The organism is Spirosoma sp. SC4-14 (assembly GCF_037201965.1).
Classification (GTDB): domain Bacteria; phylum Bacteroidota; class Bacteroidia; order Cytophagales; family Spirosomataceae; genus Spirosoma.
Genome location: NZ_CP147518.1, coordinates 1453776 through 1511446, shown reverse-complemented (window position 1 = coordinate 1511446; position 57671 = coordinate 1453776). Strand labels below are relative to the sequence as shown.

The 57671-nt window shown below is 48.9% G+C and carries 39 protein-coding genes (2 of these 39 cut by a window edge); 8 read left to right on the top strand and 31 right to left on the bottom strand.

Features of this window, described 5'->3' with window-relative positions:
* From WBJ53_RS06180 to WBJ53_RS06160, 5 genes are all read right to left on the bottom strand, one after another.
* On the bottom strand, positions 1 to 1359 hold the 5' portion of the coding sequence (locus WBJ53_RS06180) for an ABC transporter permease (RefSeq protein ID WP_338875194.1). 1044 nt of this gene lie to the left of the window's left edge; only the first 1359 of its 2403 coding nucleotides appear in the window; it begins with the start codon at positions 1357 to 1359; the stop codon falls past the left edge of the window.
* 135 nt (positions 1360 to 1494) lie between these two features.
* Positions 1495 to 1698, bottom strand: coding sequence for a hypothetical protein (locus tag WBJ53_RS06175; RefSeq protein ID WP_338875193.1), 204 nt, complete (start codon positions 1696 to 1698; stop codon positions 1495 to 1497).
* Positions 1699 to 1836: 138 nt separating this feature from the next.
* Entirely contained in the window at positions 1837 to 4260 is a 2424-nt protein-coding gene (locus WBJ53_RS06170; RefSeq protein ID WP_338875192.1) for an ABC transporter permease, read from the bottom strand.
* A 73-nt stretch (positions 4261 to 4333) separates the two neighbouring features.
* Entirely contained in the window at positions 4334 to 6703 is a 2370-nt protein-coding gene (locus WBJ53_RS06165) for an ABC transporter permease (protein ID WP_338875191.1), read from the bottom strand.
* 60 nt (positions 6704 to 6763) lie between these two features.
* The gene (locus WBJ53_RS06160) at positions 6764 to 7387 is read right to left on the bottom strand and encodes a hypothetical protein (RefSeq protein ID WP_338875190.1); all 624 of its coding nucleotides are present in this window, start codon (positions 7385 to 7387) and stop codon (positions 6764 to 6766) included.
* A 328-nt stretch (positions 7388 to 7715) separates the two neighbouring features.
* Between WBJ53_RS06160 and WBJ53_RS06155 the strand changes: the two genes are divergently transcribed.
* Positions 7716 to 8624, top strand: coding sequence for a helix-turn-helix domain-containing protein (locus WBJ53_RS06155; protein WP_338875189.1), 909 nt, complete (start codon positions 7716 to 7718; stop codon positions 8622 to 8624).
* 157 nt (positions 8625 to 8781) lie between these two features.
* Positions 8782 to 9783 (top strand): aldo/keto reductase, encoded by a 1002-nt coding sequence (locus WBJ53_RS06150; protein ID WP_338875188.1) that lies wholly within the window; start codon positions 8782 to 8784, stop codon positions 9781 to 9783.
* A 77-nt stretch (positions 9784 to 9860) separates the two neighbouring features.
* On the opposite strand, the gene WBJ53_RS06145 is transcribed toward WBJ53_RS06150, so the two are convergent.
* From WBJ53_RS06145 to WBJ53_RS06135, 3 genes are all read right to left on the bottom strand, one after another.
* Positions 9861 to 11105, bottom strand: a complete 1245-nt coding sequence (locus tag WBJ53_RS06145; protein ID WP_338875187.1) for a DUF1343 domain-containing protein — start codon at positions 11103 to 11105, stop codon at positions 9861 to 9863.
* Positions 11106 to 11212: 107 nt separating this feature from the next.
* A complete protein-coding gene (locus tag WBJ53_RS06140; RefSeq protein WP_338875186.1) occupies positions 11213 to 12019 on the bottom strand; it encodes a C10 family peptidase in 807 nt (268 codons plus the stop codon).
* Between the two features lie 70 nt (positions 12020 to 12089).
* Entirely contained in the window at positions 12090 to 13265 is a 1176-nt protein-coding gene (locus WBJ53_RS06135; RefSeq protein WP_338875185.1) for a helix-turn-helix domain-containing protein, read from the bottom strand.
* 243 nt (positions 13266 to 13508) lie between these two features.
* Between WBJ53_RS06135 and WBJ53_RS06130 the strand changes: the two genes are divergently transcribed.
* Entirely contained in the window at positions 13509 to 14063 is a 555-nt protein-coding gene (locus WBJ53_RS06130; protein ID WP_338875184.1) for a Crp/Fnr family transcriptional regulator, read from the top strand.
* Positions 14064 to 14139: 76 nt separating this feature from the next.
* Positions 14140 to 14574 carry an ester cyclase gene (locus tag WBJ53_RS06125; RefSeq protein ID WP_338875183.1) on the top strand — a complete coding sequence of 145 codons (435 nt, stop codon included), beginning with the start codon at positions 14140 to 14142 and terminating at the stop codon, positions 14572 to 14574.
* A 148-nt stretch (positions 14575 to 14722) separates the two neighbouring features.
* On the opposite strand, the gene WBJ53_RS06120 is transcribed toward WBJ53_RS06125, so the two are convergent.
* Positions 14723 to 15181: a nuclear transport factor 2 family protein gene (locus tag WBJ53_RS06120; protein WP_338875182.1), complete on the bottom strand. Its 459-nt coding sequence runs from the start codon at positions 15179 to 15181 to the stop codon at positions 14723 to 14725.
* Positions 15182 to 15251: 70 nt separating this feature from the next.
* Positions 15252 to 16709 carry a serine hydrolase gene (locus WBJ53_RS06115; protein ID WP_338875181.1) on the bottom strand — a complete coding sequence of 486 codons (1458 nt, stop codon included), beginning with the start codon at positions 16707 to 16709 and terminating at the stop codon, positions 15252 to 15254.
* 144 nt (positions 16710 to 16853) lie between these two features.
* On the opposite strand from WBJ53_RS06115, the gene WBJ53_RS06110 reads away from it, so the two are divergent.
* Entirely contained in the window at positions 16854 to 17759 is a 906-nt protein-coding gene (locus WBJ53_RS06110; protein WP_338875180.1) for a hypothetical protein, read from the top strand.
* Positions 17760 to 17810: 51 nt separating this feature from the next.
* Here WBJ53_RS06110 and WBJ53_RS06105 read toward each other — a convergent pair whose 3' ends face one another.
* The 5 genes from WBJ53_RS06105 to WBJ53_RS06085 form a co-directional block, all read right to left on the bottom strand.
* Positions 17811 to 20444, bottom strand: a complete 2634-nt coding sequence (locus WBJ53_RS06105; RefSeq protein WP_338875179.1) for an ABC transporter permease — start codon at positions 20442 to 20444, stop codon at positions 17811 to 17813.
* Positions 20445 to 20510: 66 nt separating this feature from the next.
* Positions 20511 to 23189: an ABC transporter permease gene (locus WBJ53_RS06100; protein ID WP_338875178.1), complete on the bottom strand. Its 2679-nt coding sequence runs from the start codon at positions 23187 to 23189 to the stop codon at positions 20511 to 20513.
* A gap of 45 nt (positions 23190 to 23234) precedes the next feature.
* The gene (locus tag WBJ53_RS06095) at positions 23235 to 25925 is read right to left on the bottom strand and encodes an ABC transporter permease (protein WP_338875177.1); all 2691 of its coding nucleotides are present in this window, start codon (positions 25923 to 25925) and stop codon (positions 23235 to 23237) included.
* Between the two features lie 49 nt (positions 25926 to 25974).
* Positions 25975 to 26310, bottom strand: a complete 336-nt coding sequence (locus tag WBJ53_RS06090; RefSeq protein ID WP_338875176.1) for a helix-turn-helix transcriptional regulator — start codon at positions 26308 to 26310, stop codon at positions 25975 to 25977.
* A gap of 252 nt (positions 26311 to 26562) precedes the next feature.
* Positions 26563 to 28917 (bottom strand): ABC transporter permease, encoded by a 2355-nt coding sequence (locus WBJ53_RS06085; RefSeq protein WP_338875175.1) that lies wholly within the window; start codon positions 28915 to 28917, stop codon positions 26563 to 26565.
* A 268-nt stretch (positions 28918 to 29185) separates the two neighbouring features.
* Here WBJ53_RS06085 and WBJ53_RS06080 point away from each other — a divergent pair, with 268 nt between their 5' ends.
* Positions 29186 to 29659: a hypothetical protein gene (locus WBJ53_RS06080; RefSeq protein ID WP_338875174.1), complete on the top strand. Its 474-nt coding sequence runs from the start codon at positions 29186 to 29188 to the stop codon at positions 29657 to 29659.
* A gap of 64 nt (positions 29660 to 29723) precedes the next feature.
* On the opposite strand, the gene WBJ53_RS06075 is transcribed toward WBJ53_RS06080, so the two are convergent.
* From WBJ53_RS06075 to WBJ53_RS06015, 13 genes are all read right to left on the bottom strand, one after another.
* Positions 29724 to 32360, bottom strand: a complete 2637-nt coding sequence (locus WBJ53_RS06075) for a permease prefix domain 2-containing transporter (protein ID WP_338875173.1) — start codon at positions 32358 to 32360, stop codon at positions 29724 to 29726.
* 107 nt (positions 32361 to 32467) lie between these two features.
* Positions 32468 to 35182 (bottom strand): ABC transporter permease, encoded by a 2715-nt coding sequence (locus tag WBJ53_RS06070; protein ID WP_338875172.1) that lies wholly within the window; start codon positions 35180 to 35182, stop codon positions 32468 to 32470.
* A 7-nt stretch (positions 35183 to 35189) separates the two neighbouring features.
* Entirely contained in the window at positions 35190 to 37817 is a 2628-nt protein-coding gene (locus tag WBJ53_RS06065) for an ABC transporter permease (RefSeq protein ID WP_338875171.1), read from the bottom strand.
* Positions 37818 to 37858: 41 nt separating this feature from the next.
* A complete protein-coding gene (locus WBJ53_RS06060) occupies positions 37859 to 38218 on the bottom strand; it encodes a helix-turn-helix transcriptional regulator (protein ID WP_338875170.1) in 360 nt (119 codons plus the stop codon).
* Between the two features lie 161 nt (positions 38219 to 38379).
* Positions 38380 to 38925 (bottom strand): DNA-3-methyladenine glycosylase I, encoded by a 546-nt coding sequence (locus WBJ53_RS06055; RefSeq protein ID WP_338875169.1) that lies wholly within the window; start codon positions 38923 to 38925, stop codon positions 38380 to 38382.
* A gap of 24 nt (positions 38926 to 38949) precedes the next feature.
* Entirely contained in the window at positions 38950 to 39867 is a 918-nt protein-coding gene (locus WBJ53_RS06050; RefSeq protein WP_338875168.1) for a helix-turn-helix transcriptional regulator, read from the bottom strand.
* 95 nt (positions 39868 to 39962) lie between these two features.
* The gene (locus tag WBJ53_RS06045) at positions 39963 to 41003 is read right to left on the bottom strand and encodes an NAD(P)-dependent alcohol dehydrogenase (RefSeq protein ID WP_338875167.1); all 1041 of its coding nucleotides are present in this window, start codon (positions 41001 to 41003) and stop codon (positions 39963 to 39965) included.
* 276 nt (positions 41004 to 41279) lie between these two features.
* Positions 41280 to 42167 (bottom strand): winged helix-turn-helix domain-containing protein, encoded by an 888-nt coding sequence (locus WBJ53_RS06040; RefSeq protein WP_338875166.1) that lies wholly within the window; start codon positions 42165 to 42167, stop codon positions 41280 to 41282.
* A 29-nt stretch (positions 42168 to 42196) separates the two neighbouring features.
* The gene (locus WBJ53_RS06035; RefSeq protein WP_338875165.1) at positions 42197 to 42685 is read right to left on the bottom strand and encodes a hypothetical protein; all 489 of its coding nucleotides are present in this window, start codon (positions 42683 to 42685) and stop codon (positions 42197 to 42199) included.
* Positions 42686 to 42704: 19 nt separating this feature from the next.
* Positions 42705 to 43115, bottom strand: coding sequence for a hypothetical protein (locus WBJ53_RS06030; protein ID WP_338875164.1), 411 nt, complete (start codon positions 43113 to 43115; stop codon positions 42705 to 42707).
* Between the two features lie 148 nt (positions 43116 to 43263).
* The gene (locus WBJ53_RS06025) at positions 43264 to 44346 is read right to left on the bottom strand and encodes a membrane dipeptidase (RefSeq protein WP_338875163.1); all 1083 of its coding nucleotides are present in this window, start codon (positions 44344 to 44346) and stop codon (positions 43264 to 43266) included.
* 88 nt (positions 44347 to 44434) lie between these two features.
* Positions 44435 to 46837 (bottom strand): ABC transporter permease, encoded by a 2403-nt coding sequence (locus tag WBJ53_RS06020; protein WP_338875162.1) that lies wholly within the window; start codon positions 46835 to 46837, stop codon positions 44435 to 44437.
* A 72-nt stretch (positions 46838 to 46909) separates the two neighbouring features.
* A complete protein-coding gene (locus tag WBJ53_RS06015; RefSeq protein WP_338875161.1) occupies positions 46910 to 49330 on the bottom strand; it encodes an FtsX-like permease family protein in 2421 nt (806 codons plus the stop codon).
* 337 nt (positions 49331 to 49667) lie between these two features.
* Here WBJ53_RS06015 and WBJ53_RS06010 point away from each other — a divergent pair, with 337 nt between their 5' ends.
* Both WBJ53_RS06010 and WBJ53_RS06005 read left to right on the top strand, forming a co-directional pair.
* Entirely contained in the window at positions 49668 to 51983 is a 2316-nt protein-coding gene (locus WBJ53_RS06010; protein WP_338875160.1) for an ATP-binding protein, read from the top strand.
* A gap of 88 nt (positions 51984 to 52071) precedes the next feature.
* On the top strand, positions 52072 to 52551 hold the full coding sequence (locus WBJ53_RS06005) for a Uma2 family endonuclease (protein WP_338875159.1): 480 nt from the start codon (positions 52072 to 52074) through the stop codon (positions 52549 to 52551).
* 85 nt (positions 52552 to 52636) lie between these two features.
* On the opposite strand, the gene WBJ53_RS06000 is transcribed toward WBJ53_RS06005, so the two are convergent.
* The 3 genes from WBJ53_RS06000 to WBJ53_RS05990 form a co-directional block, all read right to left on the bottom strand.
* Positions 52637 to 55078, bottom strand: a complete 2442-nt coding sequence (locus tag WBJ53_RS06000; protein WP_338875158.1) for an ABC transporter permease — start codon at positions 55076 to 55078, stop codon at positions 52637 to 52639.
* 7 nt (positions 55079 to 55085) lie between these two features.
* The gene (locus tag WBJ53_RS05995; protein ID WP_338875157.1) at positions 55086 to 56195 is read right to left on the bottom strand and encodes a DUF2911 domain-containing protein; all 1110 of its coding nucleotides are present in this window, start codon (positions 56193 to 56195) and stop codon (positions 55086 to 55088) included.
* A 187-nt stretch (positions 56196 to 56382) separates the two neighbouring features.
* Positions 56383 to 57671 carry the 3' portion of an ABC transporter permease gene (locus WBJ53_RS05990; RefSeq protein ID WP_338875156.1) on the bottom strand. The gene runs 1129 nt beyond the window's last position, so 1289 of the gene's 2418 nt are visible here — the last part of the coding sequence; the start codon falls outside the window, past its right edge — the gene reads right to left on this strand; it ends in the stop codon at positions 56383 to 56385.

Sequence of the window (57671 nt, the reverse complement as noted above, 5' to 3'; positions counted from 1 at the left end):
GTTTTGAATAAACTGCAACTGCCGGTAGAAAATAAACGTACTGACCATCAGCACGACCGAAGCCGTAAACTGAATCACAACCAGCGACCGGCGCAGCAACCCCGCGCCCGACTGATTCCGGAAGGTGGTACTGAGCAAATATTTTGGCGAAAACGACGATAGGTAAAACGCCGGATAAGATCCTGCAACCAGCGTAATTATTACCCCGATCAACAGTAGGCCCAGCCAGACCGGAGGAGTCAGCAGCACCCAATAACTCAGTTGTTTTCCGGTAAGTTGATTGAACAACGGAAGGCATATTATTACCAGACTAATGGCAATCACTAAGGCCAGACTTACCATCAGACTGGTTTCCAGATAAAACCGGCTAACCAGGTGCCGCATCGATGCGCCAACGGTTTTGATAACACCCACTTCACGGAAACGAATCTGTGCGCGGGCTGTGGCCAGATTCATGTAGTTGATGCAGGCAATCAGCAGAATTACAATGGCCAGCAGCAGCAGAATTTTCACCTGCCGAATGTCGCCAACACGGATGGTGTTCGAATTGGTAATGTCGGACGAATACAGGTGAATGTCGGTCAATGGCTGTAGCCATGCCCCATACCATTGATCGGCTTTCGGAACGTGTTTGTTAATAAGAACGGCCAGTTGTTTGTCGATCTGAGCCGAATTCACCTGCGGGCTTAACAGCAGAAAAGTTTCAAAACTGGCATTGCTCCACGAAAGCTCTTTGGCCCAGCCAACACTGGCGAACGAACCAATCAGATCGGCATCGATGGTGGAGGTACCCGGAACATTCTCATACACGCCCGTCACCTCCAGCGTGTCGTGGTTATCGACATAGAGGACTTTGCCGATTGGATTTTCATTCGCAAAATAGCGGTCGGCAGTAGCCTGACTTAGCACAACTTTATGCGGGCCATCGAGCGCCGTTTTAGGATTTCCTTTAACAAGCGGAATGTCGAATATCGAAAAAAAGCTCCCATCGGCCCAGTACAGTTTCTTTTCGGCAAATTTGCGATCACCCGAGTTGACAAATGCCGTTTGTCCGAAGTTGTGATGCAATAACCGTGTTTGCTGCTCAACACCGGGAACCTCCGCTTTCAGTGTAGGCCCGATCGCATTTGGCGCACTCGCCCACTTCATACTTTTCCCGTCGAAGGTTACTGTCAGTCCAACGCGGTAGATCCGATCAGCATGGGTGTGGTATTTGTCGAACTGTAGCTCATCGGTCACATAGAGCATGAGCAACAAAGCAACGGCCAGTCCCGCGGCCAATCCCAGCAGGTTCAGAAACGTGAACAGGCGGTTCTTCATCAAGCCCCGCCACGCAATTTTCAGGTAATTTCTCAGCATAATGTATGATTATCTTCAACGCATTTTCGACTAAAATTTCAAGGTTAACGGGATTGTTGAATGATTGAATTGAGCTTATTCAATCATTCAACAATTCAATCATTCAACAATTCAATCATTCAACAATTCAATCATTCAGACTACAAGCACCGGGTTGGCCGGTATACACTGCCGGATAATGCGCAGCCGCTTGTTAATGTCCCGAAGTTCTTTCTGGTATTTACCATAGCTTACCGGATCGTTCTGTTTCAGGGCTCGATTGTTCAGATAATGCAGACTAATGGCATCGCGCCGGGCGCACATCTGATTGTAGATTTGTTCAAGAGTTTCGTTGTTCATGGTTGTTAAGGGGAATGAGGTACTTTGTGCAGAGGTAGCGAGGTGCTTCGTGCGGGGAGAGCGGGGTTGCGGGGCTTAGTCCCTATCCTTCCAGCAACCCCTGCACGAAGTGCCCCGCTCTCCCGCTCTCCCCGCCATTTATTCCGACCGCAGTGATTTCACCGGGTTCATCAATGCGGCCCGGATCGATTGAAAACTTACAGTTAGTAACGCAATGAGAACGGCTAGCACACCCGCCAGCACGAACATCCACCACTCAATAGTGATCTTATAGGCAAAATCCTGTAACCACTTGTTCATAGTATACCCGGCAACGGGGCTCGCCAGCACGATGGCAATGGCAACCAGTTTCAGAAAATCGCGGGAGAGCAGCCCAACAATACTCGGCACACTGGCTCCCAGCACTTTGCGAACACCGATTTCTTTAGTACGTTGCTCGGCCATGAATGTTGCCAGACCAAACAAACCCAGACAGGCCACGAATATGGTTAGTCCCGCAAAAAAGCCCAGAATTCGACCTGTTTTCTGTTCAGCCAGATACGTATTGTTGAAGCGTTCGTCGAGGAACGAGTAATTAAACGGTGCATCGGTAGTCAGCTTCTCCCACTGTTGCTTCAGCGTAGCCAGAAGCCCACTAATGTCTTTCGTCTTAATTTTCACAATAACGGTTCCTGAGTTCTTTCCCAATACCATCACCAGCGGTGTAATGGCTTCGTGCATCGAGCGAAAATGAAAATCTTTGACGACGCCAATCACTCTGTAAACGCCCGGTTTCCCGTCGTTTTCGGTATGGGTAATGGTATGGCCCAGCGCATTGCCGTTCCAGCCGAATGTTCGGGCGGCTGTCTCATTCAGGATAATACCCGACGAATCGGTGCCATACGCTTTCGAGAAATTTCGCCCGTAGGCCATCTGCATCCCCAGCGTCGGAATGTAGTTATAGTCGACGTCGTACCGAACTGTCTTTACCAACTGGGTCGAATTGGTTTCGGGATAAACCATGTAGTTGTTGTTATTGCTTGGCCCGGCTGGCAGGTAGCCCGATGTGCTAACATTGACCACCCGAGGGTCCTGCATGATCTGATTGCGGAACACCTCTTCTTTTTTGTCGAGGAGCCACGTTTCGGGTAACACCAGCACCTGGTCTTTCTCGTAGCCCAATCGTTTGTTCTGGATAAAGTTGAGCTGCCGATAAACCACCGTTGTGCCGATCATCAGCGTTATCGAAATAAAGAACTGAACCACAACCAGCCCACTCCGCAGACCGATACTCTTCCGGCCACCTGTGAACCTGGCACCTTTCAGTACCTGAACAGGTTTAAACGACGACAGGAAAAAAGCAGGATAACTGCCGGCCAGCACCCCCACCACAACGCCCAGCAACACCAGACCTGGCAGCAGCCAGGGTGTAGCCAAAAAATTGAAATGAAGCGCTTTTCCGGCCAGTTCATTGAAGAGTGGCAGTGTGAGATAAACCAGCCCAACAGCCAAAGCCAGAGCAATTGCTGTTAGGAGTAGCGACTCAATCAGAAACTGACTGGCCAGACTCTGCCGCACCGAGCCCATCACTTTTCGAATGCCCACTTCTTTGGCCCGTTTCGACGCACCGGCGGTGCTCAGATTCATGAAGTTGATACAGGCAACAACCAACATAAACAGGGCAATAGCCCCAAAAATATAGACGTATTGAATATCGCCGTTCGCTTCCATTTCGCCCGTCAGATTCGAGCGCAGATGAATATCGGTTAAGGGTTGCAGCAGAAAGCTGACGTCGTTGCCTTTCTGACGGAACTGCGTAATAGTCATTCCGAAAGCCTTCTGAAGCTGTGGTCCCATGTATTTGCTGACCATTTGTGGCAACTTCGCTTCCAGCTTTGCCGGATCATATCCTTTGGGCAGAACCAGATAGGTGTAGTAGCCCGACGTCATCCAGGAAGGCGATTTGGCATCGGGAAGTCCTGCCATCGACATAAACATATCGAAATGAAAATGCGAATTGACCGGTATTTTGTCAATTACGCCCGTCACCCGGAAGAGTGCATTCCAGCTTTTAATGCTTATAGACTTTCCCAGTGGATTCGCATTGCCGAAAAACTTCTGCGCCAATGCCCGGGTAATAACAGCAGTGCCTGGCTGAACCAGTGCTGTTTTGGCATCGCCTTCAACCAAAGGCAATGCGAATACCTGAAAGAAATTAGAATCGGCATAAGCAAGCCGCTCATCCCGAAAGGTTTTATCGCCGATGTTGATCGTTGGATAGCCTACACTCTGTAGTCGTGTGGCTTCTTCCACTTCGGGATAATCGGCTTTCAGTGTCTGGGCAACGGGCGGCATCACATTAGCCTCATTAATCTGACCGCCATCCATAGTGCCCCGAAAAACCACTCGCACCATTCGGTTCGCTTTATCGCTATAGCGGTCGTAGCTCAGTTCATTGAAGACGTACAGGCTAATGAGCAGGCAGGTAGCCAGCCCAAGCGCCAGGCCAACAATGTTGATAGCCGAAAAGGCTTTGTTGCGGACCAGATTCCGCCAGGCGATTTTGATGTAGTTTCGTAGCATAACAGCCCCCCTGCCCCCGAAGGGGGAGTTGTTACTCAGACTAATGCCCCCTTTGGGGGTTAGGGGGCTGTTTTTATTCCGATCGAAGTGATTTCACCGGGTTCATCAACGCGGCTTTAATGCTTTGGAAACTGACCGTAAAAAAGGCAATCAGAACGGCCAGCACGCCCGCCAGCGCGAATATCCACCACGTAATATCGGTCTTATAGGCAAAGCCCTGGAGCCAGTTGTTCATCACATACCAGGCAAGTGGCGACGCAATGACAATAGCCAGTAAAACCAGTTTCAGAAAATCCTGCGAGAGTAGGCCAACAATGCTGTTTACCGAAGCACCCAGCACTTTGCGAACACCAATTTCCTTCGTCCGCTGCTCGGCCGTAAAGGCCGACAGGCCAAACAGCCCCAGACACGAGATGAAAATGGCCAGAAACGCAAAATAATTAGCCAGACTTCCCACTATGGTTTCGCTTTTATATAGCTTCTCATATTCTTCGTCAACAAACTGATAACTGAATGGAAACTTTGGATTAAACGCTTTGCAGAAGCCTTCCAGACTCGTCAGCGCCTGTTTGGTCTGACCCGGCTGCGTCCGAATCAGGATGCTTCGACCCGAGGCTTTCGGGTTCAGGCGAAGAATCAGGGGCTGGATGGGCTCATGCAGTGACTGAAAATGAAAGTCTTCCATCACGCCAATAATCTTGCCGGGTTTGCCCCACATGGTTATTGGTTGACCAACCGGATTTTTATAGCCAATGCGTTTCACAGCGGCCTCATTGACCAGATAGTTGGTCGAATCCATGCCGTATTCTTTCGAGAAATCGCGGCCATGTACTTTCACGTTGAGCGTTTTCGCAAAGTCGTAGCCTACGCCCGTCTGTGTGAACTGAATATTTACGTTGGGGTCTTTACCGACCCATTCTACGCCCCCCGTGCTGCTGCCCAGATTGGTAGGCGATTCGTCCATGTACGACACCGTCTGGACGCCCGGCAATTGCTGAATTTCGGCCTTGAATGTTTCGTATTTCGAACCCAGTTCGCCATCGGCCGATAGTCGGATCAGGTTTTCCCGATCATATCCCAGATTCTTGGTCTGTATGTAGTTGACCTGCCGATAGACAACGATGGTTCCAACAATCAGTAACATCGACAAGGTAAACTGGAACACTACCAGCCCCTGACGAAACAGGCGGGCGCCCGAACCAAATTTCAGTGAACCTTTCAGCACCCGAACCGGATTGAGCGACGACAGGAACAGTGCCGGATAACTACCTGCTACGATGCCGGTTGCCAGCGTCATACCCAGAATAACGCCCCAGAACGAAGCCTGAGTTGGCTGTAGACTAATGTGTTTACCCGTTAGTGAATTGAACGCTGGCAAAAACAAATACACAACGCCAAGTGCAATAATCAGCGCCAATACTGTAAGCATCAGAGCCTCACCAACAAACTGCCCAACCAGCAGACTCCGCATTGCACCAATCACTTTCCGTACGCCCACCTCACGCGCCCGACGCGCCGAGCGGGCCGTTGCCAGGTTCATGAAGTTGATGCAGGCAATCAGCAGCAAAAAGGCCGCTACAATAGCAAACAGCCGCACATACTCAATACGCCCACCCGATTGCTGACCGTTTTCGAAATTGGAGTACAAATAAGCCTGCCCGAATGGCTGTAGAAAAAGTTCGATGTTGAAGCTCTCGTTAAGTTCTTTGTTGTATTTATTCAGAAACGACTTAAGCTTAGCCTCCAGTTTGACCACATCCGTATTAGGTTCTACCATAATGCGGGTGCGGGGGCCGTTGTTACCCCATTCTTTCATCCAGCTATTGCGGTCGATGCAGTCGTGCCAGTTCAGCAGAAAATCGTATTTGTCCGACGAATTTTCGGGCAGATCGTCAAACACTGCCGTTACCTGATAATCTTTGGCATTATCGACCCGCATCGACTTGCCGATGGCGGCCTGTGGGCTACCAAAATAGTTATCGGCCACTTTTCGTGAAATGGCCAGATTATTTGGCTCATTGAGGGCGGTTTGTGGCGTTCCGGCCAGCAGCGGAATACTGAACATCTTAAACCAGTCGGCCCCGGCCCAATGCCCCATCACTTTGTTTACCTTATCGCCAACGGCAAAGGTCATATTGGCATCCCAGCCCGTATATCCGGCAGCATAGCGTATTTCAGGAAACTGTTTTTTCAACTCATCCGACAGAAGAGCGGGGGTAGCGCCGTGGGCCACAACTTTACCATCGTAGTACTGGCGCTCCATAATGTTATAAAGCTGTGGGCCGTTGGCATGATAGTTATCCACACTTCGCTCATCCTGAATCCACAGAAAAATGAGCAGGCTACACGCCATACCCAGTGCCAATCCCAGAATGTTGATGGCCGAGAAGGTTTTGTTGCGGACAATGTTCCGCCAGGCAATTTTGATGTAGTTTGTGAGCATAGGGTTGGGGCAGGGTGCTTCGCGCGGGGAGAGCGGGGAATCCCCGTGCGAAGCACCCTGCTATTTTATCATAACCTCATTCGATTCATCGGCTTTAACACTAAAGATCGACTGCATCTGCAATACGCCATTCTGGTAATATTTCAGATGATATTCACCCGGTGTTAGTGGTACCTGATACGGAAACATTCGCTTATCGGTACCGGCTTTGGCATCGCGTTCAATGGCAAAATCTTCCAATGCACTACTGATTTCCAGTTTTACTTTTCCGGCACAGCTTTCGCACTGGAACGTAACAACCGTTTGGCCAGCATCGGCGGGTGGGCCTGGTGGTGTGGGGGGCTTCGGTGTACTCACGACCACACGCCCTGATGTTCGGCTACTGACCGACGTTCCGACTCCGTTTGCTGTAGACCGATCCCGTTCTACGACTGCTTCGGAATTGGCAGTTGGTTGACCTAATCCCAGCGAATCCAGTACGCGATTCTTCAAAGCTTCTTTTTCGGAACTACTTAGCTTCGTTACATCGAATTTCCGGTCATAATTGATTGGCTTGCCGTTGCGCTTACCCTCAATCAGAATAGACAGCGTTTTACCATCTTCGTTGATAACGGTATTGAGCGACGACTGACCGAACGACACCAGACTGATACCAAGCATTAAGAAAAGTAGACTAGGTTTCATGAAATCCTACAGGATAATTAAAGCAGGTTATTCAACAGCCGTGCCATGAAGACAAATCACTGATTTTTAATAGATTACCGCAAATCATTACGATAGTACTGTCCGAAAGTGGACACGTTCCGTCCGATTGTGAACGGGAATTATTGAGACAGGCGATAAGCGTTCACTTCATTTCTGATTAGGCACACAGGCACGGTTTGTTTCAGGAATACATCCTCAATTCTGTCAGAAACTGTTGCTTGTCCACGAGTATAGCATGAGCGTTCGACGACTTTCCGCCCAAAAAAAGGCACTTCATTAGTTTATTTGAATTTTATAAATTCGCCCGATGAATAATATGGAGAGTATTCAGGAGTTTTATCATCGTGTACCGCAGGCAAATGCCTCTGCTCTTTCGTTAAATAATGCAGGTCCAGGCCACTTCAATGTCTTTACGCGAGCGTCATGTTTCCAGAAAACGCCCTACATACGCCGGGACTTTTATAAAGTTTCGCTCATTATTGGCACTGGCAAGTTGTATTATGCCAATAAGTGGATTCTGATTGACCGCCCCGCGCTGTTGTTTTCAAATCCGGTGATTCCTTATTCCTGGGAAGCCGCTTCTGATGATCAGCAAGGCTGGTTCTGCTTGTTTACTGAATCGTTTATACAACCCTACGAGCGAAAAGAGACACTTTCGGAATCGCCGTTATTCAAAATTGGAGGAGATCCCGTCTTTTTCATCAACACACAGCAATTACAGGACTTATCAGGCATTTTTCAGAAGATGATGATTGAGATAGCATCGTCCTACCCGCATAAATATGACCTGTTGCGGAATTACCTGCATTTGATCATCCACGAAGCTATGAAGATGCAACCCGCCGAAAGTTTTGAACGGCAGATTAGCGCATCGGCCCGTATAACTGCGCTGTTTATTCAGTTGCTGGAACGGCAATTCCCAATCGACACTCCCGAAAATGCCCTTGTCTTAAAAACGGCAAACGATTACGCCAACAGCCTGTCGGTCCATGTCAATCACCTGAACCGATCAGTAAAAGAGACGACCGGCAAAACAACCACCGATCATATATCGGCCCGGATTGTTAAGGAAGCCCAGGCTTTGCTCAAACATACCGATTGGAACATCGCCGAAATTGCCTATAGTCTTGGTTTCGACTACCCGACCTATTTCAATATTTTCTTTAAGCGACATACGGGCCTTACACCTGGCGAAGCGCGTAGTGTAGCTGTTTGATTTTTATAATCATCTGTGTGAATCCTATAAACCTATTTCAGAACAGGCGCTCTACTTTTGTGCATCAATTGGCATTGATCATACGGCAGGTATTTATTACCCCATTCGTCCGGTAACCAGTTGATCAATGACTACTAGTCACTCAACACAACAAGTCATGAAATACAGACGCTTAGGAAACACAGACGAACAACTATCAGCCATTGGTCTTGGCTGCATGGGCATGAGCTTTGCCTATGGCCCTACCGACGACACTGAAAGTATCGCTACACTACACAAAGCACTTGACCTTGGCATTACTTTCTGGGACACGGCCGACATGTATGCCAATGGTCAGAACGAAGAACTGATTTCGCGTGTGCTGGTTCCGAACCGAGACAAGGTGTTTATTGCTACCAAGTTTGGCTTCCGATTCCGCGATGGAGTTGCTGGCCCCAGCAATGCCCCCGGTACCTACTTCGACGGATCGCCCGCGTGGCTGAAAACAGCCGTAGACAAAAGTCTGCAACGGCTAAAAATCGACACAATCGACCTTTACTACGCCCATCGAATTGATCCTAACGTACCTGTCGAAGACATGGTAGGAGCCATGGCCGATCTGGTCAAAGCCGGGAAAGTTCGCTACCTGGGTTTGAGTGAAGCCTCAGCGGCTTCGATTCGGAAAGCCCATGCCGTTCACCCCATTGCAGCACTTCAGAGTGAATATTCGGTGCTGACCCGGGATGTGGAAGGTGAAATTCTGGATACAGTGCGAGAGTTGGGGATTACGCTGGTCCCGTATTCGCCATTGGCCCGTGGACTTGTCACTAACACGCTCAATGCCAGCCAGTTCTCGGATGATGATTTCCGCAGAACCCTCCCTCGCTATAGCGGTGAAAATTGGAAAAACAATCAATCGCTGGCGCAGGCATTTGCAACTTTAGCTCAGGAGAAAGGCGCAACCCCGGCCCAACTTGCACTGGCCTGGGTGTTGGCCCAGGGCGACGACATGATTCCCATTCCCGGCACCAAAAAGCGGAAATATCTGGAAGAAAATGCGGCTGCTATCGATCTGACATTATCAGCCAGCGATTTAAACGCCATCGATAAACTGGTTGCCCGCTATCCGAATACCGGTGCCCGCTACAGCGAAGGAGCAATGAAACTAGTGAATCATTAATTTTTTTTCGACAGGATTGACAGGGTCCGTTTGGTTTGATTCAAGCGTATTTGATCCTGTCAATCCTATCGAAAAAATCACGGATAGAGCAGATACTTCTTCCGCATCTGTTTATAGGCCGACAGACCCGGCTCCCAGCTTTTGCGGATTTCTTTTTCCGAAACGCCCGCCATAATTTGTTTTTTAAGGGCCTCGTTGCCGCTGCGGAAGTTGAAATTGCCAATCTGATTACTATAGTTTGTATCGAAGAACTGAGCTTTGTTGGGGTACGCTTTGTATAACTCGATCAGCCACTGAAGGTTAAGCTGGCGCGTTTTTCGAAAAATATTGGTGTCGTAGTTCCGTAGGTCAAGTCCATAACATTCGGTATCCTGATGCAGTGGTGTCTCGCTCATCCCTTTGATACTGACTGGCTTAAACGAAAACGAATAAATACCTTTCAGAGCCGGTGCTCCCAAAACGGTGAATGGCATATAGGTACCCCGTCCCTGACTGATGATCGTTCCTTCGAACCAGCAGGTGCTGGGATAAAGCATAATCGACTGCTGGGTATTGAGGTTGGGCGATGGCATAACGGGCAATGTATAGGGCGTATCGTGGGTGTAATTAGCCACCTTGATGATCTTGAGCTTACATAGATTTTTACCCGGCAGCCCACCCCAGCCTTCACCGTTGATCATCTGCGCAAATTCGCCGATAGTGCAGCCGTGCGTGATGGGAATGGGATGCATACCAATACCCGAATAGAGGTGTTTCTCCAGAATAGGCCCGTCGATGATGAACCCGTTTGGATTGGGCCGGTCCAGAATCATCAGCTCTTTTTTGTGCTCGGCACAGGCTTCCATTACATGGTTGAGCGTGTTGATGTAGGTATAAAACCGACAACCCACATCCTGAATATCGAACACCATCAGGTCAATATCAGCTAGTTGTTCCTGCGAGGGCTTTTTGTTCTTGCCGTACAGCGAAATAATTGGAATACCAGTTTTCGAATCGACAGCATCGTCTACTTTGGCTCCGTTACTGGCATTGCCGCGAAAGCCGTGTTCGGGTCCGAAGATTCGAACAATATTTACGCCCAAACTCAGCAAACTATCAACGCTCGGTTTATTGCCAATGATCGAAGTCTGATTCACCACCATACCAATCCGTTTTCCTTTCAGATACGGTAAATAAGCCGATACCTGATCAGCGCCCGTCATGAGCGGTTTGGCCGCTTGGGGCGAAACTGTAGTTCGTGACTGGCTGGTAACTTCGGCGAGATTGGTTGTGAACAGGAAACTCAGCAGCAGCGGGGCTAAAAAGAGGGCGATTGTTTTCATGAAAATCAGCGAATCGGCAATAAAAAAGCAAGTTGCGGATAAATGAGTTGCCCTCCAAGTTTGCCATTAGTCATTAGACGAGCAAACGGCTAATGACCAGTAACTACTTAATTCGGGTTGACGGTGATAAAAGCGTGGAGTTTTATGTCGTCGGCGACATCAATGGGTTTAAACAGATCGTACCAGCCGCTACGCTTTCCACCAGAACCGTAGTTGATATGCGCCCAAAACGTGTCGGCCTCAGCCCGATAGCCATCAATAACTGTTGAATGGCCGTAGTCAGTAAAATTCCCAAAATGAAAATACACGGGTCGTTTCGCATCAATTTCGCGCCGAATCAGATCCATTACCTCGTCGCGTTGCAGCACATGCTGGATGTTTTCTTTTCGGGCGATGGCGTCTAGCTGGGCTTTCGGTATCGGAATAGGCTCGGTGAACGATACATAAAACTCGGCCTGACAAGGGAAATACGCATTGATTTGCCCCACAGGGTTTACCATTTCCAGATACTGGCTCGTCCCGAAATCTTTGCGAATCACTTCGGCGGTCATGTACGAAAACCGGGCCACATTGTTCCGGGCAAGTTCGGAAGTAGTCGGCTCAATACGCGTTGCAAACTGATCCCAGGTTACAGCATGATTCGCCAGCGTATCTTCAATTCGATACCCTTTTGAACATTGATACGAAACTACGCCTGTGGGCCGAAGCCGATGATAATAAAAAATCTGGGCTAGCGCCGTACTCCAGCAACCCAGCACATGGTTGTCGGGCGTGTAACAGGCATAGGGACCAAACTGATCCCATTGAGTTTTTAACAGATAAGAACCTTTCTTTTGAACCGGCTCCTGCAATTGGGCTGATACGGTGGATAGCGAAATAATGACCAGAAATAGAGCGAAGCGCACCTGATGCATGACGATGATGATTTGCGTTGAACGAAAAATTGTCGTAGCAAAACACGCATGTAGCCAGCCGGCAAACCTCTCATTTTAGCTTTTGAGAGTTCTCATTAGCGGTTTTAGGAGTATTTTGGGCCGTGTATTGCCGGGGCGACAGCCCAGTTACGGATTTGAAAATCCGGTAAAAGCTGGCTTCCGAATTAAAACCCGTTTCCAGCGCAATGCCCAGTATCGACAAATGTTTATAGGCAGGATCGGTCAGCCGACGTTTTACCTCGTCAACGCGCCGTTCGTTAATCAGCCTACGGAAGCTTTTCTCAAATTCGCTGTTGATCACCGCCGATACAACGCCCGGTGAAGCATTCAGGTGACCAGCCAGACTATTCAGGTTAAGATCGGGGTCTAAAAAAACATGGTCCTGCTCTATAGCGGTTTCAATACGATTTTTCAGGTCCAGAATCTGCTCGTCTTTCAGCGTATCGAGCATACGTTTCGGCGACGGATCGGCTACCGATTCATCAAACGCAACCTCGAACGGTGGCTGCTGATACCCGGTAATGCCTAGGTAATACACATTGGCGGCCAGATACACGTAAAATACCTGCCAGTGAAAAAAATAGCGACTGTTGAAGCCAACTGTATCCAGAAAAAGATTCACCCCAAGCAGCAGCAAGGCCCCACCCATTATAACCAGCATCGTACGCAGCCACCTATAGGTTGGGTAAGCCGGATTGGAAATCGAATTAAACAGCCATTGCCGGTAACGAACCAGCCGACGATAGCTTAGAACTCCGTACGCAATGCCCGCCAGCACCGATAATACATCCTCAACGGTTTTAATCGTATTGAAATAAAGCGTTTCAGCGAGTTGATCCTTTAGTGCCAGATTATCCGTCGTCTGAGTCCGACTGTAAACCAGCACGGCATGAAGCATGAAAAGCAGCGTAGGTACAAAATGAAGTAGCTGTACCCGCTTAAACGCGAAGTTCCGTTGAGTCAGTGAGATCACATAGAGGTAAAGCAGCGGCTGTATGGTGAGATCGAAAGCCAGCGGAAAATAACGCAGATGCGGATTTTGCCATAACCCCAGCGTATGCAATAGGATTTTGGCGCTAAGAATACAGAAAACAAACAGCAAAAAAGCCAGCAACTGTTTGCTGGGATAACGCCCATACTTCATCAGCAACAGGATACCATACAGCAATCCCTGCGCAATGCCCAGGATAACAATAAGGTCGAAGAGATGAAGGCTTATATTCACTGGTGTTTGGATCGTACCTGTCAATTACAACAATTCATGACATAATGACAAGAATAATGATAACGTCGCAGCTAATCGCCAGTGATCGTTTTCTTGTATTCATATCGAATTAGCCCTGATTCTGGTCTATTTTCAGTATTTTTCAGAGCGGCTATTAACGGTTAACTATCTTGTCAGCAAAACCACTTGTACTAATTTCAGTAGAACTACCCCTAACTACACCCTTTTTACAACAAGTTTATCATGCTCGACGCTCTCAGAGAAATAAGCCAGCTTGATGAAAGCAACTGGTCATTGTTCGCTAGCATACTCACTGAGCATCATCTGATAAAGGGAGAACTGCTACTACGGCCTGGTCAGGTATGTAAACACATATTTTTTCTCCAAACGGGACTTACCCGGAGCTTTCAGCTTAAAGATGGGGATGAACGAAATGTTGCCTTTAATCTTGAACATTCGTTTTTAACGGATTTAAAAAGCCTGCGTAACGAGCAGCCGAGTGAGTTAACTATTCAGGCACTGGAGCCGTCGCGGGTATTGAGCATGGCCAAAACAGATCTGGCTCATCTTTACCAAAAGTCACACCAGATCGAATCCTTAGGCAGAATGCTGCTGGAAGTACTTTTGGAAGAACAGCAGGAATATACTTCCTGGTTATCGGTATATTCAGCTAAGGAGCGATACGATTTATTGATACAGAAAAATCCCAACCTTATTCAGCGGCTTCCATTGGGTCAACTGGCCTCCTATTTAGGCATTCGGCGGGAAACATTAAGCCGGATTCGTCGCCTGAAGTAATTTCTTTTTTTGACTTTTATCACACATTCACCGTTGACTCACTTTCTACATTTGCTTTCATTAAACAATGAAAACAATGAGACAAAATCAAGTGAAACAATTGGCTATTAACTTCATTGAAGAGGTTTGGAACCAACAACAGTATGGTAAACTCGATACGTATCTTCATGCTGACTATGTTGACCATTCCTTACCTACAGTCTTACCCGCCGACCGTCGTGGGTTATTAACATGGATTCAAGCCACCAGCCAGTCATTTTCCCACCAAACTGTTATCGAAGACCAAGTTGCTGAAGACAATAAGACGATACTGAAAGTTAAAATGATAATGACGCACATTGGCCTATGGCGTGGGATCGAAGCAACCGGCGCTCAAGTGAGCACAACAGGATACCGGTTCTACCGAATGGCCGAAAACCGAATCATAGAGCATTGGGCGGCTATTGATGGCACGGGGTTGGAAGCCCAACTTAGACAAAAATTAAACGAAGGCTGCAAAATTCCAGACTAATGGAGGAGTAATGCATCAGGTTGACAATGGTTGGAAGAAGCAGCCTCGTCAATGGTGCATGTTTCCTATAATTCCTGAAATTGAAGTACCAGTTATTATGGACCTCCGTAAATCTCGAATCAGCCAACTAATGGCTGGTACTTCCCGCTTATTGCAGCGATGCGTTGCCGTCGGCGTATTTGAGGTTGTATTTCAACTGATTGATTCGCCAGCCGTTCGGGGTTCGTTCGGCTTTGATGTCATAACTCCCCACAAACGTTCGGGTTTTGCCGTGTAAGGCCGCCGTGCGATAATGCGTCGCCACCGCGTATCCATACACATCGGCCTGATCGCCATTGACCGTAATCAGGTAATGCCCACCCTGATGATGGATTGCATCAACCCCCTGAAAGCCTTTGTGCCAACCGTCGGTAATGGATTGAGCCGTGACAAGACCCGGCGGAGCCCCTCCGTTCGATTCCATATCGAGGTAGACATTCTCGGTGAAAACCTCATTGCGTAAACCCGGCCAGTTTCGGTCGTCGGTGTACATAAACAGACGGTTAACCAGTTCGGTGAGGGCTAGTTTATCCCGTACGGCTGCCAGATCAGTTGCGGTGCTGTTCATCGTTAGTAAGTAAATGGTCTGCGAATAGCACCATAACTGGCAACATCAGCCAATTGTTAATTGATTGGGATTATTTCTGAATGCGCTCCAGCATGGCTTTACCACCCTGATTGTTAGGATTAAGCGCAATGGATTTTTTATACATCGCAATGGCGGCATCTTTCTGACCCGATCGAAAAAGAGCTTCGCCATAACTATCGTAGACGTTCCACCTTTGCGGATACAGATAGACATTCAGTTTAAAAACACCCAGTGCTTCGTTTAATTGTCCCTGGCTCATCATCCGGTAAGCCCAGTCGTTGAGGTCATTTTCTGAGGGCTTGAAATCAGAGTTTTTTTTCTGTTCGTCGTTAACTACCTCAATTGCCCGATCGAAACCGCGCTTTCGTAACTGCATCCGTAAAGCCGTAATTGGATCAGAGGCCGGTATGTCGGGGTCAACGCATCCGGCCAGTTCGTCGATGAAATCTTCGGGATACGAACCCGACAGATTCGTCAGTACAATAACGGCCAGATCATCGTCGGGATATACAAAAAAAGCCGAGCGTCCACCGCCCGTAGCCGTAACGGCGGGGTGTTTTGGACGAGGTTTAGAGACCCAGCCAAGTGCCCACTGCGTTGGTGAACCGTTGTTATAGGTGCCGGGTCTCCAAAGTGTATTGAGCGCATCCTTCGTTTTCAGGATTTTACCCTGTTGCAGTGCCCCAATCCAGTGGGCCAGATCTTCGGCCGTACTATTTATGCCGGACGCGGCCCGGCGAAACCCCGGAAATTCTTCATAGACGTTAACCAATTTACTTTCATTCAAATTCCGGCCATCTAACCGCGTAACATACCGATAACCGCGCGCCATGTTTGGAATCACATCGCGCGAGTCGCCAAAGCAGGTGTGCAGCATTCCGGCAGCCAAAAACTGTTTGTCCCGGTAAACCTCCGCAAACGGTTTCTGGTTAAATTTATCAATGATTTTACCCAGCAAAACGTAGTTTGTCTGATTGTAGCTAAACTGCTCACCGGTTGGAAACTCCATTGGCAACTGCTGCACCTTTGCCCAGGCCGACTCCTCATTATCCTGCCCCATAAAAGCGCCCGTTGCCGGGTTAAGCACTTTCCGCAGAATGTCGGGCAGGCCAGAGACGTGCGTTAATAGTTGCCTAATTTTTACGGGTTGCCAGGCTTGGGGTAACCCAGGAAGATAGCGGGATACGGGTGCTTCGAGATCGACTTTCCCGGCCTCTACCAACTGCATGATTGCTACACCCGTAAAAGCCTTGGTGCACGAGTTGATTGAAAATACGGTCTGGTTGGTAACTGGCATCGATTGCTGAATAGTGGCGACTCCATACGATTTTGACAGTATAATCTGGCCATGCTGCACCACGGCAACCTGTACGCCAGGAATCCGGCGTTCGCGCATTTCGCGCCAAATCAATGTGTCGACCTGTTGAGTTTGCGCCGGTAATAGTTGCCCACTTGTGAGTGTAGTAATCAACCAAACAAGAACAGTAGTAATTCGGAGAAACAACATAAGCGACAGGAAGGATTTCCGGGGAAAACCGCCGTTTTCTGAAAAGGTTACAGACACATCTTTTCTCTTACTTTGGCTTAACGGTCGATTAAAAAAACCAGACCAACAGACGCACATGCCGTTCTTTGGATGTGTTCAGTATCTTTGGCGCAATTATTTGACCATGATCGAATGCGTCGGGCCCTGCTTGGCTTTCTAGAATCCCTCCTTCAGCTCATTCTATTCAGCAATGCCTACATTGCGTTCTGCGCCGTTATTATGTGCCAGACCACGGCACTGCTGTTCGATCTGGCGCTTCCCAGATCGCTCCTGGCGTTTGTTTTTGCGGGTACCCTCGGCAGCTATTCCCTACATTGGTACCTGACCGATTTACCGGCCGACTTATCTCCCGCCGGAACGCAAAGACTTCATTGGAATCAACAGCACAAAAAGCTGCTTCTGCTGCTGTTTCTGGTATCGGCGCTTATTGGGCTGCGTGAGTTGTATATATTGAAAACATACCTGTATGACCTCTTCCCGGTGGTGATACTGGCCTTTCTGTATACCGCTCCCAAACTAAATTTCTGGCCCTTTCTGGCTCTCCGTCGAATTGCCATTCTGAAAACAGCCTATCTGTCTATGGTCTGGACCTATGTTACGGTTGGGCTACCGCTGCTAATCAACGCAACAACCAACGCTCCAAACGGGCTCCGAATATTCACCTGGGCCCTAACCTGGTTTGTGTTCATCTATAGCATTGCCTTCTGGTTCGACTACCGCGACCGAAGCGATGACGGTAAATCGAAATGGCTTACCCTTGTGTCGATGCTGACAAACCAACAGGCCCAGTTATTTTTCCGGGCTCTGGTAGTGATCTATATGTTTTCCCTTGTGGCACTTTTTTATCAGGATGTCAGTCCCGAAACGCTCATCTGCCTGAGTCTGCCCATGATCCTGCTCGTATTAACTTCCCAACGGCTCCAATCGCCACTATCGGATTATGCCTACTATCTGTATCTGGACGGACTACTGATGATTCCAGGACTACTAATGATGACTATTGGTCATTGACGGTTCGTCCTCTGCTTCAACCGAACCGTCGATGACCAATAGTCAATATCATTACTCTGACCGCAACGATTTCACTGGATTTATCAGCGCAGCTTTGATGCTCTGGAAGCTAACGGTCAACAGCGCAATCAACACTAACGATAGACCTGTTAGCACAAATACCCACCAGTGGATTTGAATTTTGAACTCGAAATTCTGCAACCACTCGCTTACTCCATACCAGGCAACAGGAGCCGCAATCAGTATAGCCACCAATACCAGTTTCAGAAAATCGCGGGAGAGCAACGCAACAATACTGCCCACCGAAGCTCCCAGTACTTTTCGGACACCAATCTCCTTCGTACGCTGCTCGGCCGTGAACGTAGCCAACCCGAAAAGCCCCAGGCAGGAAATCAGAATAGCAATCAGCGTTGAGGTATCAATTAGTTGAGCGGTGCGGGTTTCGTTTTTGTAGGCATCGGCCAGGGTTTTATCCAGAAAATCGTACGCAAAAACCTGATCAGGAAACGTTGCTTTCCAGGCTTTTTCAAGGGTAGCCAAAGCCGATTGAATCGATTCGGCCGTTGGCTTCTCGCTTTTCAGTTTGATGCCTGCCTGATAGAAATTGTTCGGTACTACCTGAATCAGCGTTGGGTCTATTTTCTGATGCAACGAGTTGACATGAAAGTCTTTAACAACGCCAATAATGGTAGCGAACTGTGGTCCATCGCCATAATAGATTTTCTGACCAATGGCGGCTCGGGGATCACTAATGCCAATTCGGCTGAGGAAAACTTCGTTGGTAAGCACCTTGAAATAGGCTGTATCACCCTCCCGAAAACCCTGCCCGGCCAGTAGTTGAATACCATAGGTATCGAGGTAATGCGAATCGCCCATTTTCATCTGAGTTTTAACTTCAATGGCCGTTGCTCCTGTCCGATACTGCATTCCCTGCATCCAGTTGCTTTCGGCCGAGGCACTGTTGAACGAAAAACTAACATCCTTGATCTGTGGCGATTCCATTAGCTGAGCCCGTAGCGATTGCAGTTTTTCGGGCTTATTGTCGGGCAGGCTAACCGTGATGATGGCATTTTTATTGAACCCCAGGTTGGCCGTCTGGAAAAAAGAGAGTTGTTGCCGAATAAGCAGAGCACTGCTAATCAGCACCATGGCAATGGTAAATTGAACAACCACTAATCCCTGTCGTAATGTAACCCTACGTTCACCCCGCGGAAGCTTATTACTTTTTAGCGCCCATATTGGTGCCATTCCCGACAGCCGGAAAGCTGGATAAGTACCAGCCAAAAGGGCAGTTACAATTGCTAAACCGCCCAAAAACAGCGCAATCGGCCAGGAGAACAAATCAGATGCTGCCAACGGTAAACCCATCATGTTGGCAACGGCAGGCAGCACCAGCCACGCCAGCAGAACCGACATCAGGGTAGCAATCCATGTAATCAGTCCAGCTTCGGTAAGGAATTGATAAATCAACGACAGTCGGTTACTACCAACCGCTTTGCGAATCCCGACTTCTTTGGCTCGTTTGAGTGCCTGCGCCGTAGTCAGATTGATAAAATTGATGCAGGCAATGAATAAAACAAACAGGCCAATCAGAGCCAGCGTATTAAGCATTTTTTTGTTGGCCTGCCGACCGCTGAAATTGAATGAATAGTGCAGTTCCGAAAGCGGGTTCAGGGCAAAATGCTGGTTCTCTACCATTTTCGGATCTTTCTGATATTTAACCTGAATGGCATGGAACCGGCGCGTTAGCTGCTCGGGTTTAAAGCCCGGTTTCAGTAACGCATATACCTGAAAATCATCACCAAAACCGCTCCATCCGTGCGAATCGAAATCAGGTTCTACGCGCTTGAGCGTCGGATACGAAATCAATATATCGAATGGAAAATTGGTGGTTTCAGGATGGTCTTTCAGTATGCCCGTTACGCGCAAATCCTCTTTGTTATCGTAGCGAATTGTTTTACCAACAACGTCCGTGGTACCGAAAAACTTTCGGGCATACGATTCGGTCAAGACCACCTGATCGGGCCGCGCAAGGGCCGTCCTGGCGTTGCCCGTAAGCCACTGGTAATCCAGCAAGTGAAATAATCCAGGATCAGTAAAAACCACACGCTCCTTAAAAAACGCACCCGATTCTGGAATTGCCAGGCCTTTCCCCCATTTATTCATAATTGGCACAACGGTTTCCAGTTCAGGCGCTTCGCTCCGCAACACCGTTGCCATCTCGGTGTAGGTGCCGGGGTGTGGATTCGGGTCGCTGTTATTTACGGTCTGGACCCGATAAACCCGATCGCCATTTTTATGATTCCGGTCGTAACTGGTCTGGTGGCGAATAACCAGAAAAACCAATAATGCACAGGCAATGCCTACAGTCAGGCCAAATCCATTAATGAGCGAGAAAACGCGGGCGTGCGCTAAGTTGCGCCAGGCGATTTTTAGATAGTTGCGAATCATAGCAGGACCTAATGAAAAAGGAGAAGGATACTCTTTAGCTGTTTTTGATTGGGCCAGGGGCCGCAAAAGTTTAAATACACTCCAACTGTATCGCCAATCGGCCTTCCGCTTGCCCACCGTCTGCACCCAATGGACGTAGAGTTCCAGCAAATCGCCCTGCACTTCTTCCGAAGTATCAGGATGACCAAAGGTCTCCAGCAGCCAGGTGGCAAAGTAGGGTGGTTTGTAGTGCATAGGGCGAAGGGCTTGGGGTATAGGGTGAACAGACGCGGATTCGTAATCGCCCCATACCCGATGCCTTTATTCAGATCGAAGAGAAGTAATCGGATTGGCCAACGCGGCTTTGATACTCTGAAAACTAACCGTTACCAGCGCAATGCCAACCGAAAGCAAACCAGCCAGCGCAAATACCCACCACTGAATGTTGATTCGGTAGGCAAAATCGGCCAGCCATCGATCCATGGCATACCAGGCAATGGGCGACGCAATCAGAATAGCGATACATACCAGTTTCAAAAAATCTTTGGAAAGTAATGCCACGACACTGGCGACCGATGCACCCAGCACTTTGCGAACACCAATTTCTTTGGTACGCTGCTGAGCCGTAAACATGGCTAAACCGAACAATCCCAGGCACGAAATTATGACGGCCAGACTGGCGAAAATGCTGAACAACTGCCCCACACGCTGCTCCGATTTATAGATGGCGTTGAAGCGTTCGTCGAGGAACGAATAAGCAAAAGGCAAATCGGTCTGGGCTTTCCAGGTCTGTTCTATTTTTTTCAGCAACTCTGGAACATCACCTGTTTGGATGCGAACAGCCATCTGATAATTATCCTGCCCATAAAACAGAATCAGAGGAGCTATTTGCTGGTGCATCGACTCAAAATGAAAATCGTTTACTACACCAATTATCTTATACTTACGCTGGCTTGTTGGACTGCCATCGCCAACGGCCCAAACGTATTGCCCTATGGCGCTCTGGTTTTTAAAACCAAATCGTTTCACAGCCGCTTCGTTCAGTAAAACCGCGGCACTGTCGGATGGAAATGCTTTCGAGAAATTTCGCCCGTAGGCCAGTTTGATACCCAGTGTGGGCAGGTAGTTTTCATCGACATAATAATTCTTTTCGCGGTAAGGACTCGATTGAGCGTCTCCATTGTCGGGCCTGAATCCATCGGTAGCACTGTTCGACGGGCCTGCGGGCAAATAACCCGCTAATGTAACGCCCTGCACCTGCGATAGCTTGCCCAGTTCGACTTTGAAAGCATCCGATTTATTGCCCAGTGTATAGGTATCGTGCACAATGAGTACCTGCGACTTATCGAAACCAACTTTTTTATGCTGGATAAAATTAAGTTGTTGGTAAACGACCAGTGTACCAATAATCATTCCGATCGATACCATAAATTGAATTGTAACCAGCGTATTGCGGAGCCATCCGCTTTTAGAACCCGCCAGTAAGCGACCTTTCAGTACACTCACTGGCCTGAAAGCCGATAGAAAAAAAGCCGGATAACTCCCTGCCAGCAATCCAATCAGTACACACCCCAGCACAACGGCAGGCCCCATCCAGCCATCAGTCAATGCCTTCAGTTCAAATTGCTGCCCCGCTAGTTGATTGAATCCGGGCAACACAACAGCGATAATTCCAATGGCCAACACCAGTGCCATAAACGTGATCAGAACCGATTCACTTAAAAACTGACCAATCAGTTGCTGCTGTATAGATCCCAGCACTTTCCGAATGCCTACTTCCTTGGCACGCCCGGCCGAACCCGCCGTACTCAGATTCATGAAATTGATACAGGCCACCAGCAGAATGAAAACCCCGATAATGGAAAAGATATAGATATATTTGATATCGCTGTTTGGTTCAATTTCCGACTCAAAATTAGAGTGAAGGTGAATATCAGTAATGGGCTGAAGCTGAAAACCAAAACTGTTTCCTTTCTTAGTGAAATCGGTTTGGCTCATACCCAAAAGTTGTTGTATTTCGGGGCCCACATACTTATTGACCATCTGCGGAATTTTTGCCTCAATAGCCTGTGCAGAGTAGCCCGGCTGGAGTACTATGTATGTCATCAGACCACTTGTCAGCCAGGTTTCGCGCAAGTGGATCGACCGCATCGACCCAAAAATATCGTAATGAAAGTGTGAATTGAGAGGCACATCCTGACACACCCCCGTTACCCGAAATTGCCCGCTGGTACCCAACATCAGCGTTTGGCCAACCGGGTCCTGATTGCCAAAGTACTTATGAGCAATGCTTTCCGTTACGACCAGCGTATTGGGTTCGGTCAGAACCGTTTTGGGGTTTCCTTTCAGGAGTGGTATCGAAAAGGTTTGGAAAAAGTTAGAATCAGCAAACACTACATGTTCTTCTTTAAAACTTTCCTGACCGTGCTTCACAACAAACGATCCTTGCTGCTCCGTGCGCGTAACAGCTTCTATACCGGCATAATCGTGGGCTAATGCCGGACCCGCCGGTACGCTCGACATAGCAGCATTCATTTCCTTACCTCCCAGTTTAGCATGGATAACCATCCGGTAGGTGCGGTCGGCTTTAGCATTGTAGCGATCATAGCTTAGCTCATGGCGAACAAACAGCACAATAAGCAAACAAGTGGCCAGCCCAACGGCCAGTCCCACGATATTAATTATCGCAAATGATTTGTGGAGAACGAGGTTCCGCCAGGCGATTTTCAGATAATTACGCAGCATAACAGGACTAAGAGAAAAAGGTGGTGTATACTGTAGAGGACGATTTTGCCGAGCCAGCGGCCTCAGTAACTTTAACACACTCCAACTATACCGCCAATCGGCCTTCCGTTTGCCCACCGTTGCAACCCAGTAAACATACAATTCCAGCAAATCGCCCTGCACCTCCTCCCCCGTGTCGGGGTGGCCGAACAACTCCAGCAGCCAGGTGGCAAAACGGGGTGGTGTGTAGTGCATAGGACTTGGGGCTTGGGGCATAGAGAAAGAAGACGCAGATTCTTACAACCCTATGCACTATGCCATTTATTCTGATCGTAACGACTTTATGGGATTAGCCAACGCGGCTTTGATGCTCTGAAAACTCACCGTCAATAAGGCAATCCCAATGGCCAGAAAAGCGGCCAGAACAAATACCCACCACGAAATATCGACGCGGTAAGCGAAGTTGTCGAGCCATTGGCTCATGGCGTACCAGGCAATGGGCGAGGCAATCAGAATGGCAATGGCCACCCAGGCAATAAATTGTCGCGACAACAGAAACAGGATTTCGGCAATACTAGCCCCTAACACTTTACGAATGCCAATTTCTTTGGTGCGTTGCTCGGTTATGAAAACGGCCAGACCAAACAAACCCAGGCAGGCAATAAAAATGGCCAGGGCCGAAAAAACCGTAGCGATGATACTCGTTTTTTGTTCTGCTTCGTAAAGTCGGGCCAGTCGCTCATCTAAAAACGAATAGTGACATTGGTCTGTTTTTTCGAATCGTTGCCAGGTTTCTTCGATGTAATTAATCGCATTTTTTGTGGCATTGGGCTGAATGCGAATGGTTAAAATACTGGCGGCTTGCCGGACAGGACTAAGGTGAAACACCAGCGGACGAACCTGGCGGTGAAGCGATTCATAATTGAAGTCGTTTATAACACCAATGATTCTATACGTTTTAGAGCCGTTTACATCGACTTCGGTAAGTTCATGATCTAACGGACTGTTCGTATTAAATGCGTGCAGGGCCGCTTCGTTGATGACCACGGCGGTGCTGTCGGCCAGCCGATCGTTGGAGAAGAAGCGTCCGGCTTTTAACGGCACCGCAAACGTTTTGACGAAATCCGCATCAACGTCCAGATACTGGCATAAAACGGGGTCGCTGCCCGACCGTTTTCCGAATAAATAACCACTTCCTGGAATGCCGTTTGCAAATAATAGGGATGTGTTGCTGACCGATAGGATGGCTGGATTTTTCAATAACTCGGCTTTAAATGGCTTGAGTTTATCGCCCAGAGCGGCTGCATTGTTGATCGAGAGTAAGTGCTCTTTGTTGAATCCAAGGTCTTTATGCTGAAGATACCCTAATTGGTTTCGGATGATGATCATACCCAGAATTAGCGTAATGGATATCGAGAACTGGGTAATCACCAACAGGCTACGTATGGAGGATTTTCTTTTTTGTACACCCGATTTTAAGACCTCGACCGGCCGAAAAGACGATAAAAAAAAGGCCGGATAACTTCCCGCCAGCAGGCCTACGATGAGTGTAAAAGCAAGTAGCGCCGGAATGGTATATGCATGAGTAAAAAGGGGTAATGTCAACTGTCGACCTATTATCTGGTTGAAGCCGGGAAGCATGAGTTGTACCAGAAACAACGCCACAAGGACCGAAAGGCCAGTCAGCAATATGGATTCGGTCGTAAACTGCCCCATTAGTTTTAAGCGACTCGAACCAATGGCTTTTCGGATGCCTACTTCTTTAGCGCGCTTCTCGGAACGGGCTGTTGATAGGTTGACGAAATTGATGACCGCAATCAGCAGAATAAATAACGCCACCACCGAGAAAATATACACGTACACACTGTCGCCAATTCTGGCGCCACCCCACTCTGTATTGGGGTCGATATTGTATTGCCGTTTTGCGTGCAGATAAATGGATAACAACGGTTGCATGCGATACTCAAATACATTGCCGTTGGCCAGAAATTGCTGCATAGAAAAGCCCAATGCTTTTTCAAGATCAGGTCCTAAACGGCCGAGAACGGCTTGTTTCATTTTGCGCTCGACCCGCGTAGGATCTACGCCCGCTTTAAGAACAATGTAAGTGGAGTAATTCCCTTGCAGCCAGTTTTGTTGATTAACCTCGGGATAGGTCGACATCGACAAAAGAAAGTCACAATGGAAATGAGACTTATCGGGAAAGTCGTTCATGACGCCCGTAATCTGATACAAGTTTGTTCCGTCGACCAGCAACGATTTCCCCGTCGGGTTTTCCTGCCCGAAATATTTTCTGGCCATGGTTTCGGTCAGAACAATGCTGTTTGGATTCTTGAGGGCAATCGACGGATCGCCGTGAATGAAGGGAAGCGTAAAGACATCGAAATAGGTGGAGTCGGCCGTGTAGATTCTGTTTTCCCTAAAAATCTTGTCTTTATACCGCAACTCGTGTCCGCCAAAGTAACCGATACGTGTTTGAGTAAGCACCTCAGGGAGCATCTGCACGAGTGTAGGGCCAGCCGGAGGTGCCGTCTTGGCATTGTTTGCTTCTTCGTTGTTAATCGAACTGTGAACGTAAAGCCGATAGGTCTGGCTGGCTTTTTTATTAAATGCGTCGAAGTTTAGCTCATCGAGAATGAATAGGAACAAAACGATAGAACAGGCAATCCCCAACGCAAGTCCGGTGATATTTATGACTGAAAACCCCTTGTTATTGAGTAAATTACGATAGGCGATTTTAAAATAATTCAGTAGCATAGCAGGGCCTAGTGAAAAAGGTGGTGTATACTGTTCTTTTTTTGATGATCCAGCCAACGGCCTCAGTAGCTTTAATACACTCCAACTATACCGCCAATCGGCCTTCCGTTTGCCCACCGTTGCAACCCAGTAAACATACAATTCCAGCAAATCGCCCTGCACCTCCTCCCCCGTGTCGGGGTGGCCGAACAACTCCAGCAGCCAGGTGGCAAAACGGGGTGGTGTGTAGTGCATAGGACTTGGGGCTTGGGGCATAGAGAAAGAAGACGCAGATTCTTACAACCCTATGCACTATGCCATTTATTCAGACCATCAATTGCAATGTCTCTGGTGGAAGGGCATTCCACAATTGTTCACGCGTTTGCTTCACCTCAGCCAATGCTTTCCGACCAGCCGCCGTGATCGTAAAAAAACGTTTCCGTCGGCCGCCACGCTCGGCTGTGGCTCCGCCCATGTGCGATGCCAGAAAGCCTTTCTCTTCCAGCCGTTGCAGTGTCGTATGAACGGTGCTAAAACCCACAGCACGTCCGGTTTTCTGCTCAATTTCCTGCGTGACCGTAACGCCATAGGCGCCCTCGTCCAGAATGGCAACCGTTAGCAGTACAACTTCTTCAAACTCCCCAAGAAAGGTTCGTTTCATGGCCTGGTTATTTTATACGATAATGTCGATCAAATGCGGTGCCAACTACCCAATAATACCTAAACAGCCCCAAAAAGCCTTTTTTTGATTATCGCTTACGCTATGAATGTCCGTTTCTGGACATACCTCCGTCCGATAGTGAACGATACACATCTGCGACGCTACGCAACCGTATGAGCGTCGCAGACGCGTACCTCCAGCATCCGCGATACAATCACGAACAAGCAATAGCCCTAAGTCCGTCGCTCCAGCCTATTCTGATCGAAGCGATTTTACCGGATTCATCAATGCAGCTCTAATACTTTGATAGCTAACTGTTAGTTGTGCAATTGCAATGGCCAATATACCTGCCAGCAAAAACACCCACCATTCAACCCCGATCCTGTAGACATAGTTGTCGAGCCATTGGTTCATGACATACCAGGCAATGGGCGACGCAATGAAAATAGAAATCAGCACCAGTTTCAGGAAATCGCGCGAGAGCAGCAGCACAATACTGGGCACTGATGCGCCTAGTACTTTCCGAACGCCAATTTCTTTCGTCCGCTGCTCGGCCGTAAACATTGCCAGACCAAACAGCCCCAGGCAGGCAATGAAAATGGCAATGATGGCAAAGTAATTCGCCAGTTTACCTACCAGCGTTTCACTTTTGTACTGCTCCCGGAAGCTCTCATCGGCAAAACGATAGGCAAACGGATAGGCGGGATTAAACTGTTTCGCCAACCGCTCCATACTTTTCAATGCCTGCTCAGTTTGCCCCGGATACGTGCGAACCAACAGCGTATAGTTTGTTGAATCGAGCCGAAGAATCAGCGGTTCGATGGCCACCCGAAGCGAGTTGACATGGAAGTTTTTCATCAGACCGATAATCTTGCCAGATCTGCCCCAGAATTTCAAATCCTGTCCAACCGGGTCTTTCATACCCATTCGGCGGGCGGCTTCTTCGTTGACCAGGTAGTTGGTGCTGTCGGTTACGAAACCTTTCGAAAACTCGCGACCGCCCAGTAGTTTGATTTTCATCGTTTTGACGAAATCGTAGCTGACGCCCATATTTGTGAACAGGGTTTTATCTCCCTCCGGTTTGCCTTTCCATTCGACCCCGATTGTTGAACTACCGATAGCCATCGGATCATTGCCCGCCGACGATACATTCTGAATACCGGGGGCCCGCAGCAACTCTTCCCGGAACGAGTCGAACCGCTTGGACAAATCGCCTTCCAGGCTCATATAGATCACATTTTCGCGGTCAAGTCCCAGATTTTTGGTACGGATATAATCGACCTGTCGCCCGGCAATAAGCGTTCCGATAATCAGCAGCAGCGACAAAGCAAACTGAAATACCACGAGTCCCTGCCGCAGGAAAACGGCACCGGCCTTAAACCGCAATGTTCCTTTCAGGACCTTAATCGGTTGGAGCGACGACAGAAATAAAGCCGGATAACTGCCCGCTACAATGCCCGTTATCAGAGCCAGACTCAGCAAGGTTAACCAGTAGAACGGACTGCTGTATTGAATGGAAATGTGTTTTTCGGTAAGTGTATTGAACGGAGACAAAAGCAGTTGCGTCAGAACAATCGCAATCAATAGCGACATCAACGCCATCAGCATCGCTTCGCCCACAAACTGCCCGATCAGGTAACTACGTTCGGCACCTACCACTTTCCGAATACCTACTTCTTTAGCCCGTTTTGCCGATCGGGCCGTGGCCAGATTCATGAAGTTGATACAGGCAATAATCAGCAGAAAAACCGCCACAACCGTGAACAGGTGAACGTATTCAATGCGGCCACCATCGGGCTTTCCATTAGTGAATTTCGACTGGAGGTAGGCAGCCTCATACGGAAACAGAAACGTGGTGATGGTGGTCACGTTTTTGTCGTGCTTCTTAACGAAGTTCAGAATTTTCTTATTGACGGCATCCCTATCTGCATTGGCATGCAGGAGCGCAAACGTTCGAATCCCATTGTTATCCCATTTGGTGAGCCACTCATTCTGTTTCTCGTATGGCTCTTCGGGCAATACAAAATCGAACTTCAGCGACGATGTGGCCGGAATATCCTGCACAACACCCGTTATTTGATAATCGTCTTTATTATCGACGCGAATCGTTTGGCCTACTACGTTGGTTCGGCCGAAGAGTTTCATGGCTACTTTTTCGGAAATAACAATGGACGAAGGTCCCGCAATGGCCGTTTTTGGATTACCCTGAACCAACGGAAACGAAAAAATCTGAAACAGATCACGACTCGCATAGCGACCTTTTTCTTTATAGGCTTTTTCGCCAACAGTTAGCAAATGCTCTTCTTCCCAGGTTATCTTAACGCTTTTTTCAATTTCTGGTATTTCGGCTGTTAAGGCTGCTGCCAACGGACCTGGCGTAGCGGGTGTTGTACTAATATCGTTGCCTGTCCACTGCTGGTTTTCAAGTACCTGATAAATCCGGGGGCCATTAGCATGAAACTGATCGATGCTACGCTCGTTCTGCACCCATAAGAGAATCAGCAAACTACCGGTCATGCCTAATGCCAGCCCCAGCACATTGATAAAAGAAAATGTTTTGTTCCTGATGATGTTGCGCCAGGCAATTTTGAAATAGTTTCGGAGCATGACCGTTCGAGTAGTGTGAGTGGTGGCAAAATGCGGAGCACGGGCAGATAGCCGGGGAACAGTTTAACCCCTGGCTACCACACACCGCGCTCCCCATTTTCAGCCTGATGTACTAAAGATGACTTTGAGGTGGAGTTCGTTGCAGGCTCGCTCAAAAAAATTCACCTTGTCTCTTCCCAACCCATCAAACATTGCTATATAACAGTGAACCAACGCCCTGCATGACAACATAAAACGCTATATTCCCGGCATTTATCACAGACCATTCATGCAAACCATCGACAACCGTATTCGGGCTGGATTAATGCTTTTCTGGGCACTTTATTTTTCCATTGTGTGGCTGAGTAATACGGCCGATGCACTCAAAGCGCTGTCGCTGCTTCCGGCCAACTGGCCGTTTGCGTCAGGGAATTATACGCTTATTGTCCGGGTGGTGGCTATTTATCAATCACCAGTCTGGTTATCGATTCTGTTTTTTGCCGGGGTTATACTCTGGGAGGGCATTGGTGCATTCCTTTTCTGGAAAGCATTCGCAGCCGTTTTCCGCCAAAACCCTACGCAAAAGATCAGTATTCATCAGGCATTCGGTTTTACAATTGGTTTATGGGCTGCCTTCATCCTGGCCGATGAAATTTTTCTGGCGTATATGTTAGGTGGTATATCAGCCACTCATTATAACCTACTGCTTGCCGAACTGGCCTCGTTCATTCTGATCAGGCAGGGTGGCTTCGCGCAGGGATAGCCGGGCATAGCAGGCGTTGTTCCCCGCGCCCCTGCCATCCCCGCTACACCCTGCCATCCATGCATTATTCAGACCGCAAACTTTTTACCGGATTAGTAAGGGCGGCTTTTATGCTCTGGAAACTGATTGTGAGCAGGGCAATACTAACGGCCAGCCCACCGGCCAGGGCGAAGACCCACCAGGCAATGTCGATCTTATAGGCAAAGCTCTGTAGCCATTTGTTCATGGCCCACCACGCTATCGGTGAGGCAATTAAAATAGCCAGCAGCACGAGTTTAAGAAAATCTTTGGAGAGCAGCAGCACAATACCGCCTACCGATGCGCCCAGCACTTTCCGAACGCCAATTTCTTTCGTGCGTACTTCTACCGAAAAGGTCATCAACCCTAAAAGCCCCAGACAGGCCACCAGCAACGTCAGCGCTGTAAACCCGTTGAATAGTCGCATCAGCCGTTCTTCTTTCGCATAGAGCTTATTGTAGGCATCATCCAGAAAATAGTAGTCGAAGGGCACCGTTGGACGGGCCTGATCGTAGATTTTTTTGAGTTGGTCAAGCGCATCAGGCACATTGGTATGCGGATTCAGCCGAACCAGTAAGTAGCCGCCATTGGCCAGAATCGACCGGTTGGTATCACTCACAACGGTGAGCATCATAGGGGTAGGTAATCCACGAAGGCTCTTTACATGAAAATCAGCCACAACACCATCGGTAGTTTGACCTTTAAAAGGAGCAGCCTGCTGGAGTGGGTTTCCTTTTATATCCGCTTCGTTAAGTACGGTCTGGTTATAAATAGTTAGCTCACGGGTTACAATTCCTTTTTCCCAACCTAGCGGACTGTATTTCCACTGAATGCCCATCATGTCGAAAAAGCGTTTGTCGACAGTCAGTGCATATACCATGAGTTGTCTCTTTGTTTTCTCCGTATTCTGAAAATAGATCATGATGTTGTCCGTGAATAGCTTGGCATTAGTTGTAGCCACATTTTCCTCACCCGCCCATTGCCGAACAGCGTTGCGCAAGCCCGTAAATTGAGGGATCATTTCGTTGTCGATCTGAAGCGCGACCACCTGAGATCGGTTCAGTCCAAGATTTTTAGTACGCAGAAACCGCATCTGTGTGTAAAGCACCAGGCTGCAAATCAATAGTCCGATGGAGGCCGTAAACTGAACGGTTGTGAAAACCCGCCGAATGCCGACCCCGCTCTGTCGCCAGTTGGTTGATCCTTTCAGTACGAGTGCTGGCCGAAAACCAGATAGCAACAGCGCCGGATAGCCACCCGCCAGCAGCGAGCAAATCAGCCAAAGGCCAAGCATCAGTCTCCAATACGGTCCCTGCGCCAGCACCCGGTTATCCATCTGCAAATCCAGCGCATGGTTGGCCCACGGGAACAACGCCTGAAGCAGAGCCAGCGACAACGCAAAGGCCAGTGTAGTGGTCAGGAATGATTCCAGAAAGAATTGCCCGATCAACTCACTGCGCTGCCCGCCAATGGCTTTACGAATACCGACTTCGCGTGACCGTTTGGTTGCCCGGGCGGTGGTCAGGCTGATGTAGTTGATGATGGCCAGCGTCAGAATAACCAGCGCCACCGTCAGCAGAATATACAGCGACTGTCGGGAGTCGCCCGGCGCTCCGCGAGCGTCCAGGTGTAGCGTAGGTAAGGCTTCAAGATAATAGCGGGCCGACATATCGATGAATTTGATGCCTGCTTTTACCGTCACGAGTTTCTTTTCGATGTCACTGACTCGGGCATCGGGCCGTAAGACCAGATAAGTACTCAAAAAGCCAGCATTTTCATAAATGTGGCGTTGACGATCACCCAGCGTAGGCATCGACGACAGCGAAACCAGCCCGTTGAACTGAATGACTGAGTTGGTCGGTAAATCGTCCAGCACCCCTGATACTGTAAGTGGGAAATGTTTATCGAAAGTCAGCGATTTACCGACTGGATTCCGGTCTCCGAAATACTTCTCGGCCAGTTGACGGGTCAGTATGATCCTACCGGGTTCGCTCAACGCTGTTTTAGGATTACCATACAAAAATTCAAGGCCCATGACTGGTATAATCGACGCGTCGGCATACCCAACATTGGTTTCTTTAAACCGGTGATTTTGATCCGATTGCAGAACAACGTCGCCAAAGCCATTGGAAAACCGAACCACTTCGTCTACTTCAGGAATCTGGCGTTTAACCTCGCTGCCAAACGACTGATGCAATTGGGGAAAGGAGACTTCGTTTTCCCCGTATTTTGATGCCGACACAATCCGGTACGTTCGGTTGGCGAAGGGTTCGAAGCGGTCGTAGTGGAACTCGTGCCAGACGTAGAGCGCAATAAACGTACTGACCGCCAGCCCAACGGTTAGCCCTACAATGTTGAGGCCGCTAAACAGCGGATTTTTCCACAACTGGCGGAGTGCGATGGAGAAATAGTTTCGTAGCATAATCGGATTGGGGAAAAAAGTCATTGAATGATCGGCAAAACGCGGGAAGCCCTGAGTACCGTTTACCGGCTTGCGCTTCACTGCGAATGGTTTCAGGAAACCAATTACATCGCGCCAGTACTGCCAGCATGCCCGTCGCTCACCCACCCGGCTGACCTGCCAGTGGTATTCCTCGTGCAGATCCCCCAACACTTCCTCCAGCCGGTCATCAGACAGGAAAAATCGGAGTAGTTTATCAGCGAGTTTAGGTGGTTGTTTCATGGTTATTTATGTAGAGACCGCACCGGCGGACCGGCCCCCCTTGGCGTCTCCTGACCGGCTGGTTTTGGGCTAATGCTAACCAATTGCTGACGCACAGGATTGCGTCTCTACTCAGACCGCAAACTCTTCACGGGGTTCATCAGGGCAGCTTTAATACTTTGGAAACTGACCGTTAGCAACGCAATAACCAGGGCCAGTATACCGGCTATGGCGAAAACCCACCATTGAACGTTGATGCGGTAGGCGAAATCTTCCAGCCATAGACTCATGGTATACCAGGCAATGGGTGTAGCAAGCAGGATGGCGAAAAACACCAGTTTTACAAAGTCTCTGGCTAACAATTGAATAATCCCCGAAACGCTGGCCCCCAGTACTTTCCGAACGCCAATTTCGCGCGTACGCACCTGCGCTGTATAGGTAGCCAGTCCAAACAGACCCAGGCAGGAGATCAGGATGGCGATACCCGCAAACATATTGAACAGCATCCCCGTTTTTTGCTCCGACTGGTAAAGCCGGTTGAATACATCGTCCAGAAAAGCGTAGTCGAATGGATAGTCGGGGTTGTATTGCTTCCAGGCTTTTTGGGCCGAAGCAATAACATTCTCAGCATCTCTTCCGGTGGTTTTGATGTACATCGCGTTCAGATTGTCCGGTTCGTAATAGAAGATGGCGGGCTCGATTTTCTGCCGCATCGACGCAAAATGGAAGTCTTTCACCACGCCAACGATGGTGCCTTTGTGGTTCCAAAGCCGGAACTTTTTGCCAATCGGATTTTTCAGCCGCGCCGTTTTGACGGCCGTTTCGTTCAGAATAAAATGGGTTGAATCGGCTACCGCGCCGGTAAAATTGGCTCCTTCAATCAGCTTCATCTTGAAGAACGGGATAAAGTCTTTATCGATGGCCATCGGGCGCATAAACATCGTTTCGCCCTGCTCTTTCCCATCCCATTCGTTATCGCCCGTTTGCGAATTGAGCCGAACAATATTTGAGCTGGAACGTGTAATGCTGGCTACACCGGGTTGATGCAGCAATTCAGCTTTAACAGCATCGTAGTGCTGCCCCATATCGCGCATGAAGAAAGCAAACACGTGCGTTTTGTCGTAGCCTAATTCCTTTGAGCGAATGTAGTTCAACTGATTGCGGATGATCAGGGTGCTGGCGATCAAAATAACCGTTACGGCAAACTGCGCCACCACCAGCACTTTTCGGAAAGTGGCTTCACTGAACCGGGCCGACACGCGACCTTTCAACGCTTTGAGCGGCTCGAAGGACGAAAGCAACAGCGCCGGATAAATGCTCGACGCGATGAGAGTGCCGACGATGGTTAAGCCCATCACCTGCCAGATTTGATAATCCGAAAAATCGAGCGTCAGTTCTTTTTCGGTCAGTTGATTGTAAGCCGGTAAGAGCAGATAAATCAACCCGAGGGCGGCTACGGCAGCCATCGTAAATAGAAGCGCCGTTTCGATCACAAACTGCAGGAACAACTGACCTTTTGCCGCGCCCACAATCTTCCGCATACTAACCTCCTTCGCCCGCAGCATCGACCGGGCCGTTGACAGATTTACGTAATTGATACAGGCAATCACCAGAATGAGCAGCGCTATCACCGAAAACATCCGCACCGTTTCGATACCGCCCTGGCTGCCATCGGCTCGGTATAGATGCATATCGGCAAGGGGCTGCAGCAGGTACGTCAGGTCGGTATCGTCGGGTTTATTACGGAGGTGGATGTTGCGCAGTTTATCCGTCAGTTTATCGAGATCGGTGCCGGACTGAAGCAGCAGATACGTTTCGTAATCGAACTGCGAAAAGTCGTTGTCTTTGTTTCTGCCGTCGGTTCGGGTCCGGTACATCTCGTCGAAGAGCAGCGAAATGGGTAATACCATATCGCCCTGAATACTCGAATTCTTCGGGAAATCCCGGATAACACCGCTGACGCGAAACGATGTATTGTTGTTGCTGGCCAGGATTTTACCAATCGGGTTTGTGTCGCCGAAATAGCGTTTGGCCGTCTTTTCGGTCAGCACAATGGAGTGATTGTCGGGAAACGGATTGGCCGAATTGCCCTGAATAAGCGGGAAATCGAATACCGAAAACAGGCTGGGGTCGGCGAAGTGCGTACCGGTTTCGTTGACGGTTTTGTCCTGGTATTTAAACAGCGTATAAATCCCGTTGTACGAAATCCGAACCCCGTCCTTGATTTCGGGTAGTTCTTTTTTCCCCAATACGGCAATCGGCGCTACGGTAGAGGTCCAGATTTGCCGACTGTCGCCGGTACCCGCCCAGTTTTCGAGCCGATAAATGGTAGTCGACTGATGGTTAAAGCGGTCGAAGCTCAGCTCATCCTGCACCCAAAGCAGAATCAGGATACCCACGGCCAAACCGGCGGTCAGCCCCGTCATGTTGATGAGCGAATAAAAGCGGTTCTTGACCAGATTGCGCCAGGCTGTTCGGAAATAGTTGCGAAACATAGCAGGACTGAAATAAGAAGTTGTTGAATACGGATCGAATCGTTGATGACTATTTTGACGAATTGGTTCAGTGGACTCCACCGCTTTTCGTTTGACGGCAAACGGCCATCCAGCCCGGGGCAGTAAGAATCCAATTACATCGCGCCAGTAGCGCCAGCGTGCCCGTCGCTCGCCCACACGACTCACCTGCCAGCGATATTCTTCGTGCAGATCACCCAGCACCTCCTCCAGCCGATCATCGGGCAGGAAGAAGCGAAGCAGTCGGTCAGCGAGTTGGGGTGGGCTGTAGCGCATGGGGTTGCGGGGTGTTGCATGGGTTGCGGGAATTGTTGGGATTTGCCGTGCCATCCCTGCATTATTCAGACCGAAGTGATTTGACGGGGTTGATCAAGGCTGCTTTGATACTTTGGAAACTGACGGTTAACAGGGCAATGACGACCGACAGCACCCCGCCCACTACAAACATCCACCACTCAATATTGATTTTGTAGGCAAAGCCCTGTAGCCACTGATTCATAGCCCACCACGCAACCGGCGACGCCAGCATAATGGCAATCAATACCAGCTTCAGAAAATCTTTCGAAAGCAGACCGATGATGTTGCCTACCGAAGCGCCCAACACTTTGCGAACGCCAATCTCTTTTACCCGCTGTTCGGCTGTAAACGTTGCCAGACCGAACAACCCCAGGCAGGAGATGAAAATAGCCAGAAACGCGAAGTAGCTGGCGAGCTTACTCACCACCTGCTCGCTTTGATACTGACGGGCATACGCCTGATCGGTGAAGTTGTACGTAAACGGAAAGGTAGGATTCAGTTTTTTGCAAATCGTCTCGATCTGGGCCAGTGCTTCTTTCGTTTTACCGGCTTTAATCCGCACAATGGCATTCACATTGCCTGCCAGACGTTGGGTACGGAGATACCCAATAAGCGGCCGAATGGCCGAATGCAGCGATTGAAAATGGAAGTCTTTCAACACCCCAATAATGGTCCCTTTCTGCTTGCCCCAGGTGATGGTTTTGCCGATTGGCTGGTTAAAACCAATGACTTTCAGGGCTGCTTCGTTGATCAGAAAACCACTGGAATCGGTCGGGAAGTCTTTCGAAAAATCGCGGCCTTCGCGCAGCTTAATCTGCATGGCTTTGGCAAAGTCATAACCAACACCCACCGGCGTAAACCGAACTTTTTCGTTCGGGTCGCTGCCGGGCCAGCTAATGCCTTCGGTGCCGGAACCATTGGAAGCTGGGTCGGCCGTCAGATACGATACGTCCGCAACACCCGGCAGTTGGCTTAGTTCCGTTTTTAGCACATCGTATTGATTGCCCAGATTACCTTCCAGCGGGAAATAAATCAGGTTTTCGCGGTTATAACCCAGATTTTTAGTCTGTACGTAATCGACCTGTCGGTAAATGATAATCATACCGACGATCAGAATCATGGAGAGAGCAAACTGAAAGACTACCAATCCCTGCCGGAGCCAGATCGATGTTGAGTCGAACTTCATGATGCCTTTCAGTACCCGTATTGGACTGAGCGACGACAGGAAAAAAGCTGGATAACTCCCCGAAACGAAACCAGTAACCAACGTCAACCCAACTAATCCCCCCCAAAACGAAGGTTCCAGAAGGGGTAAAGTGATCTGTTTACCAGTGAGGGTATTAAAAGCGGGCACTACCAAACCCACTAGCAACACGGCCAGACTAACCGAGAAAACGGTCAGCAACATGGCCTCGCCCAGAAACTGCCCGATCAGCAGCGACCGCCTGGCACCCACTACTTTTCTGACACCTACTTCTTTGGCGCGTTTGCCTGACCGCGCCGTGGCCAGATTCATGAAATTGACACAGGCAATCAGCAGGATAAACACCGCCACTATCGTAAACAGCCGTACATATTCGATACGTCCCCCATCAATTTGAGCATCTTTAAAATTGCTGTTCAGGTAATATTCATGAAACGGCTGCATGGCCAGTTCCGTGTGGGCCGGTTTACCTTCGTCGCGGTTGAATTTGTCGAGCATATGCTGCATTTTCGCTGCCACCTTTGCTGGATTAGCATCGGGGCGGAGCATGAAAAACGTGAGTGGGTCGGTGCTCCCCCACTCTTTAGCCCAGTCGTTCCCATCGTCCACATAAGCATCCCAGTTGCGAAGGCAATCGAATTGTAGCGTACTGTTTTTCGGAAGGTTCTCAAATACCGCCGAAACCAGCATATCCTTCCGGTTGTCGAACCGAATGGTTTTACCAATAGCAGCTTCCGGGCTACCGAAAAAGCGGTTAGCCATGTCGTGCGAGATAGCCAGGTTGTTCGGGTCTTTCAATGCGGCTTCAGATGTGCCCTGAAGCAGTTTGAAACTAAACATCTTGAAAAAATCAGCCCCAACGGCATTGAGCGATTGCTTCTGGACTTTATTTCCAACCGAAAACGTTTGCGGCCCCGGCCATTCATACGCCGTTGCATATTCGATTTCGGGGATTTCTTTTTTCAATGTGGCTGCCAGCGGGCCCGGTGTCCAGATGACGCCCTGCATCTTTCCGCTGAAATATTCCCGCATGTAAATCCGGTATAACTGGTCTTTGTGCGCATGAAACGCATCGACGCTCCGCTCGTCCTGCACCCAGAGCAGAATAAGCAGACTACACGCCATGCCCAACGCCAGACCAAGGGTGTTGATGACGGAAAAGGTCTTGTTCTTGGCCAGATTCCGAAAGGCGATTTTTACATAATTCCGTAGCATAGTGGGTTGCATTAGATAGGTTGTTGAATAATCATCGAAATGATTGTTTGCTTGCTTACGCTTTATCGCAAATGGTTTCAGAAAACCCAGCACATCGCGCCAGTAGCGCCAGCGTGCCCGTCGCTCACCCACGCGAACGACCTGCCAGCGAAATTCTTCGTGCAGATCACCCAACACTTCTTCCAGCCGATCATCGGGCAGGAAAAAGCGGAGGAGTTTGTCAGCGAAGCGGGGTGGGCTGTAGCGCATGGAGAAAAGGGTTTAGGGCATGGGGTTAAACGCTGGCATAGCTACCCCATGCCCCAACCCCTCTGCCCTATGCTATTTAGTGGATTCAGCAATCGGTTCCAGAAGCTAACCCGGACTTCCTGAATTTCCTGCAAGGTCCGCCGACCGTAGGCCGTAACGCTAAACAGCCGTTTCCGGCGACCACCCCGTTCGGCAGTGGGTTCGCCCATTTCCGACTTTACCATGCCTTTATCTTCGAGCCGGTCCAGCGCCGAATGAATCTGATTGAGCCGTACCGAACGACCCGTTTGCTCGATGATCTCGTGCGTGATGGCAACACCGTAGGCCTGCTTTTGCAGTTCCAGGACAGCTACCGTCAGTAGGACGATCTCTTCAAACTCACCCAAGTAGCTTCGTTTCATCGGTTTTTGTTAGTTCTATTTTTGCTGAGCAAATGAGCGGCCAAACTCAAAAAAAGCCACTGAGCACTTCAGAATGGCCCTCTTGGGTTAATAAACAAACAGCCAATGTCCGAAAGTGGACATTGGCTGTACGGTTTGGGACAAGGTTATTTACCAGTCCATCAAACGAACCACTTCGGACGGGCATCCAGTATGGTTTGATAAACGGGGCAGTTGGTAACGTGTGCACCGGGTAGATAGCCAATGCTCATCAGAAATTCATTGACGATTTCTCCACCTGTAAACCGGAATGTTTTTTTGAACAGCTTTACCCATTCGGCCTTGGTTTTAGGGTGATGCAACGCCAGCCAGTTCTCAAAGGAACCATGTTCGGTCTGTAACTGTAAAATTGTCTTCGCATTCTCAATGGCCGCGTTGATCTTCAGTCGGTTGCGGATGATGCCCGGATCGGCCAATAAGCGTTCCCGGTCGGCATCGGTATAGCTGGCAACGGTTTTCAGGTCGAAATTGTCGTATGCTTTTCGGAAGGTCGCTTCTTTTTTCAGAATGGTTTCCCAGCTTAGGCCAGCCTGATTGATTTCCAGCACCAGCCGACAGAACAGTTCGTTGTCGTCGTGAATGGGGAAACCATACTGATAGTCGTGATAGGCTTTGTGGAGGGCTTTCCGTTCCTCCGTCATCGTGTCGATGGCGTGGCAATAAGACATAAGGGTTTGTAATCAGGTAAACGTTTAGTTGAACGACTGCCGAAACTCGATGGGCGATACGTTGGTCTTGCGCTTGAAAATCTTGTTGAACGATTGTGGATGTTCGAAGCCAAGCTGATAGGCAACTTCGGCCGTGGTCAGGTTGCTCGAACTCAGAATTTCTTTGGCTTTGTCGATCAGCTTGTTCTGAATATGTTGCTGGGTACTTTGGCCGGTAAGTGCACGAAGCATATCGCTCAGATAGCGGGTTGATACATTGAGTTGGTCCGAAATATACTGAACTGTCGGCAAACCGTTTGTGAGTGTTTTTTCCGTGTTGAAATAATCGTCGAGCAGCGCTTCCAGTTTCGTGAGCAGATCGTGGTTTGCGGCTTTGCGGGTAATGAACTGACGATTATAAAATCGATTGCTGTAGTTGAGCAACAGTTCGATCAATGAGACAATTACATCCTGGCTGAACTGATCGATCGGCCGTGCCAACTCCTCGCCAATGTTTTTGAAAACGCCCATGGTGGTCTCTTTCTCCTGTTCTGATAAATGTAGCGCTTCGTTGGACGAATAGGAGAAGAAACCGTAGTTTTTGATAGTTTTCCCCAGCGCATACGGGCGAATAAAGTCCGGGTGAATCATCAGCGTGAACCCTTCATAATTGCCATGAGGTTCTGCTTCTGAAATCAACTGATTGGGCGATACGAAACAGAGTCCCCCTTCATTGAAGTCGTAAAAACTCTGGCCGTACCGAGCCTTGCCCGTAAACTGTTTTTTGTACGAAATCTTGTACAGATTCGTCATCAGGCCCTTGGCGATATCCGTCATATCGGCCCGAATGTTCTCGTAATTACTCAGACTGACCAACGGATGCAGGGGCTTCGGTAAGCCCAACGCTTCGTGCAATTCAGCTACAGAATGGAAATAGTACGGGGACTTCAGCTCTTTTTTCATACGTCGGGGATTTGTCATTTCGACCGAAGGGAGAAATCTCAAGCTTACTTAATACGGAGATTTGAGATTTCTCCCTTCGGTCGAAATGACAAAAATTATAACGTTGCCATATCGATCACAAAACGGTATAACACATCACCTTTCAACATCCGTTCAAAAGCAGTGTGGATGTCTTTGATGGCAATTAGCTCAATATCGGCTACGATGTTGTGTTCGGCGCAGAAATCAAGCATTTCCTGCGTTTCGGGCAAACCACCCGCTCCCGAACCCGCCACAACTTTGTTGCCCATAGCCAGCGTGAAGGACGAAAGCTGCCAGGGTTCGGCAGGCATGCCAACATTGATGTACACTCCGCTGGTTTTGAGTAAGGCCATATAGGGGTTAATGTCATGGTCGGCGGCTACGGTGTCGATAATAAAATGGAAAGACCGGGCTGCAGTCTTCATCTGTTCTTCGTCTTTTGTCACCACAAAATGATGCGCTCCCAGTTTTCGGGCTTCTTCTTCTTTATGGGGCGATGTGCTCAACACCGTAACTTCTGCCCCAAATGCCACCCCAAATTTTACTGCCATATGGCCTAATCCACCCAGCCCCACTACAGCCAGCTTATGCCCCTTCCCGACCTTCCAGCGACGGAGGGGTGAATACGTCGTAATACCCGCACACAACAGGGGCGCTACGGCGGCCAGGTCTAGGGTTGGAGAAATGTGGTGCGCGAAATCTTCATTCAGAACAATGTTGTTGGCATAGCCACCATAAGCAGGCATGCCATAATGGTCGAGATTATTATACGTCACGACCGGGCTTACGCTACAAAATTGCTCCTGTCCGTTTCGGCAATCGTCACAGCCCCGGCACGAATCCACCATGACGCCTACCGCAGCCCGGTCGCCAATACTGAATTTCGTTACGTGTTCACCAACCTGCCCGACAATGCCAACAATCTCGTGGCCGGGTACCATCGGGAAGATTCCGGGAAACCACTCGTTGCGAGTCAGGTGAATATCGGTATGGCAAACTCCGCAATAGGCAATGGTAATCAGGATGTCGTGTGGGCCAACATCCCGGCGTTCAAATTCCCACGGCGCTAACTCTGTTTCCGCGTTTTGGGCGGCATATCCTTTCGAGTGAATCATAATCGTTGTTATTTTCAACTACGATGACAAAGATCTATGCTGCCACTAAAGAGACTGTTGCCAAATTAACAGATGGTGTAGCCAAATTGGAAATGAGTCGCATTTCATGTCTACTATATACGCATCCGTTTTTTCACACGGTACTATCCATTCTGGGAATTGCGATTGACGTTGCTGCCCTGGTAGCGATTCTATCACGGATCAATAGGACGGAGCACTATGCATAGGAACAGATTACCAAAACAAGGAGGTACTAACAACGTGTAAAGTATGTTTTCAGGCCGGAACTACCTCTAATCGGTAGCCAACGCCATGCACAGCCACGATGCGCAGGCCAGGATCGGGTTGCAGGAGTTTACGCAACCGCGACACAAATACATCGACACTTCGGCCAACAATGATACCTTCATCTTCCCAAACCGACTTTAAGATAAAGTCCCGTTCGAGGAGTTGATTCGGATGACGAACAAACAGGTTCAACAGTTTCGCTTCGCGATAGGTGAGCGTATAAACTTCACCTGCTATTTCGACAGATTGATTGGCAATGTTAAAGGAGATTTGCCCCAGTATGACCGACTCTTCCGGCTTTTTTACTGAAAGTTCGGCCTGCTCTACGACCGGTTTCTCTGTTTTTTGCCAGAGTAACAAGGCCCCTCCCAATAGCAAAACACCAAGCGGCCATGTCCACCATTGTGCGTTTTTCGAGGATGATGTATCCGTTACGTTTTTGAAGGAAACCTGCAAATTATAGCACCCTCCCTCCTGCATACGCCCTACGCATGGCACTTCGTTTTTATCTCTGAAATCCAGAAAATTATAGCCTAGTTGCAGTTCACCATTGGAGCAGTCGAGCACCGCTACATCATAATCCTTGCTGATTTCGTGTAGGTTCAGCGATTGTTGCAACAAAGCAGGCAGACGATCATATTCGAAGGGACGCTCCAGACGAACCAGAAACGTTGTTGCATTAAGTTGTTGGACAGGTGCGATTCGGGAAGTGCTATCCCCTTTTTCAACCAACAAATGATGGGCCGTCCGACGAAGTGCCAGATTGACCCGTTGTGCAAAGCGATTATCCTCCTCTACCGAAGGGGTAAGGCTGATAAACTGCACGAACAATATTCCTACAGCTAACACCGCGAGTATAACCGCTAGTTTTCGCATAACAATCACAAGCTTCCGGCAACAATTCGTCAGCAATTGTCTTTCTGCTGTTTCAGGAAAGGGAACAGATTGAATTGCAGATTAAATGTAGTGTCTTTTAATCGAATTGTTTGCCGCCCAATCGGCTCTTCGCTTCGGGCCGGTTCAATAACCAGTATATCGCCTGGTTTCGCCTGAATCAGCACGGCACTTACGTCAATTTGAGAAACAACCTGGCTACTGTCCGAAGCTCCCATACGAACTGCTTTACCATTGCGTTGCAGATAAATTCGGAATGGGATTCTGGGCGTTGTTCTGTCTATTGGATTGCCTGCCACAACAGACAGAACGCCTTTGCTGCCAATTGAAAACAGATTGTAGTCCAGCGAACGGTTATTTAACAAAAGTGGATTGTAATAATTGGCGGGCACGGAGCTCATGGCCATTACCTCATTAGCGCCCGTATACCGGGTAAAGAAACCAGATACCGACAGACTTAGCAGGATCGACAGAAGTAGGGTTACGCGGATCGTTTTCATCGGATAAGGCATTGAGGAGTTATTGGACCAAAATTTCATTATGGGGCAGCGCATATTCATCATCCAGCGTCAAGAGCACAATACGATCGCCCTTCTGACACTTCGCCAGTACTTTCTGTACCTCAATATGCGTAATTTCCTGTTTTGTAACAAGCATCAGCGTTTTTGTTTCCTTATGGCGGATGGCAACGTGAAAGGGGAGTTTTTCGATTCCCTTACTTTCAGTGGGCGACAGGCTAACGGTTTGTAGCGTTAGCTCGCCGGTGGCCGTTGATAGCAGTCGACATTGCCCGGCATCCGTATATGTATCGACCATCATTTTGCTGTTCAGAAAAGCAGCCGAACAGGTGCTGAACGAGTGCTGAGCCAAACAACCCGCAGAAAAAATAGTACTCGCAATGGCTACCATAAATCCAGTTATTTTTCGCATGGCTTGTATGATTAACTAAATACTGAGCCAAAACTAGGCACTTGTTTTATGGCAGTTGAAAAAGCACTGTAAAACATTGTAAACGATTTGTAAAAGTAGCTTCCTGCTTTAGGAACAGGGGCTTAGGGCACATAGAAATACGGTTCAGCTAGTTTTTCATGGAGCCAGCTTTTGCAATTTTTGTCAGAACGCTTTTCGCATTACCTCCCATGATCTTGCCAACGTCTGAGCGGGAAAGCCCCTTCCTGCTCAGGGCTTCTTCAATCTGAGGATACTGTATATAGCTGGTCATAACGGGCTGAAAATTGGCACTCATATCGGTACCGATACCCACATGATCGACACCAACTACATCGACCAGCCGCAGAATGTTATCGATATATTCGTCGAAACTCTTATTAAATCCCGATGGCCAGGCTCCAATTACCCCGCCTGTGTCGGCAACAACATTGGCGTGTTCTTTAGAAATTGCCCGTACGGCTATCGGACGGTCGGCCTCCATTTGCAAAATACTATGCGACAACATGATGGGGGCTTTGGTCAGATCGGCTACGGCTTTCGTGGTTTGAAACGAAGCATGTGCCACGTCGATAGCCATACCCAGTTCATTCATCTTCCTGATTACGTCTTTGCCAAACGAAGACAGTCCATTAAACGCCGGATCAGCCGTTTGAAGATCACCGAGATTGTTGGGAGCATAATGAACCAGTTGAATGGAACGAACGCCATCCTGATAAGCCTCTTCGATTCGCGAAATCTGATCATCCAGAAAATCACCCCCTTCCACCGCCAGGTAAGCAAAAGGAGCTTTGCGCTCGGCCGTCAGGCTGCTCAGGTCTGTCGAAAACGGTATGGATAAGCTACCGAAAACCTCCCGAAGCTTCGCCAGTTGCCGTTTATACTCGGCCCACCCCTCGCCCGGCAAATACCGCCTGTTGATCATCATTCCTTTGGGACCAGGTTTGAGCAGGGGAGCATCGGCCACCAGAGCCAGAAAACCACCTGTGAGATGTCCCGTTTTCATATCGCTAACCGTTTGTGTCAACCCCGATTCGGCATTGTTCGCAAAGTTCCGTTCAGACATTGCCCAGCTCGGATGGCAGTGAAAATCAAAATAGATTGATTTCGGGGGAGCCGGTGTGGCGAAACCCATCAGGTTATCGGTAGTTAGCCAGGAAGTGCCAGCTGCTATAGCACAGATCTGTTTTATAAACTGCTTTCGTGTTTGCATCGGAAGTGCGCAAAAGGTTGTATTCGTAAATGCAAGATACGCATTAATACGGCCAATTCTGCTGCTGCCCCGCCCCAGGCTCACTGCCTTATTCACTCCGCAAACTCTTTACCGGATTGGCTGTTGCCGCCTGTATGCTCTGGAAACTGATTGTGAGAAAGGCAATGAAAATTGCCAGTAGTCCTGCCAGAGCAAACATCCACCAATGGATTTCGATTCGATAGGCGAAATCCTGAAGCCATTTGCTCATGGCCCACCACGCAACGGGCGACGCCAGTCCAATGGCAACCAATACTAGTTTCAGAAAATCGCCGGAAAGTAGTGCAACAATACTGGCAACCGATGCGCCCAGCACTTTCCGAATGCCAATTTCTTTGGTACGCTGCCCAACCGTAAACGCCACCAGTCCGTAAAGACCAAGTCCACAAATTGCCATTGCCATCAATGCAAACGTATTGACGAGCGTCGAAATTATTGTTTCGGTTTCATAAAACCGTTCGAGCTGGTCTTCCAGAAATTCATACTCAAACACATCATTCGGGTAAAGGCGTTGCCAAACACTTCGAATGTGTGCCAGTGTCTGTTCCGACGAACCGCCTGCCATTCGAATACCCACCTGCTTATACATGGCCGGATATGAGGCAATAAAACAGGGAGCGATCAGGTCATGCAGCGATTTTTGATGAAAATCCTTAACCACGCCCACAATAGGCAGTGGCACCGACGACAGATAATATTGCATCCGTTTACCCAGGATCGCCTTCGGATCGCGAAAACCGAGTTTATGAAGCAGGGTTTCGTTAATGACATACTCCCGGATCGAATCGCTTTCAGTAATGTTACGCCCCGCTACGAGTTGCAAATTGTATGTTTCCAGATAATTGGCGTCGGCCAGTCGCTCGCGAACCGGAAACGATATCCAATCCTTTTTAGCGCCAAATTTGAAGGAACCACCGTTCATAACATTAGCTGAAGGCGGTCGATATTGTAACGTTACCGATTTGATGTTGGAATACTGACGCAGGTCATTTTTAAACGCTTCCCACGATCTTTCTTCGGCGGTTGGCAGATTCACAATAACAACGTTATCTTTCCGGTAACCCAGGTCTGTTTGCCGAATAAAGCTCATCTGTTTCATTACAACCAACGCGCCGACCAGCAACGCCTGACAAACCACAAACTGAACAATAACCAATCCCTTGCGTAGCGAATAGCCACCCGCCAGCGAAGCAACAAGTTTACCCCGCAAACTGGCGTCGGGACTAAACCCCGACAACACAAAAGCGGGATAGCCTCCCGCCAGTAACACCACTACTCCCATCAACACGCCAATAAACAGCAGCAGCAACGCATCGGGCCTGAACGAAAGCTGAATATGAACCCACTGGTTAAACACCGGTAAACACAACAATGCCACCAACATAGCCAGTGCTGTAGCCATCACGACAATCAGGCTGGTTTCGAGCAGAAATTGCCTGGCCAGTTGACCACGCGAACTCCCCAGGGTTTTCCGAACACCCACTTCTTTGCTCCGTCGAAACGCCTGTGCCGTGGCCAGATTGACAAAATTGATGCAGGCCGTCAGTATCAGAAACAAGCCTATCAACTCCAGCGACCAGAGCAGCGACGGTCGGATAACACCCCCCACCCGGTCAACATCGAAATGGGCATCGGCCAGCGGCTGGATATGAAACTGAAAAACGTGGGCTACGTCGCCAAAATGCTTTTTCGATAAGTCAGGAAAGGTAGCTTCGACCTGCTTTGCTGTGGCCGATGCATTATCTTTCAGCGTACAATAGAGCCGGTAAGGGCTGTTCAGTTGTCCCCACTCGTTCACATTAAAATCGGGATCGAGTTGCCGAATGGTAGGCATGGAAATGAACAGGCCAATATGCGTATCGGTAGGCTGGGCAGGGTCGGCGACGATACCCGTTACAGTTGCCGTAAGCTTATGATCCAGTTCAAGGGTACGGCCAATGGAATTGCTGGTACCAAAATAGCGTCTGGACCACGATTTGGTCAGGACTACACAGTTAGGTTCGCGTAAGGCTGTTTTCGAATCACCGCTCAGCCACTGATAATCGAAAATCTGGAAAAATTCACCTTCTACCAGTGCGGTGCCGTCGTGTTCAAGAAAATGGGCTGGAGCAGCCTGGCCAGGCCGATGTATACTAACCGTTAATGATCGGTTTGAGGCCAGAAAAGCGGCCTGTTCAACCTGTGGATACTCGGTTCGCAGCGTTTTGGCCATTGGTAATGGAGCCTCAGGATAGTGCTCAACTGATCCATCGTCGAGGTGGAGATCCAGGACGATGCGGTAGATACGGTCGAAATTGGTATGATGCCGGTCGGTGTTGAGGTGATACCGGACAAACAGAAAAATGAGCAGCCCACCCGCCATGCCGATAGTCAGTCCAACCACGTTCAGAAGGGTATACGTGCGCTGTAAACGCAGGTTGCGGAAAGCGATTTTAAGATAGTTTATGAACATAACAGCCCCCCTGCCCCCGAAGGGGGAGTTGTTACTCAGTTTAATGCCGCCTTTGGGGGTTAGGGGCTGTTTTTACTCGGATCGGAGCGATTTTACGGGATTGGCCAACGCGGCCCGGCTGGTCTGGATACTCACAATAAGTCCCGTCAGTATAGCTAGGGTAACGGCAACCAGCATAAACGGTGTCCACGACAAATTGGTCCGGTAAGCAAAGTGCGTTAACCAATCGCTTAGCAGGTAATAGGCCAGTGGCCAGGCGATGGCATTAGCGACCAAAAAAATCGGCACGAATTCTTTTAAGAACAGATTGATAATACTAATCATAGTGGCACCCAGCACTTTCCGAATACCAATCTCTTTGGTCCGGCGGGTTACATTGAGCGAAACCAGTCCCAGCACACCCAGCAATACAATAACCAGAGCCAGTGTGGTGGCTAACCGGGAGGCTTTCTGCAATTGCATCTCGGTCTGGTAAAGCTTTTGAAGCGTATCGTCCATAAACGCATACTCAAACGGCGCATCGGGAAAGAGCCGCGCCCATTCTTTACCAATAGCAGCTACGGTTTCGGGTAACTGTTCGGCACTGCCCGGCGACAGTTTGAACGAGAAGTAACGGTAAATTGGGTCTTTGCGAACCTGTACAAATACAATTGGCTTGATAAGTTCATGAAGTGATCCAAAATTAAAATCGGCCAATACACCCCTGATTCTGAACGTTCCTCCCCGAAATAGTACCTGTTTTCCCAGAGCCATCTCTGGATTGGCCCACCCTAAGGCTTTTGTTGCTGATTCGCTGACTACCACAGCAAGCGAGTCATAGCCTCCTCCGGTGGCGTTGAAAAACTGGCCCGCTTTTAATGTTAATCCGTAGGTATCGGCATACCGCTCATCGGCGGTTATTGAGTTTGCCGTAATGGCCTGTGTACTGTCCTGCCCCTGAGCAAATAAATTAATACTTCCACTACTGCCACCATCAGGAATTTCAAACGAAAAACTCACATCGCTAACACCCGGCACCCGCGCCAACTGATTTCGTATGCCTTCCATACGTTGCACACCCGCTGGCGACCAGTCGCGCGGAACCGAGGCTACCGTTAAGATCTGACCTTTATCATAGCCAAGGTCTTTGCTGAAAAAATACGTCACCTGCTGGCCAACCACCATAGCACCGACAAATACGAAAATGGCAACCGTAAACTGAAATACGATCAGGGCTCGGCGCAGGCCAGTTCCTTTTTTGACCGATGCCGTCAGCTTACCTTTCAGCGACTCAACCGAGGGCAGGTTCGATAAAACAAATGCCGGATAACTTCCCGCCAGTACGGCAATGAACAAGACTAGACCAGCAAGGGCCACATACGCCAATGGCGACCAGCTAATCAGCGACGGGATGGTTCGTTCCAGAATATTGGCAAACATTGGCCGGAAAATCTCGTGACAGCCCAAAGCCAGTATCGTTGCGCCAGCAGTAAGCAAAAGCGATTCGGTCAGAAACTGCCCCATCAACTGGCCTTTCAGCCCGCCCAGCGCCTTCCGTACACCAATTTCGCGGAGCCGGGTGGCCGACATGCCAATGGTGATATTGATAAAATTGACTACCGCCATCAGCAAAATAAAAATACCGATCAGGCTGAGTGTCAGGATCATTTTTTCGACCAGCCCGTTGTTTGCTGTCAGATAGTGTGTCGCCATCGGACTCAGATCGACACGAAGATTAGTTTTATAGTTTGGTGGCGCATAGGTTGCCAGCACATCGGCGAGGGGTTTGGTGAGTTGATCGGCAGTAACGCCCGGTTGCAGTTCCAGATAGGTCGGTATGTATTGATTCTGCCAGGAGTCGATACCCGCTTTAGACGCAAAATAACCCACATCGCGCATCGAAATAAAAAGCTGGTCGCGTTTGTCCAGTAAGTCCAGAAGACTGTTGCGGGGCGGTTCGTGCAACACGCCAGTTATCGTAAAAAGCTGTTTGCCACCAAGCGGAGTCTGAACCGTAAGCGTTTGCCGGAGCACATCGGTTCGGCCAAACAGTTTCTGAGCCATTACTTCCGTTAGTACCATCGAATTGGGAGCCAGCATGGCTGTTTTGGGGTCACCATACGCCATCCGAAAGCCAAACATGGGCAGCAGGGTCGAGTCGCCAATTTGAATACTTTCCCGAAAGTGCTTCTGGTCGTTGGAAACAATGGCCGTAACGCCATAAAACCGGTAGTAATTGGCAACCAGATTTGGATACATCTGCTTAAGTGTTGGCCCAAGGAGCCCTAACGTAGTGATCTCCAGGCCCATGGTTTCTTCTTTCCATCGGCTCTTCACCAGATACTGCTGATCTACATTGCGCAGGTTTTTATTGACGGCCAGTTCGCCCTGAATGTAGTTGCCAATCAGGAGCAAAAACGTAATTCCAACGGTGAGGCCAAGGAGCGTAACCAGCGCGTAGAACCGGCGCTGGCGTAGATTGCGGAGGGCAATTTTAAAGTAATTCTGGAGCATAAGACAAACGATTTTCGCGACCGGCTGTTTAGTGCCGTGAAGGTATCGACTATCGTGCTTTAGTTATCCTTTAATCTGATTGACAGGCTGTTAAAAAATGTTAAGCAGTTTTAAAATTATTCATTTCACGTTCGTCACCTAATCCATTTTTGTGGCATTGCTATTCAGGTTACTATTGTATAGAAAGCCGATAGTAACTGATAGCAAAAAAAACGTTAATTTTCTACTAAAATCGGCTAAACATATAGTTATAATCGTATCCTTCAGGCCCTTATAGACCTGTCGGGAATTGTTACTCGTTTGTTTAGTCTATCTGATTGTAAGCCGTAATCTTGTTATGCATACCCTTTTTCCCTCTATCAGCTTCTTTTCTGACACAAACCCGATTTCTGCAATCAGTGGCATGGTATTATTTCAGGCTCAGCGCAACTCCAACGGTCAACTCATCGACTTTCGATTGCTTATGCTAAACACCCCGGCCATACTCATATGGGAGCGCCCGCAAGAGGAGCTGGTTGGCCGATTGCTTAGTCAGCTTGTTGCTGAAAATGATGCTGCCTACCTGATCAAACAATGTAGTCTCGTTGTCGAGTTTGGGCGGTCCGTTCGCTTTGACATGGAAAATTGCGGGGATTCTGCCGCACCCAATCGCTACACCATACTGGCTCAGAAACAGGACGATGGTGTCATGCTTACGTTCTATACTGAAACAGCACCATCACAAACCGAACAGGCCTTACAACAACAGACCGAACTGTTGCATAGTATTCAGAACACCTCTCAAATGGGCATTTCTGTCTATACAGCCGTTCGTAATGAAGGTGGAACGATCGTTGATTTTCAGACCATTTTTCGCAATAAAGCATCGGCTGACATTTTCCGTCAACCGATCGACCAAATAAAGCAGGCTACGCTGCTCCAAATAGCGCCCTCCTTAGCAGGGACCGATTTAGTAGCCTGTTATTGCCGGGTGGCAGAAACCAGACAACCGGAACAATTTGAATACCATCAAGACTCAGATACGACAGAAGTCTGGTACGACATTTCTGTTCAGCCCTGGGGCGACGGCATTATCGTTAATTCTCTAGAAACAACGGAATTACGTAAGTCACAACGCGACAAACTTTACCAGAGCACGATACTCCAGCAGGTCGTCGACAATACGCAGGCGGGGTTGTTGCTGGCCCGGCCAGTTCGAAATGATCAGGCTGAAATTGTCGACTTTCAATATGTGCTGACAAACGAATACAATGCCCGTATTACAGGCCGGTCGGTTAGCCAGATGACGAATGCACGAATTAGCGACCTGTTTCCGGGCTGGCAGCATTCCGATCTGTTTCGGCATTATGTAGAAACTGTTGAGAGCAAACAACCCAAACGGATCATCTTCTTTTATGAGGAATTTGGCATGAAAGGCTGGTTCGATGGGTCGTTTACCTGCGTAGATGGCTGTATTTTTTATACGTATACCGACGTAACGGCTTTCAAAGAAGCGGAACTGATTCAACAGCAAAACGCCGATTTGCTCGAACAAGTAATGAATATGACTCCTGCGGCCATTGTGCTGAACCAGAGTATTCGAAATGAAGCCGGTGAAATTATCGACTTACGGATGATGAAATTGAACCAGATGGCTGCCGATATTCTTCAAAATCCAATCGAAAAAATTCAGTATCGGCGTATTTCCAGATATATTCCGGGTTCGTTGGAGACCCCCTTGTTCGAACAATGCAAGCAGGTTATTGAAACAGGTAAACCAATTCGTCTGGAAGTTCCCTGGGCCGGACGTTGGTATGATTTTTCGGTAGCTCGCTTTGGCGATGGTGTTGTGTTATCGGCGCAGGATATTACGCCTATGCGCCACTATCAGCATCAGCTCGAACGAACCAACATCGAATTAAAACGCTCGAACGAAAATCTTCAGTCGTTTGCCTTTATTGCCTCGCACGATTTGCAGGAGCCTCTTCGCAAAATAATTTCCTTTTCGGATATTCTGACCACCCAGTATACCAGCCAGCTCGACACCTATGCAACCGGTATTATAAATCGCATGAACGCATCGGCCAGCAGAATGCGCCTGCTGATTCAGGATTTACTGGCCTATTCACAGGTAGAAACGCGGCAGAGTACGTATACCCCCGTCAGTATAGCCGATATTATTCAGGAGTTACAGGAACATGAGCTTTGGGAGCGAATAAACCAGCGCCAGGCCGAAATACATCTTCAGGAGTTGCCAACCATTATGGCCGACCAGTTGCAGATGCGTCAGCTCTTTCAGAATCTGCTGTCCAATGCCATTAAGTTTTGCCCCAACGATACAATACCGGTCATTAGCGTGAGTTGTCAACTAATTGAGCAGGGCGATCTGCCTGCCGGATTGGCCATTACACCCAATCCGGAAAAAACGATTTCAGAAACTACCAGATTCGCCGAAATCTCGGTAACCGACAACGGCATTGGCTTCGATGAGAAATACCTGGACCGAATTTTTCAGGTCTTCCAGCGGCTACACGGTCGCAGTGAATTTACAGGATCGGGCATTGGATTAGCAATCTGCCAAAAAATTGTGGAACGACACGATGGTGCCATCACCGCCAGTAGCCAACCCGACCAGGGCAGCACCTTCCGGGTTTATTTACCCGCCCAGCGGTAGGTTGCATGAGGCAAAGGAATACGAGCAGAGGGTATTGAGCAAACTATTGATCTGATTTGTTCGTAACACACTTAAAAACTCGTTACGCATGGAAGCAATTATTGAGCAAATATCTGATTACGAGCGTGAACGGAGTAAGCCTATACCCACCTTAAATCATGCCGTTATTCAGGGAAACCTGATTTTTAATTTGAAACTTCGATTCCGTGAGCAGTACACAATAGCATCGGAGCTTAACATTACTATGCCCGAGGGCCCGGATACGGTTCCCGATATTGCAATCTATCCAAAACTCCAGATTGACTTCCTGCACGATATAACCTCCATGACAGAGATGCCATTGACGGTTGTTGAAATCGTGTCGCCTTCGCAAAGTGATGCCAACATTCTGGCTAAGTTCGAGCGGTATTTTAAGGCGGGTGTTCAGTCGTGCTGGCTGGTGATGCCCAGCCTTCAGGCCATTGCTGTCTATTCCGCTATTGGCAAATACCAATTCTTTCCTGACTCAGCCACACTCACCGATCCAGTTACCGGTATTGAACTGGCGGTTGGGGAGGTGTTTTCTTAAATAGCAAAGGGGTAAGGGCATAGGGTATAATAGGGGGGTACTAAGTCTCGCTACCCTACGCCCCATGCCCTTACCCCTTTGCCATTTATTCACTCCGCAAACTCTTTACCGGATTCATCAGAGCGGCTTTGATACTCTGAAAGCTAACGGTGAGCAACGCAATACCGACGGCTAGTAGTCCGGCCAGGGCAAACATCCACCATTCGATGTTGATTTTGTAGGCAAAATCATTCAGCCACTGATTCATAGCCCACCAGGCAATTGGGCTGGCAATGACAATAGCGATCAGAACGAGTTTGAGGAAATCTTTCGAGAGCAAGCCAATAATGCTGGTCACGCTGGCACCCAGCACTTTGCGAACGCCAATTTCTTTCGTCCGCTGCTCGGCCATAAAAGCGGCCAGACCAAACAAACCCAGGCAAGCGATCAGAACGGCCAGCATTGCAAATGTGAGCGCAATGGTGCCAATGCGCTGTTCGGCCCGGTACATCTCATCGAAGCTCTGGTTCATAAACTGGTAGCTGAACGGCTGGCCTGGTGCAATCTGCTTCCACTTTGCTTCAATCTGCCGAACTAGCGCCGGAATATCGTTTCCGCTCAGTCGGAACGATACAGACCCCGAATTTGGAGCTAACACAAGCGACAACGCGCCAATATTTCGCCGAAGCGATTCGAAGTGAAAGTTTTTAAGAACGCCAATAACCGTATAGACTTTACGGTTTTTAAGCTGAGGGTCATCGTAATTCCAAATACGTTTGCCAATTGGGTCTTTAAAGCCAAAAACACGCACGGCCGCTTCGTTGAGAATAATGCCCGCCGAATCGGCCCCAAAGTCGCGCGAAAAATTACGCCCCTGCACAACCTGCATCCCCATCGTTTTCACATAGTCGTGATCGACACCCCAGGTTTGCATGTTGGCTCCTTTGTTCAAATCGATCTGGCCTTCCGCAAAAAAAGCATTATCGCTCCGGCTAGACGGCGTTGGCAAATAGCCTGATATACTACCATTCAACACACCGGGTAGGCGCAACACTTCCTGTTTGAACGTCTCGGCCTGTTTACCAATGGCATAGGCATCGTTAACGGTCAGAACCTGATCGCGGTCAAACCCAACGTTTTTGGTCTGAATGTAGGTAATTTGCCGGTAAACGATAATGGTGCCGATAATCAGAATAACTGACATCATAAACTGAAACACAACCAATCCGCTACGCAAACTCGCCCCCCCAAATCCAGTACTCATTTTCAGGGCCGACATTCCTCCTTTCAGCACTTTTATTGGCTGAAACGACGACAGAAAAAAAGCAGGATAACTACCGGCAAACAGGCCCACAACAAACGGTAACAGCACAAGCACTGGCAACAGATAAGGTGCTGCCAGTTGATTAACGGTTAATGCTTTGGCGGCAATGGTATTAAAGCCGGGCAGGGCCAGGGCCACAATGGCAATAGCCAGTATCATTGCCAGCGCCGATGTCAGCACCGACTCGGTCATGAATTGCCCGATCAGTTGTTGCCGTTCGGAGCCCATCACCTTCCGAACGCCCACTTCCCGCGCCCGCATAGCCGAGCGGGCTGTAGCCAGATTCATGAAGTTGATGCAGGCAATGAGCAAAATAAACAGCGCCACTGCCGAGAAAATATACACGTATTGAATATCGCCATTGGGAGCCAGTTCGATCTGCTGTTTCGAATAGAGGTGAATGTCGGTCAGCGGAATCATCCAGTAACGAATGCTATTGCCTGCTTTCCGAAATTCAGCCATGCTTGAGCCAATCAGTTGCAGCGCCTGCGGACCTACATATTTCTCGATAACGGCATCAAAATTCTTTGCAAAAGCTGTTGGGTCAGTACCCGGCTTAAGCAGAATATAGGTATAATGATTATTGCTCAGCCACTGCCCCCACGGATACTCGTCGTTGAGCATGGCTGGAAAGAGATCGGCATGAAAATGGGCATTCTTCGGCATGTCGCGCATCACACCCGACACTTTGAATGTAAGCCGGTTATCCAGAGTCAGCATTTGCCCCATTGGGTTCTGATCACCAAAGTGCCGTTTGGCAGCCGATTCGCTGATGACAATCGTGTTAGGTTCGGCCAGCGCCCGTTTCGGATCGCCCGAAATGAGTGGTAGCGTAAACACATCGAACAGCGTAGAGTCGGCAAATGTGACATTTTCTTCGCGCAGATTGGTTGTTTCGCCCGCCCGTTTTACCAGCCACGTTCCCCGCTGATGCAGTCGTACGTATTGTTCAACCTGTGGATAATCTTTTTTGAGTGTAGGGCCGATTGGGTCGGGCGTAACCGCAAACCGCATATCATTACCCCCAAATTTTATGTCGGACTGAATCCGATAAATACGGTCGGCTTTTTCGTTATATCGGTCATAGCTTAGCTCGTCCAGTACATATAATGTGATGAGCAGGCAACAGGCCAGCCCAACAGCCAATCCGAAAATATTGATAAACGAAAAGCCCCGCTGTTTCTGCAAGGTCCGCCAGGCAATTTTGATGTAGTTTGTGAGCATAATAAAATCAGTTAACAGGTATTTTCCCTTCCGAAATGGTCTTCATCATGGCCTCTACCGACGCTTTATTCAGCGAATCGGGAGCCTGTGCCAAGGCAGCCTGCAAATAGGGTAATGCATCTTTGGGTTTCCCAACCGCAACCAGTCCCCGGCTCATGCCTACGTTTGTTGTAAACTGATTGGGATTCTTATCATAATTGGTTTTGAATACCGAATATGCTTCCTGATTCCGCTTCTGGGCAAGCAAACTACGACCGTATTGGTGCAGTTCCATCACATTGCCCAGCGGCATGGCTTCCTTCATAAGTGCCACAGCTTCGTCGGTTTTGTTAAGCGCCGTCAGAATGGCGGCTTTGGTGGTCAGCGTCTGAAAATTCTTCTGCCCCACATACCGGGCGTTGATGGCCTGATCGGCCCAGATCAGCCCCTGGTTCAGATCGTGGCTGGTGGTGAGGCAATAGTTTGCGGCCTGAACCAGCGACTGCCACGTAAAACCCGGTTTAGACAGCAACTCTTTTCGGAATGAGGCCATTTGCTGACCCACCAGATCGGCACTGACCGTAAACGGAATCATGCGTTTTTCCCACAATAAGGCTACAGCCGCCGAGCTATCGGTCTGGTTAATAAACGAATAGGTAAGCCATTCTACCGAACGATCGAGCGGCTGGTTCTTCACCGTCACGTTAAGCACATCCATGGCGGGGTCGTAATAATAACTTCCCCAGGAGACGACTATTTTGGAGAAAATAACGGTAGTTTCCTGCTCGCCCAGGTCCATAAACAAACCATAAGTTCCGGCAGGAAGCGGCTTTCCTTCAACCTTCACATCGTCTGAAAAGGTAATGGTTGTGGTTTCGTTAGCCCCGGCACGCCAGGGTGCGGGTTTGCCGGGTCCATAGCCAAGATCCTGAAAGCCATAATGAGCAACGGGCGTTCCCCAGATTTTTCCTTCTCGACCTTTCACGCCAGGACGGTCGTAATGTACCGTAACGGTTGTCAAACCAATCTGCTCAGAGACCGATGCTTTTTTGTTGCCCCCTATGGGTGCTGTAGTGAGTTGCGCTCTACTGACAGCAGCAATGAGCACTAACCCAAAAATGACTATAAAAGTACGCATAGCGTTCGGCGGATATGTTAGAACCAACAACCCACAAACGCCATACCCAAAATACAATAACCTAAAATACAGACACTTACAACATAAGATTAAAAAACATTGTCCGCTAATGGACATAAAGCGGACATTATTGGGCGGGGTATTGCGGGGGCATCCTCCCGCAATACCCCGCCATCCCCGCTCTCCCCTACTCCGTCCGCAGCGATGTTACGGGATTCATCAGAGCTGCTTTTATACTCTGGAAACTAACAGTTAGTAAAGCGATTAGCAGAACCATCACAAAGGGAACGATAAACAGCCACCACTGAATATCGGTCCGGAAAGCATATCCCTGAAGCCACTGACGAACAGCATACCAGGCTAATGGTGTTGCCACAACAAAAGCTACTAAAATCAAGATGGCAAACTCCCGATAAAGCATCTGAACAATTTCGCCGACCGATGCACCCAGTACTTTCCGAATGCCAATTTCTTTGGTCCGTTGCGCTGTCGTAAACGAAGCCAGACCAAACAAACCCAAACAGGCTACCAGAATAGCGAGGCCCGTAAATAGCCCAAATACCTGACCAAATCGTTGGTCGGCACGATATTGCTCGTTGAAGCGCTCGTCCAGAAACGAATACTCGAATGGATTACCGGGAAAAAAGTGATTCCATTCACTACGCACCTCGTCAATGGTGCTATTAAGCTCACGACCAGCCATCTTTATGGAAAAAAAGCCGCGTACATCTGGAATCAGTCGCAGAATAAGTGGCTCGTAAGCATCCCGTAACGACTGCTGATGGAAATTGTCGGTAACGCCAACCAACGTGAATGTTTCGCCCCAGAACTCAATCTGCTTGCCAATAGCCTCTTCGGGCTGATCGAAGCCCAGTTGCTGAACCGCCTTTTTGTTAAAAATAAGCGCTTTGGGATCGGCCCCGAACTCTTTCGAGAAATTCCGGCCAGCCAGTAGTTTTAGGTCGAAGGTTTTCAGAAAATCGTAGTCGACGCCAATAATTCGGTATTGTTTGCTTTTGCTTTCATCGGTCCCCTTCAATCGAATTCCGCCCGCGTTCCAGTCGGAAGCCTGCCCCGGCACAACCGTTGAGGCCGTAATGGAACGAATGTCTGAGCGACGCAGAAGTTCGTCTTTAAACGCCAGCATCTGACGCATAAATGTGGAGTCGGTTTTAATAATGGGTGGATTGATGACCAGTGTCTGATCGATGTTAAGCCCGAGGCTCTGCGCTCGCATATACTGAATCTGATTGTAAACGGCCAGTGTACCCACCAACAGAAATAATGAAGCGGCAAACTGAAACACCACCAGCGATTTGCGTAATATGATCCCCTGCCGCGATGTACTGACTTTGCCTTTCAATACCGAAACTGGCCTGAATCCCGACAGCACAAAAGCAGGGTATAGCCCCGAAAGAAATGCACCAACCACAAAGAGACCAATCAGCGGTAACCAGAAACGAGAACTAAGCAAAA

Excerpts from the sequence above, each read along its gene's own strand:
- WBJ53_RS06175 (WP_338875193.1), bottom strand. The coding sequence starts at position 1,698 with ATGAACAACGAAACTCTTGAACAAATCTACAATCAGATGTGCGCCCGG.
- WBJ53_RS06170 (WP_338875192.1), bottom strand. The coding sequence starts at position 4,260 with ATGCTACGAAACTACATCAAAATCGCCTGGCGGAATCTGGTCCGCAAC.
- WBJ53_RS06165 (WP_338875191.1), bottom strand. The coding sequence starts at position 6,703 with ATGCTCACAAACTACATCAAAATTGCCTGGCGGAACATTGTCCGCAAC.
- WBJ53_RS06160 (WP_338875190.1), bottom strand. The coding sequence starts at position 7,387 with ATGAAACCTAGTCTACTTTTCTTAATGCTTGGTATCAGTCTGGTGTCG.
- WBJ53_RS06155 (WP_338875189.1), top strand. The coding sequence starts at position 7,716 with ATGAATAATATGGAGAGTATTCAGGAGTTTTATCATCGTGTACCGCAG.
- WBJ53_RS06150 (WP_338875188.1), top strand. The coding sequence starts at position 8,782 with ATGAAATACAGACGCTTAGGAAACACAGACGAACAACTATCAGCCATT.
- WBJ53_RS06145 (WP_338875187.1), bottom strand. The coding sequence starts at position 11,105 with ATGAAAACAATCGCCCTCTTTTTAGCCCCGCTGCTGCTGAGTTTCCTG.
- WBJ53_RS06140 (WP_338875186.1), bottom strand. The coding sequence starts at position 12,019 with ATGCATCAGGTGCGCTTCGCTCTATTTCTGGTCATTATTTCGCTATCC.
- WBJ53_RS06130 (WP_338875184.1), top strand. The coding sequence starts at position 13,509 with ATGCTCGACGCTCTCAGAGAAATAAGCCAGCTTGATGAAAGCAACTGG.
- WBJ53_RS06125 (WP_338875183.1), top strand. The coding sequence starts at position 14,140 with ATGAGACAAAATCAAGTGAAACAATTGGCTATTAACTTCATTGAAGAG.
- WBJ53_RS06120 (WP_338875182.1), bottom strand. The coding sequence starts at position 15,181 with ATGAACAGCACCGCAACTGATCTGGCAGCCGTACGGGATAAACTAGCC.
- WBJ53_RS06115 (WP_338875181.1), bottom strand. The coding sequence starts at position 16,709 with ATGTTGTTTCTCCGAATTACTACTGTTCTTGTTTGGTTGATTACTACA.
- WBJ53_RS06105 (WP_338875179.1), bottom strand. The coding sequence starts at position 20,444 with ATGCACTACAAACCACCCTACTTTGCCACCTGGCTGCTGGAGACCTTT.
- WBJ53_RS06100 (WP_338875178.1), bottom strand. The coding sequence starts at position 23,189 with ATGCCCCAAGCCCCAAGTCCTATGCACTACACACCACCCCGTTTTGCC.
- WBJ53_RS06095 (WP_338875177.1), bottom strand. The coding sequence starts at position 25,925 with ATGCCCCAAGCCCCAAGTCCTATGCACTACACACCACCCCGTTTTGCC.
- WBJ53_RS06090 (WP_338875176.1), bottom strand. The coding sequence starts at position 26,310 with ATGAAACGAACCTTTCTTGGGGAGTTTGAAGAAGTTGTACTGCTAACG.
- WBJ53_RS06085 (WP_338875175.1), bottom strand. The coding sequence starts at position 28,917 with ATGCTCCGAAACTATTTCAAAATTGCCTGGCGCAACATCATCAGGAAC.
- WBJ53_RS06080 (WP_338875174.1), top strand. The coding sequence starts at position 29,186 with ATGCAAACCATCGACAACCGTATTCGGGCTGGATTAATGCTTTTCTGG.
- WBJ53_RS06075 (WP_338875173.1), bottom strand. The coding sequence starts at position 32,360 with ATGAAACAACCACCTAAACTCGCTGATAAACTACTCCGATTTTTCCTG.
- WBJ53_RS06070 (WP_338875172.1), bottom strand. The coding sequence starts at position 35,182 with ATGGCACGGCAAATCCCAACAATTCCCGCAACCCATGCAACACCCCGC.
- WBJ53_RS06065 (WP_338875171.1), bottom strand. The coding sequence starts at position 37,817 with ATGCGCTACAGCCCACCCCGCTTCGCTGACAAACTCCTCCGCTTTTTC.
- WBJ53_RS06060 (WP_338875170.1), bottom strand. The coding sequence starts at position 38,218 with ATGAAACGAAGCTACTTGGGTGAGTTTGAAGAGATCGTCCTACTGACG.
- WBJ53_RS06055 (WP_338875169.1), bottom strand. The coding sequence starts at position 38,925 with ATGTCTTATTGCCACGCCATCGACACGATGACGGAGGAACGGAAAGCC.
- WBJ53_RS06050 (WP_338875168.1), bottom strand. The coding sequence starts at position 39,867 with ATGAAAAAAGAGCTGAAGTCCCCGTACTATTTCCATTCTGTAGCTGAA.
- WBJ53_RS06045 (WP_338875167.1), bottom strand. The coding sequence starts at position 41,003 with ATGATTCACTCGAAAGGATATGCCGCCCAAAACGCGGAAACAGAGTTA.
- WBJ53_RS06040 (WP_338875166.1), bottom strand. The coding sequence starts at position 42,167 with ATGCGAAAACTAGCGGTTATACTCGCGGTGTTAGCTGTAGGAATATTG.
- WBJ53_RS06035 (WP_338875165.1), bottom strand. The coding sequence starts at position 42,685 with ATGAAAACGATCCGCGTAACCCTACTTCTGTCGATCCTGCTAAGTCTG.
- WBJ53_RS06030 (WP_338875164.1), bottom strand. The coding sequence starts at position 43,115 with ATGCGAAAAATAACTGGATTTATGGTAGCCATTGCGAGTACTATTTTT.
- WBJ53_RS06025 (WP_338875163.1), bottom strand. The coding sequence starts at position 44,346 with ATGCAAACACGAAAGCAGTTTATAAAACAGATCTGTGCTATAGCAGCT.
- WBJ53_RS06020 (WP_338875162.1), bottom strand. The coding sequence starts at position 46,837 with ATGTTCATAAACTATCTTAAAATCGCTTTCCGCAACCTGCGTTTACAG.
- WBJ53_RS06015 (WP_338875161.1), bottom strand. The coding sequence starts at position 49,330 with ATGCTCCAGAATTACTTTAAAATTGCCCTCCGCAATCTACGCCAGCGC.
- WBJ53_RS06010 (WP_338875160.1), top strand. The coding sequence starts at position 49,668 with ATGCATACCCTTTTTCCCTCTATCAGCTTCTTTTCTGACACAAACCCG.
- WBJ53_RS06005 (WP_338875159.1), top strand. The coding sequence starts at position 52,072 with ATGGAAGCAATTATTGAGCAAATATCTGATTACGAGCGTGAACGGAGT.
- WBJ53_RS06000 (WP_338875158.1), bottom strand. The coding sequence starts at position 55,078 with ATGCTCACAAACTACATCAAAATTGCCTGGCGGACCTTGCAGAAACAG.
- WBJ53_RS05995 (WP_338875157.1), bottom strand. The coding sequence starts at position 56,195 with ATGCGTACTTTTATAGTCATTTTTGGGTTAGTGCTCATTGCTGCTGTC.